Below are 52,436 nucleotides of genomic sequence, written 5' to 3'. Positions count from 1 at the left end.
GAGTATGTTCGTTAATCATAATGTGCCCTCAAACAAGATTTGAAGATCTGATCATGACATTGAGATTTAGTTCAAAAAAATCCCCGCTAATTTCTTAGCAGGGATTTGTGTATAAGAGACAGCTTTAAGAGCCATTTTTTATGTGCGTTTTTCATATCGTAAACAATAGCTTTTAAGTTGTGTGACTACATCGTTAAAGCACTCTTCCAGCTGCTGTATATAATCACCTTTAACTATTTCACTCTCTGCCTGTGTTTCTATCTGTTGGCATATATTTGCCAACTCAATAGCCCCCACAGACTTTGAAGACGACTTTAATGCATGCGCCTGAAAAGCTAAATCAACATAGTTTTTACTTTTAGCATACGCGTTAGCTAATTTAATTTGCTCCCCTGCTGTTTGTAAAAACGCATTAAATACCATGCAATGTACGCTAGGATCATCACCAAGCATTGCTTTTAGTAGCGTAATATCTAATTGATCAAAACTATCTGAAGCTATATTTTCACCATCTGATTTTTCTGAACGTGTATTGACCATAGTTTGAGAATGCTCCATCAATAACGACTTTAATTTAACAAGCTCAATAGGCTTTGTTAAAAAGCCATTCATTCCACAAGTATAACAATTATCTATGTTGTTTTTGGTAATGTTGGCCGTAATTGCAATTATAATCAGTTCATCAAAATGAGTGTTTTCGCGTATTTTTTTGGCTAACCCTAACCCATCGAGTAAGGGCATTTGAATGTCGGTTAGTAAAATATCAAAGCGTTTATTTTGTATGGCCTCCCAAGCTTGCTCACCGTTACTTACAAAAGTAGAGCACACTCCAAGCATGGTTAATTGCTGTTTTAACACTTGCTGATTTGTAACTTGATCTTCTGCCACTAAAACCTCAAGCGTAGGAAGCGTTACCGCATTTAAGCTTTGCTGTGTTATTTGAGGGGCTTGCACTTGTGCTGGCAAGTCAGTTTGATCAAAACTGTTAAAGTTTAGCGTAAAACAAGAACCTTTGTGCTGCTCGCTTTGTGCGCTCAAAGACCCTTGCATACGCTCTACCAGCTGCTTAGTTATCACTAAACCAATACCGGTTCCATTTACTTTACTGGTTTCAGCGCCTAAGCGGTCAAAAGGTTTAAATAGGCGAGAAATGTCATCTGGAGAAAATCCACATCCGGTATCTATTACATCTATTTCGCATTGTTTATTACTTAACACCCGACAATTAATATTAATACTGCCATTTAGTTTGTTGTATTTAATCGCATTTGAAAGCAAGTTAAGCATCACTTGTTTAAAGCGGCGCTGATCAATATAAATACTCAACCCTTCTAAGGACTCAAAACCGTGAGTTTGCAGTGTTATTGATTGCCCTTTAATAAGCTCAGTGACAAGCTCTACTGACTCTTCTAATATGCTTTTAATAGGCACATAAGAAAAACTAAACTGCATATTACCCGACTCAATAGCTGTTAAATCAAGCACATCGTCTATGAGTAATAGTAAATGTTCTCCAGCTTGATAAATGCTTTTCGCGTTTTCTTTTTGTACTTTATTTGCACTCTCATCATATCCATACAGCTGGGCTAAGCCTAAAATTGCATTTAATGGAGTTCTTAATTCGTGGCTCATACTGGCCATAAAATCTGACTTTGCTTTACTTGCAGACTCAGCTTGAATTCGTAATGCATTTAATTTTTGATGGTTATTCGCAACCTCATCAACCATATTATTAAATGCATTTATTACACTGCCCACTTCATTTTGTTGTTGTTTATCTATATGGCAATCAAAGTCGCCTTTGGCTAAACGTGAAAACCCAAGTTTTAGCGTCCTCAACGGCGATGTAACCCTGTAATCCACCAGCCAAGCCAAACCTATAAAAACGATAACTAAAATAATAAATTGTATATATATTAAGGTGTAATGAAGTTTTGAAGATTCGTTAATTTCATTAGTAAAATTAACAACCAAGCTAATATTAGCCAGCGGTTTGTCTAAAAATACCACCTGTTGAGATAACAGCATGTCGCCGTTTTCATTTGCTCCAACCCAATTCTCAAGCGGATACAATTGATTTTTTGAATCAACATCAACAATTTTAATACTTTTCCAATTAGGGCGAGTTTGAAGTTGACTGTCTATCTCTTCATATAGCTCTGCATACTGCCTAGTTAACAACGGAGTCGTTATAGAAGTCGATAACTGCGCTAAAGAACGCTGAGCAGCCTTTGAAAGCCCATCGTTTACCCAACGCGCTTGTTCAGGTAATGCGTAAAACATAAAAAGACATGCCATAAGCAAGCCACAAAGCAATACAACAATAAAGCTTTGCGCCCTTAAACTACGAAACCCTCTAATTTTCAACATAAAATGAGCGCAAGCCCCACTGAGTTAACTGCTGATACTCTGCTAAAATTGCAATACTAGGTTTAATAATTGGGATACCTGCAAGTAAATGTTTATGCTCTGCGCTTTGCCCTATATCTAAAATAGCTTGTTGCACTTTTAACTGTATTGCAGCATCAACCCTTGGGTGGACGACAATTGGGTGGCGACTAATTTCACGCGTTTTATAAAGAATTTTGAGTTTGTTTTGTAAGCTTTCTGGTTGCTGTTTAAATGTGCCCATTACACCACCGCCCGCCATTGTTGAGTGCAGTGCTACATTTAAATATACCGATGGATGAGTTTGGACATATACAGGCTTTATTGTTAGCCCGTATAACAATGCTAAATCAGCTCTCATTAATAATGACGCACCTAATGCGTTAGGTGCAGGGAATGCTATTTCAGCGCCCTCTAGTTGGCTTAAATTATCAATACCACTGTCTTTATTTACGAGCAAAATACCTTGCAGCTTTCGCCCTGCATCTTTTATTAGTGGTAAATACCCCTGTTTTTCGTATGCTACAACACTATGCCATGGGTTCATGTATGCAAAGTCGTACTCGCCATTAGCAAAGGCTTTTTCAAATACAGGAATAGACTCAACTGTAATTAGCTTTATTGTTACCCCTGTTTGCTTACTTACTTGTTTTAACAAAGGTTGCCAAATAGTATTTAGCTTTTGCGGCTCGTATTGCGGCACTACACCAAAGGTATATTCTTGAGCTAATAAGAATGAGCTGTGTATCAAACATAATATAGCCACTAAATACTTCATCAATTCTCCAAATAATAGCGTGTCATTATTGCTTAAGCGTAGTTAAAGACTACTCAACACACCATTAAATTATTATATATTCGATATTTAGCATTGACCTGCTTTGATTACAGGTAGTTTTGGAGTGTATTTTTTATCTGTGAGCATATGATGCAAGTTCATAAATGTGATGTAAGTACTTTTCAATCCGACCTTATTGCTTAGCCAGGTAGGTATTGCCCCATCAGGCAAAGCATATACTTGGTACTCAATATCAAGGCGGCCTTTGTCCTCACTCAGCAGCCAGCGTGCATTTAAAGTAGTAATTCTTATAACGCCATTGTTTTTGGGCTGCTTATTAGGGCGAGCCTTAATAAGCAATTGGCTTTTATTTGCAGTCAACTGTGAATAACAAGAATAAGTAATGCTATCTCTATCTCTAACAGGCCAAGGAGAATTAAAATAACTGTACACTAAATTTTCTGATGGGCTTATGTGCTTAATAACCTTTACCTGAGATATATTTTCGAGCCATTGGGGTGCGGCATCGGTATCACTAAGTAATTCTAAAAACTCATTGGTGGATACGCCTTTCACGCTCATCTGCGCTTTTACTTCAAAGGTATTATCACTGTGGCTTTGATAATACACACTTACGCCATTTTTGTTTTTATACAAATGCCATATGGGCTCAGCGTAAGTGTTAAAACTAACTAATAAAAAAATAACGAATAAACACTTTTGCAACTGAATTTTATTACAAAAGCGCATCATTTATTTTTGCCAGTAAGGTTCTATGTCAAGTGAAGCAAGGCGACTTTGCTCCATGGCACTGACCAAATATTCAGACTTTTGTTCAAGCCATGACTGGATTTTAGCAAGCTGTTCGTCCTCTTGCCCTGCACATAATTGCTTTAAATACTCAAGCGTACTTAATTCATAAATACCATGAGAAATATCAAGCCAAGGCAATCTAAACTCTAGGCGTTCTTCTTTATCAAATAACGATCCTAAACAGTTACCGCTCAGTAGGCTATTTTCAAGCTGAGTTCGCAGGTTTAAATACGAAGCGACATCGAGTGTTTGCTCCTTTGGAAGCAACTCGTGCAGGTTTTTCCAGTCTTTATTGAAAAGCCTATTGGCAATAGACGACACATTTTGCTCAGCCGCTTGAAGCTCTGCTTGCCCCCAGTCTTTACGCCATTGCTTATCGATTAACCAGGTAGTTAACGATAGTAATAAACGATTATAACGTGCGCTGTGAAACAGTGCATTTATATCGTCAATGCTTGGCTGTAACTCTTTTAAGTCTCCAATGACTTGAGCAAGTGCTGGCGCCGCATTAATTTTTTTATAAAAAGCATGGCGTTTAGACGTGTACGTTTTTAATTGGATCGCGTTTTCTACCCACGCTAATTCACTTAATAACCATTTAAGTTCGGTACGTAAGTGCTCTGTACTTTCTTTAGATACTATATCGTCGTATAGCCAAAAAGTATGGCGGATTAAACTGATGCCGTCAGTTACGCGTTTAAGTGTTTTTAAACTTGGCTTATCGAAATAGCATTGCTCGTGCTTTTGTACAAAGCGAATGCCAAAGTTCATGGCTTCAACTAAAGCACGCTCTTGAGTAGTCGACTTTGGTAATTGTACAAAACCAATAGATTTGCTTGGCATTAAAGGTTTTTCATCAGCAAGTCGATAACCACGCGCGGCCTTAGAATACAAACCTAAGCGTATGCAGTTTTGGCTAACTAGTATATCTGCAAATGCAAACAGCTCATTACGACTGCCCTCAACTAGCTCAATTTCTAGCTCGCTAATAATTTCAATTTTACCCGAAGCCGCAATTTCACCTTTATCGAGTACGACTTCAATTTTAGCGCCACTTTCGGTTTCAATTAACCAAGTACGACGAATGAAGTTAGTACTAAATATTGGATACAAGTTTTTTGAGATGGCGCTTATTTGCATGCCATGAGGCCAAATATCAGCATCAAACGCCATTAAATTAGGGCGGCTTGATTCAATTGGTAAATTGTACTCTGGACGTTGGTGTAAACCACCTACCACTTCACCTGCAAGCTTTATAGTTTGCTCGCATTCGCTGTCAGAACAACGCGTTCGAAAGCCTATATCAAGCGCTCTAAGCTCTCTGCTTGGCGTATCGTAGTATGCATTTTGTAAGCTGCGAGACGGTTTATTCTTCACCGTTTTTGCAAATTGAGTAATTAACGAGGGGATCAGTGGAATAACGGCATCTGATACCAAAAATTTCAGTTCTATCTCAGTATCCATTCGGTTTGCGGATTACCTTTAAAATAAATAAGTGCTCAAAATAAACAAAGCGCCTTAACAATGCAAATTTTTTAACCTTATTTTAGGGCTTGATGACCTTTGCGGATTAAAATTCGTTCTATCTAGGAGCAATTTAATCACAGCGTGAGGCTTGTAACCTAGTGGACTCGATAACTACTCCTGCGTTACCGTACTGGGTTACAATATCAGTCTTGCTATTGATCTATTTAATCCATACTATCTAACTACTTATGTGAAATAAAAATCACGTTCATAACGGACGCAGTTAGATCAACAAGGTAGATAAATGCTAAAACATTGTTTATTAGGGCTACTTTTAACAGCCACCACATTCATGAGTTATGCACAAGAAGCACAACCTGCAAATTCAACGAATGCAAACACCGCTTATATTATCGATAATCTATACACTTTTATGCGCTCTGGGGCGAGTAAAAATTATCGACTACTCGGCTCTGTAGATGCTGGAACAAAGTTAACCTTGTTATCAAATGAAGAAAACGGCTTTATAAAAATTAAAGATGATAAAGACCGCGAAGGCTGGATAGAAACTAAGTTTATTACTAAAACAGCGGGCTTACACCAACAGTACAAAACACTAAGTAGCGAAATGAGCACTATGCAAGAAAAGCTACGCCAAGCTCAAATAGAACTTCCACAGCTACAAGAACAAAACCAAACTTTAACAGATCAAAATCTGCAGTTATCTGCTCAAATTACTAAGCTTAAAACAACGCTAGAGCAAGAGCGCACTCAAAAAGAAGCTGCTAGCTCAAAAGAGAAACGCCAGCTACTTACTTACGGTGGTGCTATTGCGTTTTTAGGCCTGTTTTTAGGTATTATATTAACGATAGTGCTGTCACGTCGTAAGCGCTACGAAGGTTGGGCGTAAAGCTCCATCCAACTAAATACAAAAAAGCCGCTTTACAGCGGCTTTTTATTCTCTGTACTTTCATGCAGTTCGAGTTTTGGTGCACTCATACCTTTGAGCAACCGACCAAATATATCAGCGCCGGTAATAATGCGTTTCACATCGCTCCACACTAATACCACATCGTGATCAATGGCCCCATCAAACGATTTATCTAAAGAATGATTAGCCCGTATTTTTAAAATCACTTCACTCAAACGCATCGCTTCATCAGCAACAATTATAGGTCTGTGACAATAGTGATAAGGGTCAAACGTATCTGGCTCAAATAACGCTGATCTTAAAAAGCCGTCAGCATCTACAACTAATAAAGGCCAACCGTCTTCATTGGTAATGATCACCCAGTTATAACCTGACTTATGTAGTTTGCGTAAAAACTCATTATCAGTTGTTAATGTAAGGTCTGGGAAAATAGGCAAATCAAGCTTAGTAGGCAAAGCAATAATCGAGTCTGGATCAATTACCTCACCCTCTTTGGTTACGCTTATTTCATCTAAGCTAAAAAAGTTAAGCGCGCCTATTCCCTCAACGTGTTGAACATCAGCTTCTTCAGCCTCTATGTGTTTGCGAATAATACCCCTGAGCTCACTTTCAGCAAAGTACGTAATCCCCTCTTTACCTAACCATGCATCGAGAATTAAAGCAGTTGGCTTAGCAACTATATAAAACAGAAACTGATAAAACTTAATTAACGGCGAAAGTAGGCTCGCCATTTTTAACGCATTACGCGAAAAATAAGCCTGTGGTGTTATTTCACCAATAATAGTAATTGCGATAGTTGAGAATAAAAACGAACTTGCGCCCATTAATACCGAATCAGAAAGTAGTGTAAGTAGTACGTTAATACCTACGTTACCCCACAAAATAGTCGATAATAAAAAGTTAGAGTCGTTTCGAAGGGCCATGACTTTTATGGCCGCCTCGTTCCCTTTTGCACTTTCCATTTCAAGCTGAAGCCTACTTAGTGAAAAAAACGCTAAGTTTAAGCCCGAAAATATTGCCGATTGTGAAATACACAAAGCAATTGCACACCAAATCATGACTTCAAAGGTCATTGTATTTTCCTGTTAGTAATACCAATTCACTTAATTAAGCGAATTGGTATAAGGCTTATAAAAGCAATAAACTGCCTAAACCTAAAAAGGTAACAAACCCAACAATATCGGTAACGGTAGTTAAAATTACCGAACCAGATAACGCAGGATCAATTTTCATTTTGTCTAAAATAGACGGAATAACAACACCTGCTAGTGACGCGGCCACTAAATTCAATAATATGGCTACCGTAATCGTAATACTAAGCATTAAGTCGTTAAACCATAAAAAGGTAAGTAGGCCGATTACAAACGCCCATACCAAGCCATTTACAGCGCCAACACGCAGCTCTTTTTTAAGCAACGCATTACGGTTTGAATCTGTAACCTGTCCAAGCGCTAAACCTCGCACAATAACGGTTAATGTTTGACTACCTGCAATTCCCCCCATAGAAGCGACCACTGGCATTAATACCGCTAGTGCTACAACTTGTTCTATCGTTGCGCCAAATAAACCGATAAACCACGACGCTAAAAAGGCAGTAGCTAAATTAATACCTAACCATATGCCACGGTTTTTAGCACTTTTTCGCACACTTGCGAACAGGTCTTCGTCTTCACGTAAACCACCGGCTTTAGCGGCTGCTTCATCAGCAATTTCTTGTCGTAATTCATAAGCAGAGGCAATGGTTAATCGCCCAAGTAATTTGTTATCAACATTAACCACTGGCAGTGCCATTTTTTCACTGTGGATCACCACTTCTGCCGCTTCATATAAATCATCATCAGCATGGAGCGATGAAAAGTCATGATTTGCCAATGTCATTAAGTTATCGGTGTCGCTGGCTTTTATTAAATCATTTACCGCAACTTCACCTATTAAACTACCCTTGCGGCTTACTAAATAAATAACTTCACTGTATTGCGGTAAACCTTTGTGTAGCAATTTTTTAGCACCACCGGCTGTTAGCTTCTCCGATACTTTTAAAAAGTCAAAACCTAACCAGTGACCTAATTGCTCTGGCGGGTATTGCTGCGCTAAATCATATTGTTTGGTTTGCGCTTCATCGAGTTGCTTTTTTGCATACTCAACAAATCGCTCTGGTATAACTTCTTCAAGTTCCAGTAGCTCTTCTACATTAACTTCATCAAGAAGTTTAAAAGCCTCAGTGTCTTCTAGCGTTTGCAGCAACCACAAACAACTATCTTCACTTAAATTAACAAAAATTTCGTGTTGTGTGTCTTCATCAAGCAACTGCCAAATTTCAAGTCGTTGTTCTTTTGGTATCGCCTCAAAAAGTAATGACAGGTGCTCTGTTGAAAGCGTTAACTGCGCATCTGCTAATAATTTATTTTTGCGTTCTGTTGTATCGCATTGCAATAAATCATTTATGAGCTGTGGAAGTTGGTCTACCGGATACTCAATCATCTTAAAACCTTAAAATTTAAAAGCGCACATTATTTATAGTCTACTTGAACAATAAAAAATTGCAGAAAAAACGTGAACTTATTAAGCATGCGCAAGCTATTTTTGCGCATTGTATGGGCAAACTAAATGCAGTACTAATATTTATTTTAAAAAATTAAAAAAACAGTAAAAGGAATTATTTTTGAGGGATTAAACAACAAGTAAGCAAACTAAAGGGATTACTTATAATAAAAAAAATCCCATATTAGCTAGGCTAATATGGGCAAAATCACACAATGAATTAGGTGTTTTTAAATTACGGTTTATGCTTTAAATTAAAGTCTATCAGTAATATTTCGTACTAAGTCAGAATCTACAAATTGAGTAATAAGTGCAGCGCCCCACGCATAGCCACGCTGTATTGGGTAACCTTTAAAAATCCAGCGTTTACGCACGTGATTAAAGCGCTCTAAATAGTCTTGCTTTTTTTGTGGCAGAGGCTGCTCACCCAATTTATTCCATGCTTTATATACGCCTGACATGTCAGATCCTCGCATAAAGCGTTGCAACCAACGTGGAAAACGAGAAAAGCTAATAGTGGACTGAAAATCAATAAAGTAAGGTTTACCGTCTGCGCCGCATAAAATATTACCCATATTACGCAAGTCTAAATGCACGATGCCTTTGCGATGCATTTTTGCTACTTGACGCTCAAGCTCACTAAAAAAGTTAACAGGTAGTGTTTTGTCTTCATGAATTAAAGCGCGCAGTGGCGTGCCTTCAATATAGTTATAAGCAACCGCTATCGGCGACAATCTACAAAAGCGGTTAGCAACTGCGTTAAGCTCTGCTAAACGGCTCAACCCCTTGTACTCTTGATTTACCGACATTCGTGCAAATGTTTTGCGGATAAACCACGGGCTTTGGCTAAAATCTTTAACAATTAAATCAAATTCATTATCTTTATATCGATACACAATCGCGTTAGCAAAACGTCCCTTATGGACAACACTTAAGTGATGTTGCATAAAAGTATGTTCTGGATATTGCTGCTGTAATTGTACTAACAAATTATTTTCAATCATAACAAACCTAACAAGATGATAACTTTAATTGCCTAGGCAACTATATTATCAAAGTTAGATTCTGCGCACAATCAGATCAACTAATTAGCACGCTAACTTTCTATTGAAACAGTATCGCTATTTTATTGATAATCTACTTTTGGGGGGAGTTTGGCAGTGAATCAAGATTATTTATAGCTTTGAATAGTAAGTCGATTATTTGGTTTTTTTCTGGCTCTGAAAAACCACTTAATGCTTGCGCATAGACTTCGTTCACTACAGGCATAATTTCAGGACAAAGAGCTTTACCTTTTTCACTTAAACACAAAATAGTTGAGCGCTTATCAAGCTCACATTGCGTTTTAATAATGAGTCCTTTTTCTTCAAGTCGGTTTAGTAAACGGCTCATAGCGCCACGATCATAAACCATATATTCGCAAAGTCCTGCAAGCGTATTAACCGACTCTCTCGCAAGTAGTACAACCACAATATATTGCGCAGAAGTTAAGTCCATAGGAAGTAACTTGGCATCAACATGAATGGCTAATCTCGAACGTAAAAAAGAGACTAAACGCCCCAAATCTTGCTCTGCCGCTAACTCTTCTCGAGTACAACGTTTAATTGATGGCATGTTTTGCATGGTTATTTCACTGTATAGGTATATTTGCATGCTGATAGACCTTAACGCATGCAAAAAATTCAATAATTTTTATAAAAAATCGCCCACAAAAATAAAGCCGCTATTAGCTGCTTTTAGTGTAGGGCTTTGAGCTTTGTTAAATCTTAAACTGGCCAACTAAGTGTCCTAAGCTTTCACCACGCCCAGCTAAATGCTGACCTACCGAAGAGGTAGTTTTACTTGAAATAGTTAGCTCATTAACTATTTCTTGAATAGCAAATACATTACGGTTTATTTCTTCTGTAACGCTACTTTGCTCCAGCGCCGCTGTCGCAATTTGCGTACTCATGTCATTAATTGATCTAACTGAGCTTGTTACCGCGCCTAAACTTTCTGAAATAGCACGAGAGGATTCAACAGAGCGATTACAACTACTTTGGCTTGCTTGCATTGCTGCAACTGCATCTGATACTAAGTTATGTAGCTCACTCAACATTTCACTAATCTCTAATGTGCTAACTTGAGTACGACTTGCTAGGCTTCTTACTTCATCGGCTACAACTGCAAACCCTCTGCCTTGCTCACCTGCTCGCGCAGCTTCTATTGCAGCATTAAGTGCAAGTAAGTTTGTTTGCTCAGCAATTCCACCTATTACACTTAGTACGCTATTAATCTTTTTAGATTGATCACTGAGTGAATCAACCTGTTCAGCAGCTTGGTTAATTTCGCCCATTAAGTTTGAAACCTCACTGAGTGAAATATCAACACACTCTTGAGCTTTAGCAACTTCTTGCGTTGCCGCTTGAGTTGACTCTGCCACTTGGTTTGTATTTTGAGCCACCTCATGAGAAGTAGCCGACATTTCGGTAATAGCCGTCGCAACAAGATCTGTTTCATGATTGTGATTAAGTAACTTATCTTCAATTAATCGTGTTTGTGTATTTATGTCACCAGAAGCTGTTTTTACATCGTGTGTTACATCAACGACATTAGCAATAATGCCATGTAGCTTACTTACAAACATATTAAATGCTTCGCCAAGTTGACCTATTTCATCGTTAGTATCAATGTCTAGACGCTTAGTTAAATCGCCCTCACCTTTTGCAATATCGTCAAGGCTTTGCGCCATGCGTTGTATTGGTTTTACCATTGTGTTTGCGGCAACTAACGCACATATAATTGTTAAAACAACCCAAAACAAAGCAATTAATAATAAGGTCATTACCTTATCATTCATATGCTCTTGCATTGTTGTTTGGTATTTAAGTAGCTCTGCGTCTATATCATCCATATATGCGCCAGTACCAATCATCCAGTTTGTGCCTGGTATCATTGCTGCATAGCCCATCTTTTCAACTAAGCCTGTGGTATTTGGTTTTTGAAAATGATAGTTAAAAGCGCCGCCGCCTTTTCTAGCTTGATCTAATAAGCCCACTATTATTTTTTTACCGTTAGGGTCAGTCATCCCTATTTTGTTTTGCCCTTCAATAGCATCACCTAGTAATGCATGAAAAACACTAATGCCATTGGTGTCGTATATAAAAAAGTAACCACCTTGGCCAAATGTTAAGTCTCTTAAAGCGTTTTTAGCATCTTGCTCAGAGCCATTTGCTAATTGATAGCGAACAATTTTGCTAGCAATTTCAATTTCGGTACTTAGTAACGTTTGCTTGTCACTTATTAACTTAGTTTGAAATGCTTCAAAATTTTGTTGCTGATTTTTATTCTCTAAATAATAAGAACTCAGCATTAAGCTGATCAAAAGTAGCATTAGCGGTAAAATAGCTAGTAACAGCAATTTGTTTTTCAAGCTTAAATTACTCATTTTTTCTCCGGGGTGTATAAATGCATATATAACGACAATTGCCAAAGTTAAATTACGACTGTTTACTATGTTTTATTGGGTTTAAAACATAGTAAATAAAAAATTTGGTGGGAGTATACTCATACCATGCTCTGCGTGCTGATATTATAGTCACAAGGGAGGTATTTGAACACTAAAAACACTGCGACCTTTGTATTAATCAATATATTATTTACCACCCTTTTTGTTATATTCAAAATTCTAACGACTGTATTGATCTAAAATTAATTTGATAGCGTATTGAGCCGCTCGATTGCTTCGTATGTAATAAGTTAACTCATTAGTCATGTTAGTATTGGTTTTAGGTTCATATAAATAATGAATATATGGATATTAAACTTCCATTAACATATAATAGTCCTATATTCCTAATACCAAACAACTAGAACAAAATTGGAACACATCACTTTGAGCCACAGTTATAATCTAATAAAAATGAATTATTAATGAAGTATATTTTATACCTTGCACTTTTAGTGTCGACTCACGCATTCGCAACGCCTGTAAATAATAGTATCGCTTTTTACTACTCAGCGCCGATGCCATTAGCCGAAATGACCTTTTATTCTCGCGTTGTAGTTCAGCCTGACCTTGTGACTGAGCACGAACTCAATTGGTTTAAACAGCGTGACATAGCTGTTTATGCTTATTTAAGTGTTGGTGAGTCGTTTATTGAAAGTGAGTCTTCACTCGCAGTAAACCCTAACTGGAATAGTCACATTGCCGATTTAACATCTACGCATTGGCAACAACATGTGCAAAATAACGCAGCTACTTTAAAAGCTCGAGGCTTCAGTGGCTTGTTTTTAGATACCCTAGACAGCTATCAGCTTTTAGATGGCAAGCACAGTAAATCAGACCAACAAAATGGCTTAGTCGCAATTATAAAAAGTCTGTCTGGCACGTTTAATAAACACCTTATCCTCAACCGAGGCTTTGAGTTACTACCTAGACTTACCGGTTTAGCCAGTGATTTAGTGGCTGAAGGTTTATATAGCCATTACAACCCAATCAATAATAGCTACAAATTAACCACCGAGAACGATCAAGCTTGGCTAAGTACACAATTAAAAACGGCACAAAAGCTTGGTTTTAAAGTACAAGTTATTGATTATGCACAGCCTGACAACCGTCTTGCTATGGCGCAAAAAATAAAACAGGCAGGTTTTATTCCCTGGGTAACTGATGGGCACTTACAAACATGGGGTACATCAACTATATCACCAGTACCAAGACGCATCCTCATTCCGTACAACAGTAACGTACAGCCACTCATTTACACTACCGTACATTTAAAGCTTGCGACCCTGATTGAGTATTTGGGGTATATACCTGATTACATAGATATGGCAAAACGCGACTTACCTTTGGTTGACCCTAGCTTACATGCCGGTATTATTTCGTGGACCTCAAGCGATGCATTTTACACCCCAACACTTACCAATTGGCTTGAAGCTAATTTAGGTGTTGTGCCAGAACTTATTTTAGGCGAGTTACCACAGTCAACTAAATTACTATTTAACATGGGTATTGAGTCGTTAAACACACTACCTGAAGGTCCATATAAACAAGATAGCTTTGCACCTTGGCTCAAAGGAGAATCCACAACACCTCCCCCTATCGTTAAACCATATTTACTAAAATTAGCAACTAATGCGACTCCTTTAATTACAATAAAATCAGCTGATAACACAATAATTGTACAAGCGGCTAAAACTAAATATGGTGCAGTCGTGGTTGCTCCTTGGCTAATTGATACATTTCCGATGGAAGGCAGCAAATGGGTTATTGATCCGCGTACATTGCTTACTCAAGCAATGGGGTTACCACCTATATTAGTGCCAGATACAACCACCGAAAGCGGCAGGCGAATGCTTACTTTGCATATCGATGGAGATGGATTTACAAGTATTGCCCACTACGCAGGTAAGCCTTATTCAGCAGAAGTAATTCGAGATGAAATAATTAAACACTACAAACTACCGTTAACGTCATCAGTGATCCAAGCTGATATTGAAGAAGGCGGTATTCATTCTAAACAAAGTGCCAAACTCGAAGGCATTGCGCGTAGTATTTTTAACCTGCCTTACGTAGAAGTTGCTTCACACACTTATAGTCATCCCTATTTTTGGACAGCACTATCTGGGCGAAAAAAAATAGATGAAGACGACACAGATTACGGTTTTCATCTAGACGTGCCTGGCTACAACACAATTAGCCTTAAAAAAGAAATTACCGACTCGATAAAGTACATTAATGACAAGCTCGCACCTAAAAATAAAAAAACAGTAATGATGCTATGGTCAGGCGATGCAACTCCTGGTCCTAAAGCGCTTGAACTGGCTCGTGATGCTGGCGTGTTAAATGTCAATGGCGGTAATACTGATGTAAATGCTGATAACCCAAGCCTTTCTCACATCTCCCCTATCGGTCGCCCTGAAAGAGATTTGCTGTATCAAATTTACGCCCCCATATTAAATGAAAATGTTTACACAAACTTATGGCATGGCCCTTATTACGGCTTTAGACGCTTAACCGAAACATTCGAAATAACAGAAAAGCCATATAGGTTAAAACCTTACACTATTTATTATCACTTTTATTCAGGTGAAGTTCTTGCGGGACTAGACGCTCTTAAACACAACATAGATTATGTTTTAGCAAGGCCAAATACACCGGTGCATTTAAGCCACTATGCAAAAGTAGCAAAAGATTTTTACTTTTCTGCACTTGCAAAAAACAGTAATAATGAATGGTTATTTAGCTCAAAGTACATTCGCACTCTGCGCATACCTACCGATTTTGATGTGCCAAACATAGCTCAAAGTGAAGGTGTATCTGGTGTAACTGAAAAAGGTGACTACATACATATTATAAATAACATAGCTCGCCTTAGCTTTGATCATAGCCAAAATAGTAAAAAACCTTATTTAGCATCTGCAAATGTTGTTATTAATAACTGGCAAGTTAACGGACCGGTTAGTTTTAAAGCATGGGTGCCCGCTTCACTTGATTTAATTAATGCACGTTCTTGCGAATTTGTATCTAATTTGGGTGAGCGCTTCAAAGGTATTAATCGGGGTAAATTAACACATTTCAAAATACCTACAGGTGACTTTTATGGTTACCTTAACTGCAACGGATCTGCTCTATAATGAATACTAAAAAGCGCCCTCAGTTAATTTCTATAAAAACAATATTAGCGATACTAGCTGTAAGTTGTTTTGCACTTTATGCGTTATTTCCCCATACCTTATTTTTTGAAGATGATGCACTTTCACAAGATTATACCTTTGAGAAATCTTACCTTAATGCAGCGCTCAATACAGAGCCCGACAACGAAAAGCTTCGCGCTAAATTGGTTGAGCTACATATAGGGCTTAGTGAGTATTCACAAGCCACTAACGAGCTTGAAAAGCTACCTAGAGGTGAGCGCAAAGCAACACTTGAAATAAAGCTGCTCTACTCATTATGGCTAGCAAGTGGTGCTAAAATTGACGACCGCTTTGAAGAGCTATCTTTAAAAATAGGAGCTCATAAAAATTGGAACGAACAAATACTGACAATTGCAAAAGCCGTTGGGTTAAACGCAAAAGTTGCTCAGTATTATCAAAAAAATAAACAGCCACTCCTTGCAGCCGATTACTGGTTAAGCGCAGGGGAACCTGACAAAGCATTCGCTATTTATAAAACAAATATAAATGCTGACATTGCAGCTAAAGCGATTGAAACTGCGCTTGGCGCAAATAATCCGATTCAAGCTTATGCATGGTGGAGCATCTACGGTGACAAAGCCGATGTTAAACGCACCCTTTATTTAGCAAACTTGGCTGGCAACACAGAAGATGCAGCTCAAGCTATTGAAAGCTTATTAAAGACCGATCCAAATAACAGCGAGTACTTAACACAAGCAATGCACCTGCGTTTAGCAAATGGAAATGCAAAAGGGGCTGAGCAATTACTTGCAAAGCTATTACTACAAAGCTCAGATGACAAAGAGCTACATTTATTAAATTGGAAGATAAAGCGCTGGCAAAACAAGCCTAAAGAAGCACTTCGAGAGTTTAAATGGCTAATGTCTAACAAAGCCGTAACCCCTGCGATGCTTACCGATAGTATTAACGATGCCACCACTCTATATTTATACCAAGATGCTAATGATATATACGAATATAAAGCCCAAAATAGAAATCTAAAAGGAAATGGCTTTGCTAATTGGATGCAAGCTAACGAATTTATTGGTAACACAAAGCAAGAGTTAAATAATATTGAACGCTTTGAGCAAATAAATGGTAAAAGTGCATTATCACAATATTGGAAAGCAAAAGTACTTCACGATACTGGTAATTTAAAAGCATTAAGAGCTTTGTGGCCTACATATAAAGGGCCTAAAAATGAAGAAGATTTACTTTGGATTGCCCGCGCATTTTGGCTAGAAGATGACTTTTCTACAGCTCTGCAAGTACTAAAAAACAAACATGAAAGTTCTGACGATGAGTTTTGGAGTGCCAATGTAGACATGGCAATGCGAGTCCAAGACAAAGCTCATGAGCTATATGCATTAGAGCAGTTACAACAAATAAGCCCTTTAAGCGTAGGCGACATGCTGCACTACCAACAATTGCGCTTTGAAGGTAGGCCTCAGGAGCTTCTTGATTATTTATGGAAAAGTGAGTCGCAAACTGACCGTCAATTGATTCAAATTGCATTATTAAGCACACAAGTAAATGATGCTAAATCAGTTGCACGTATTCATGCTGAACTTGATAAACAACGATATAATAAAGCTCTCTATCCTGCTTGGTTAATTCTTTCTAATTGGTATCAAAACCAAAGTGATTTAAATTCAGCTTATACAACTTTAAACCGCGCTGCTAAATTAAGCGAATATGACTCTGATGTTGTGCTTGCACAAGGTTGGTTAGCGCTGCAAATGCATGACACTGTAATGATTGGCCGCATTTTAACGCGCTATTCTCAAAGCGACACTTCCTATGCGTGGACGCAGCTCTTAGCAAGCTTATCTATTCACGAAAAGTCATATAACAGTGCTTACTTTTATTTGCGTAAATTAGCCATTGCAGATCCAAGCGATTTAACAACACTGGTTAACTTAGCCGATGTAATGAAGCAACTTGGTTATTATGCAAATGCTGCTGAACTTAATCACTATTTACTGCAACACTTACCTAAAGATAAATATGCATACAGAGGCTTAATGTTCCGCTGGGCGGGCGCGATGGCTGTTCCTCATTTAATGCAATTAAACACAATGGAAGAACTTGCCCCCGACACTATTGGTGAGCCCCAAACAAACTGGTGGTTAGCGCGCAGAGCTGCACAAAAATTAGAGCCATGGCAAAAACTACAACTTTATATGACCAACGGCGAATTTAATAAAGCGAAACAACTATTAGCAGAAGGCTCACTAAGCAAATTAGATGAACTAAACGCCCTACTCTATCTAAAGCAGCCATACGCAACAATGCAGCGTTGGTATGAAGAACTGACTGGTGAGCTTGACGAATCACAATTGAGCTTACTTAGAAATGCACGTGCATCCTACTTTAGGGCGCTTGAAATTAACCTATCGCCAGAGGCTGGTTTAAACAGTAGCCAGTACGATGTAAACGTTTATTTTCCATATGCTAATGGGCAATGGAAATTAAGTTTAAGTAATCAGCAAAATCTTGATAACAACGGATTACTGTTTGCGATAGAAGATAAAATGACATTTGGTCGTTGGTATTTTGATGCAAAAATAGATTCTCACCAAGGCAGCTTAGTTAGCCGCCAAGGTCTTAGCTTAGACTCTCGTTATCAATGGGATTCGCGTACACAGATAGGTTTAAAGCTTGAATATAATGTTGAAAACCGCCAATCAGAAGCGCTACTTAGTTATGCTCAACTAGATAAAGCCACGGCCTATGTTAACTACAACATTGATGGTAGACAAAACGTACAACTATCAGCAGCAGCGATGTCTTTTTCTCGAAGAGACGATGGCAGCTCACTCATTAATGGCCAAGAATATAATGCACGTTACCAGTACAGCATTTTAAAAGATCGCCCAATTTGGAACGCTTATTTTAGTGCACAATGGCAAGACTTTGAACGTGTTAATGCATTAATAAATACAGATGCAAGCAGAAGACCGCTAAGAGTTGACCTTCAACCATTTAGACGTTTTGCACTAGGGACTTCATTTGCTTCAACTGGCTCATTAGAACCTCCTTATTTAGGCGCAAGCCCTTCGTGGTTATTTGATATAAGTACTGGCTATCAGACACTTAACGATACAGTAGATGTATCAGTTTCAAGTGGCGCAGGTTGGTCTGTACTGGGCGATGATTTATTTAAATTACAGCTGGGTTACCAAAGTAGTAATAAAGTGGGTAACTCAGATACACAATTACAATTAGGTTATTACGTACATTTTTAATGTTAGGAGAGAGTATGTTTCGTTTAATTATACCGTGTTTGGTATTACTATTATCAGCATGTACCACCAGCAGAGTTGCTGATGATATAGAGCTTAGCCCTTCAAAAACAGTGGCACTAATGCCGCTTGTTAATCATGCTCAAACACCGCTTGCCGGTGAGCGTGCTGAAGATATTTTAGCCAGTATTTGGCAACAAAATAAATTACCAACTCTTATACGTGCACCTCGCGTAAACACCAAAGAGCTTCCACCGCTGGATGATCAATACCGTTTAGACAATGCTATGCAATGGTTAAGCACTCAACAAGCTGACTATGTACTAACAGGCAGCATTGAAGAGTGGCGCTACAAAGCAGGGCTTGATGGCGAACCTGTTGTTGCACTTACATTATCACTCACCGTAAATGGACAAACCACACCAGTTTGGACGGGTACTATTGCTAAAAGTGGCTGGGGCCGCGATAGCATTGCAGCAACAGCACAAGATGTGATTGCCGATTTAATTTCTTATATAGAGGTTAGTGAGTGAAAACACATTTCCTTAGACCAAGAGACGTTCCTGAGCTACAAATATGGGCTGAGGTATTTATATTTACCGCGCTTGCTTTAGGGCTGCCTGTATTATTTAACGCACAGGACCCATTTTGGACTGAGGGAGGGTTTTCGTGGCCTGTACTTGGCCCACTTTTAGTTTCTTTACGCTATGGCTTTTCAAAAGGCTTTATTAGTATTTTATGTTTGCTTGTTGGCCAACTTTTTTTACTTCAAGCAAATATTTTATCACCGCAAAGCGACTTCAATATTAACGCTATGATTGGCTACATTATTGTAATTATGATCACAGGCGAATTTAGGGATGTGTGGGAGCGTACTAATCAACAGCAAAGTATTCAGCTTGAGTACGTAACAGATCGTCTTGAAACATTTACTCGTCAGTATCATTTAATTAATTCATCTCACGATAGAATTGAGCAAATGCTAGCTGGCCATACGTTAAGTTTACGTGAATCGCTACAAGCAGTAAGAACCTCTATCGGACTATTAAAAGAAAGAAGACTTGATAGCGCAGCGCAAAAAATAATCGACTTGTTTGTTGAGTACGGTTCGCTAGAAAGAGCGGGGTTATATAAAGTTGAAAACGACAGTGTTTTAGAGCCACCACTTGCCTCTATAGGTAAAATGAGTCAAATAGCTAAAAACGATCCTCTTATATTAGCGATGATCGAAGAAAAAGAATTAGTATCGGTAAAAGACGAAAAAGCATCATCGGGTATAAGTAAATACCATATAGCAATCCCACTTATCGATGTAAACAATACTATTTACGGCGCTATTTTGGTTGAAAGAATACAATTTTTTGCACTTAAAAATACCACTCTTACACTACTTGCAGTTATGGCTGGGCATATTGGCGATCTACTGCGCCATGAAATAACAAACCCAGTAATGACTTATGAAGAGTATCCATACTTTATTCGCCAAGTTAAACGTGCGAATAAAGAAGCAAAACGATACAACATTCCATCGCAGCTACTAAAAATAAAAGCTAATAATATTACTGATAAATCCACTCAACTTATGAGTTATTTAAGTGAAGCACGCCGTGGTTTAGACATTTATTTGTACGATAATCAAAATCAGGTATTACTGCTATTAATGCCATTAGCTGATGAGCTTGAAAAAGCAGGGTTTATCGCCCGAATGAACACTTGGTGTAAAGAGCGCACTGGTAGCACTTTAGCTGAGCTTGATATTGTTATTGAGCAGCAACTTGCACTACCTATAAGCTCAGATGACATAAAGAGATTGGTTTCACTTTCATGATTATAATTATTGTAGCGGCTATATTAGGGTGTATTTGTCAGTACTTTGCACTAATAGAAGTACTGGAAACACCTGATTGGTTTTTAGCTATATTATTGCATGCTATCGCTAGCATCTTTTTTGCTATTGTTAGTTATGTTTTTATACCTAAAAAATACAAAACGACTCCTTATAGCTCTTTGCTACTCATGTTTTTATTATTGCTTACATTACCAGTACTTGGAATTATAGGTGTTGTAGTAGCACTTACATTTGCTCTTTGTAAACCTCTCAAGAATGACGAGATAGAAATAGAGGAGCATAAAATACCTGAGCTTCCTTTTGAAGCCAGAGCAATATCAGCAAATCCAACCTATTCAATTGGCGGACTTAAAGCAATTTTGAAGCACGCTAATGAGCCAAACAAGCGTTTAAGTGCTGTAATGGCGGCTCGTCACATGAGTGACTCACAAGCTATTCCTATTTTAAAGCTAGCACTTAAAGATTTAGAAGATGATATTCGACTACTCGCCTACTCAACCCTTGATGGTAAAGAAACCAAACTTAACGAAAAAATCAGTTTGTATCAGCAAGAAATAGCAGTTACAACTAAGCAGCCAAAATTGAGTCATTTACAAAAACAGCTAGCCGAACTTTATTGGGAACTGAGCTATTTAGGCTTAGCCCAAGGCGCACTGCGTAAATACGTTTTAGAAAAAGCAGAAGCACTTGCATTGCAAAGTATTGAGCACGTAAAAACACCCGCAACTTTTATATTTTTAGGGCGTATATCTTTAGCCTTAGACAAATACGAAATAGCCCATGAGTATCTACTTAAAGCAACTGAGTTTGGTATGGCAAGGCGCCATGTATTGCCTTATAAAGCCGAAGTTGCCTTTTGTATGAACAAGTTTGACGACTGTAAACGCTACTTAAAAGAACTCCCAGAACAACCTAAGGGCAGTGAATTACGTCATTTGCAGGAGTATTGGCATGAGTAATAAAAATGCAGACATTTTACTGCTTTTAGAAGGCACTTACCCTTATGTACGTGGTGGCGTATCTAGCTGGGTTCATCAAATAATTGAAGGGTTACCTCATTATAACTTTGAGCTTGTTTTTATAGGTGGAGCACCAGAGCATTATGGCGAGATTCAATATACTTTGCCTGAAAACGTTACCAAGCTGCATGTTCATTATTTAGTGGAAAATGACACATCTGAAATAAAAGCTAAGCATGGCGTTAAATATAAAAAAGAGCTCTTTGATTTTTGGCAACAACTACAAAATTATTTTAGGGATTGTGATGAGCCCATCCCAACTGAGTTATTAAAGTTTGCATTTGAGACTTTGGCTAAAAAAGACGGTATTAACGAAGCCGACTTTTTATATAGTGAATCATCGTGGCAAGTACTCACCAATTACTATTCAACTTTTTGTGATGAATCCTCTTTTATTGACTTTTTTTGGTCATACCGCAATTTATATAAACCGCTATTTAAAATAGCCGAAATTGCACGCGGACTTCCTAAAGTTAAACTTATTCACTCAATATCTACCGGGTATGCTGGTATTTTAGGATCTGGTGCCAGTGTAATAAGCGATACTCCCTTTTTGTTGACCGAGCATGGTATTTACACCAAAGAGAGAAAAATAGATCTTATTCAAGCCAGTTGGATCAAAGAGTCTGAGCAAAGCCTAGGTAAAAACTTAAATACCGAAATGGGCTTTATTCGCCGTATGTGGATCAGCTTTTTTGAGCAAATCGGCCGAACAACATACCAAGAAGCAGATAAGGTCATTTCGCTATACGGCGGTAACAGGCAGCGCCAAATAAAGGATGGTGCAGCGCCTGAAAAAGCATTTGTTGTGCCTAATGGCATTAAAACAGTGCGCTTTATTGAAGCGCTTGATCAGCGTCCAAAACAGATACCACCGGTTGTTGGGTTAATTGGACGTGTAGTGCCTATAAAAGATATTAAAACCTTTATACGTGCGATTAAAGAAGCGCAATCGATATTACCAGAGGTCGAAGGCTGGATCATCGGCCCTTTCGAAGAAGACCCACAATACTACAAAGAGTGTGAGCTACTGGTAGGCAGCCTTGATTTACAAAGCAGTGTTAAGTTTTTAGGTATGCAAGATATTACTAAAATTTTGCCTCAGCTCGGAATTGTAGCTTTAACCTCGATTTCCGAAGCGCAGCCTTTAGTACTTTTAGAAGCAATGGCGGCCGGTGTGCCTGTACTTGCTAGTGATGTTGGCTCGTGCCGCGAAATAATCGAAGGCGGAACTGATGAAGATAAAGCATTAGGTAAAGCCGGTGAAGTTGTCTCAATTGCTTCACCTAGCGAAACAGCACAACAAATATCAAACATGCTAACAAATGAGCAAGTTTGGCTTGAGTATCAAAAAAGTGGTTTAGACCGCGTACAAAAATTTTATGACGAGAGCCACATGTTTGCCCGTTACGATAAACTTTATAAGGATACAATGGCATGGCCGGAATAGGTTTTGAGATACGAAAAATTCTCAAAAAAAATACCCTGCTCTCAGTTTTTGAAGCATACGGCTACGCGGGCTTAATAGGCTCAGGCCCTTGGCTGCTCTCTATTGTAGCGTTAATGCTAATTGGTATTTTAAGTTTAGGCGTTGTATTACCCAAAGTACTTATTATTCAGTTTTTAACGCTTGTTACCTACATGATGGCAGCTTCACTTATTTTAACGGGTGGCTTGCAGTTATTATTAACTCGATTTATTGCAGATTTGTTTTTTCAAAAAGAAGAGGCAAAAGTACTGCCTAATTTACTTGGTGCGCAACTTATAACAACAATAGCCGCATTATTGGTGGGCTTGGCTGTATGGCCTATGCTCCCTATACCCGTTGTTACTAAGATTATAATTTTAGGTGCCTTTGTAAGCTTATGTAATCAGTGGCTTGGCGCTATTTTTCTATCGGGTATGAAAGAATACCGGTTGATTTTGATTACCATGCTAAGTGGTTATGCCTTTATGGTACTGCTTGCATATTTATTAAGAGACTGGCAGTTAGACGGCTTGTTTTTTGCGTTTTTTGCAGGCGAAGCTCTACTCTTTTTTAGCTTTTTGTTTATGATTATTCGCCGCTACCCAGGTGAAAAACTTATAAGCTTTGACTTTTTAAGCAATAAAAAAGTGTATTACAGCCTATTCTTTTGTGGTCTGTTTTATAACATTGGTGTGTGGGCTGATAAGATCATCTTTTGGTATTCACCAAGCACATCAATACAAATTATTGGCACGTTAAGAGCCAGCCCAATTTACGACTTACCTATATTTTTAGCCTATTTGTCTATTATTCCCGGTATGGCAGTATTTTTAGTAAAAATGGAAACCGACTTTGTAGAAGAATACGACCGTTTTTACACAGCTATTCGAGAGGGTTCATCGTTAGAAGAGATTTACTATTTAAAAGATAATATGATCCAAACTGCACGTGCCGGTTTATACGATATATTTAAAATTCAAGGTATTACCGTTGCCTGCTTATTATTATGGGGCGAGCAAATACTTACCTTTATTGGTATTGATCCAAACTATAAAACGCTTTTATTTATTGATGTAGTTGGTGTGGGTGTACAAGTTATATTTTTGTCTATTTTAAATATTTTGTTTTATTTAGATAAACGCTCAACCGTCCTATTTTTAGCGGGGCTATTTTTGGTAATAAACGTTGTTTTAACTTTGCTATCAATCGCTTTTGGGCCGCAATTTTATGGTTACGGCTTTGCTCTCTCAACTATTGTTACCTCTGTTGTTGGGTTATTTTGGCTTTCTAAACAATTTGAAGATTTAGAATACGAAACGTTTATGCTGCAATAGCATAATATAAAGGCTGCTTATGCAGCCTTTATATTTAAAGCTTTTCGTACAAAATTAAAATAATTAATTATTGGGAAGCGGCTGATACACACCATGTTTATAGCTCATATAAGCGCCTTAGTTTAAAGTAAAAAAGAATAGCTCAGTAAATGGATAAAATACTTATAAAACAAGGGCTTATAAAAACCAAGCTCCCCTACCTTGGCTTAGCTAATCTCTTGTACAATTAGACTTAACTAGTTTAGCTTTATGCTAAATGAGGTAGCCGTTGCCATTACTTACTCACCCATCGCGCTTTAAAGCCACGCGTATCAACATGTATAAATGCGCCTCTGTGCGACTTAGGCCCATAAATACCTAAACCACCTAGTAAACCTTTAAATGATTCACGTCTAGCTAACGACTCCACTATATCGGCCATCGCTTTAGCATCACCAATTGAATGCTTACCATCATTATTTATATCATCCATACGGTAGTTGCCATCGTTATCTATAAAAATATCGGCAGCATCACCAAATACATGTCGGCTAAGTTTTACATTGCCAATTGATTTGTTGTAGTACGGAGTTCTATAACCGCTCATAACCACCATATTACTAACCGGTATACCTTCTAAAATCAGTTCTTTGCGTATTTTTTCTAGTTTAAGTAGTAATTTATTTTGTAAAAATAAATACTTTGGGTACTTACTTCGCTGCTTACTAACAAATTCTTTTAGTGAAAAGTGAGGTGATATTTTTACGTTTTCATTTTCAGGCGTTACCTTAACAAAGCCATCGGGCACTATGTAGTGTGAAGCGTCTTTAATCTGTGAAGGTTTAGGATAGTGCCCAATGTGGTAATACTTGAGCTTTCCTCCTTCAACATTGTCTGCCGGTACTTTTACAAATACGTTGATTTTCATACGCTGTTTTTTATCGGGCGACTCAATAATTACCGTTGTTAAACCAGGCTCTTTGGGTGCTTGCCATTGCCAGCGGTTGGTGTCTGTAAGCTTAGATTTCCCTTGAGTGTTAATTAGCGTGTAAGCATTTTTTGATTGCGCAAAAAGCACTTCAAACTCAACTTGTTCTTTGGGCATTACAAATACTGAAAACACCGAATATGGCATAACTATGTCGTTAATTTTTAGGCTAAATTCTGCATCTTCAAAGTTGGCTTTGTTTTTTATATCAACCACCTGATGCACAGGCTTTGTAGGCGCGGCAGCAAATACACTATTGCTAAATATAATTGTAAATATGGCGATAGAAATATAATGAATAAATTGCATAAACCCTCTCATTATTTATTTTTTAACAAAGCGGCAATCACCGACTGTTCATCATTTTTTAATAGTGCTTTTTTATCGCGTTGATATATGTCATCTCTAAAGTTAACCAGCTTATTTTCGTCAACCCATGCAGTCCAATAAACTAAATGAATAGGAAGAGGCTCATCTAAATAAAACGTCTTAGTACTGTTTTGAGCAAGTGCGCTGTCCATATTATTGAGTGTTTGCGCTTCTCCTTCGTACTTAATAATTTCACGCGCTAACGAAAAAGGCTTTTCTATTCTTATACAGCCATGCGATAAGGCTCGGTTTGCTTGGCTAAAACGGTGCTTTGCAGGTGTATCGTGAACATAAATTGCTTCGGGATTCGGGAATAAATACTTAACTTCCCCTAGGGGGTTTTCTTCACCAGCACGTTTTACTAAAAAGTGATCAAATTGGTACGGCTTAATAGAATCCCAATCAATATTGCTTGGATTAACAGTTTGTGAGTCTAGGTAGCTGTTTTTTCTAATTTCAATATTATTTTTTACAAGATAGTCAGGATCCTCGGCTACCTTTGGAGCAATTTCTTTGGTGGCAATTGAGGTGGGTATACGCCATTCAGGATTAACTACAAACTTTTCTATTTCGTCGCTAAATGCAGGTGTTTCCCAACTTGGTTTACCTACAATTACGTTATTTTTTAATTTTACATCGCCAGCTTTTACAAATCGTAAGCTGTATTCAGGAATATTTACATACACATATTGCTCATCACTTGCGCCTGCAAAGTTAGTTATTCTATAAAAGTTAAGTTTTAATTTATCGAGTTTTTGCTGTGCGGGCACATTAAGCGATGCAAAAGTACGCTTACCCACTCGGCCATCAACTTTTAAACCATGGCGGCTTTGAAATTGCTTAACAGCTTGCTCTATATCTTTATCAAACGTGCATATAGCTTCGTCGCACACGTTAATTTTTAAGTCACGCTCTTGATATAAACGCTGTGCAAGTAAGCTCACCTGTTTATTATTACTGCCTAGTTCAAGCAATTCATCGTTATATAAGTGTGTAAAACCACCTTTGTTAACTATTTCTTGATACCAATTAATGGCTTTTTCTGTACGTTCAATTAACTGCGCTGAATATTGGTCAAAGTAGTAGTTGTCATCAGCTTGCATGTACTTTTGTGAGTTATAAGTAGTTAGTGAAGAGTTAGCGAGTACCACACTTTCAAGCTCATTGGCAGCGAGAGTTGGTGCTGAGCATAAACCGCTCATGCCAATAAACAATGCAGTTATTAAAGTAAAACCCTTTGCTTTAGTATGCGCTTGATTTGAAAATGACCCCTTCACTGTGTACCTCCTCGCTAAATATCGTTGATAAATGCTTTTGTACTTTCCACTAAGTAGTACTCTGGAGGTGCAACGGTAATGCCAAATTAAAGTTTTAAAATAAACAATTGAAATTTAATGACTTTTTAAAAAAAACCTTATTCTAAACGTTAATAAATTAAACTAGAGAATATGTAATTAATATGCTCAAGTGTGTAAAGTTGCTATGGCAATTAATCTTTTAAAAAAGCTAAAAAACCACGTTCATAACGACTCAAGTACTTTGTTTTTCGTGGTGATGAAAGGGACTCTCTCCACGCAGTTTGAGTATCTTCATCTTCTTTACACAGCGTAATTAAATCGGGATGCACATAAGATTTGCGTGCTATAGCGGGAGTATTACCAAGTTGCTCAGATACGCTATCAAGCATGCTTTTTAAACTAAGCGCCCCTTTAGCTTTAGCTAATTGTTTGAATGCAATAACGCTTGCTCGCCAAGTTCTAAAGTGTTTTGCACTAAACTCCTCGCCCATTATTTGCTGAATGTATTGATTTATTTCACTTGATGTTACATTTGTGCGCTCACCTTCATTTATATACTGAAATAAATGCTGCCCGGGTAAATCTTGTAAGTCTTTTATAACATGGCTAAGCACCCTGTCGGTTATATTTACTTCACGTTCTTTACCTGATTTGGCACGATATTTTAGCTGAATATTTTTGCCCGTGAGTTTTGCATGGCGTGTTCGTAATGTTGTCGCACCAAAACTTTTATTTTGCTTTACGTTACGCTCGTTACCTACCCTCAACGCACCTAAATCCATAAGTCTTACAACTGCAGCTAAAGTGCGTTCAATATTAAGCTCATCGCCTTGTAAGTCTGTTTCTAAACGCGCTCTTAACAAAGGGAGTTTATTACCAAATACTCCACATGCTTGGTATTTTTTTGCTTCTTGTTGCGCCCTAAATTCGGGATGGTAGCGGTACTGCTTTCGCCCCTTACTATCAAATCCTGTCGCTAAAATATGCCCGTTTTCTTCTGGGCAAAACCAGGCGTTTTTATAGGCAGGCGGAAATGCCAATCCATTCAAACGATCAATCACATTTTGCTCTTTTATTTGCTTACCGATTGGATCAAAGTAAAGCCAACTTTTATGTTTAAGTTTACGAGTGATCCCTGGTAAATTATCGTCTACATAAATTAGCTTCATTAACCCTCCAGTTATATTTAAACATGCGTCGGAATATAAATGTATCACTTTAAAATAACCTTAAACTGAACAAAATTATTGATATATAATAAAAAACCAACAACAATTATAAATACTTAATATATATTAATAATTCTATTTAGGTTTTCGTAAAAGTAGGTCGAACTTACGCGCCAGCAACAAGTCTATTACGATTAAACTCAATGCACTTAGCGCTAAAAAAAAGCTACTTAAGATAGATTTATTATCCTAAGTTCAGATTAATTACACTTTGTCCCCCGCAGTTGGGGTGCTGTTTAAATGGAGAATTCAATGGCTTTTGATTATGGATCGATTGATCTTGGACTAAAAAACCCCTTCAAACTGGAAGGTAAAGTAACAGCATTAAGAGGACTCATTGAGTCTATAGCAGGTATTAGTTTACTTGTTATTGCTGCGGGCTCTGTGAAAGAAGATACAACCGCGGGTTGGATTTTAATGGTGTTTGGCATGCTTATTTTAGCATTCGGCATTCGCTCACTATCGGCAGGTATTTACGCAACACTTAAATACTTTGTAGGTAGAAACCACCCAACTTCACTTGCTTATAACTACAGTAAATCGCAAGCATCAACCGCTCAAGAAGAACAAAAAGAAGTAGCCTACACAGCGCAATCACTTGAAGAAATGCTGGTTGGTCGTAAAAACAGTACATTTAAAGAGCCTAATGGTTTTTTATCACGCTTACTTCACAGCTTAATCCCTAAGTTATTGTTTCTACCATATCCTATTCGAAATGTTGCCCAGCGATTATTTGGCTCATGGGTAAGCACCTTTGTCGCCCTTATTGCTTATGGCCTTGTTGCATTTGTATCTTTGTCGGGCTTTACCGGTGAAGCTGGGGAATTAGCATTTCCGGTTTATAGTGCAATATTAATATTTTACGTGCTTTTTTCTTGGCGCTCTACAGGTAAACCTATCTCTCGAAATGCAGAAAAGAATATTGAAGCACTTGGTACTGGTGCGCTTGCTAAAATTATTTCTTTATCTTTTATTTTACCCATCGCTATTGGTCTTTCTATGTCATGGTTGATGAAAGAGCAGCACATTAGTAAACAAGAAATAGATAGCTGGCTTGAGCAACTGCCTAGTCTTCATGCTGGAATATACTTAATTGCAATTATTATATTAGCAACTCTAAGCTGTGCGCTTGCTTTTATCATGATTAAAGCGCGTTTAAATTCAGTTACCCCTTCAGCTGAAGTATCTGAACTACGTGAAAACTGGCAAGAGTCTGTTCATCCAGACGAGATTTTCATAAACCTCGATAACCTAGTAATGGCTAATCGCCGTTATAAAGAAGTACCTAACAGAGTTTACAGAGAATTAGACCCTAAGCTTCAAGAACAAATAGAAGGTAAAGGCGGTTTTAAAGGTGAAATGATCCAAGAGATTCAGCCTAAACTGCACTCAATGGACTTAGGTAAAAACTTTACACTCGCGAGATTACTTGCTTTGGTGAGCGGTAACTTACTTTATATTGTAGCGTTAGCATTTACTGTACTTTTAGCGTATTCGTTTATTAATATTTACCATTACATTGATGCGGCAAATATTAATAGTTTTAAACAGGCATTTAATAACCAACATGTCATTCAATTTAGTGAGCTATTAATGACAAGCTTTCACTTATTGCTAATAGGCGTACTTATTAAAGCATTTGCGCAGTTACTTGCAAACACAGCGCATCTATTTTTTGCAGAAATGCAATTTGAGTCACTGCTTGTGTACTTTAAATGTGAAGGCACTTTTACTGAGTCTAAAATATCAACAGGTACTGGTATTCACGATAGCACCCGCTCAGAAAATACTTTAGTACGCAGTAGCATAACGCCTTGGATTATTGTTTCTCGTGTTATCTCTACTACGTTTGCTGCAACAGGTATGAAAAACCTTGAACATCCTCGCCACATTATGGAAATGCATAAAGACGAAGGACAATTACAAGCAATCAAAAAAGACGTTATTTCATTCTTAAAAGACCGCGAATCTATCGCCTCAATCACCAGTGAGCGTGATTTAGGTAATGCGTCACAAATACATCAACTAAACCAACAAACGCGCGCTATACCTACTCAGCAAGCGATAGCGAAAGATGATGAAGAAGCTGCCGGGTATTTAAGACAAGAAGAAAACTTATCTCCCGAGCCCAAGGGTTAATTAACCTCAAACCTAGATAATTTTTATTAATGCCACCTTGTTAACTTAGGTGGCATTTTTTTTAACCTCTATTCAATACTTTTTAACTTTATTACCTCTTTTGCACTCAACAACATGATTAATATTGGATTAGTTCACAAAGCCCTTGCTTTATGTGCCAAAACACAAATAATGAAAGGATTAATTACAGGGTAAGAATGAGGACAATGAGCTATATACTAACCACCCAATGTGCTGATGATGTAGGCTTAATAGCTAAAATTACAGGGCTTTGCCATAAAAATAATTTAAACATTACGCGTAACAACGAATTTGTAGATAAAGACGCGCAGCGGTTTTTTATGCGTACAGAGCTTACAGGCGAGCCACAAAGCGACTTTTTAGATCAACTACGCGCATTGTTGCCACAAGGCGCTAAACTTGCGCTACATTGCGGCGCAAAAACTAAAGTAGTTTTATTGGCAACTAAAGAAGCTCATTGTTTAGGTGGTATGCTGTTAAAGCAATTTGAACAAACTCTTAATATTGAAGTACTCGCTGTAATTGCTAACTATGCTGATTTAGAGCCGCTAGCTAAAGGGTTTGGGGTGCCATTTCATGTTGTATCGCACGAAGGGTTAACCCGTAGCGAGCATGATAAAAAGGTAGGCGATTTAATTGCCAGCTACAACCCTGACATTATTGGCCTTGCTAAATACATGCGTATTTTAAGTCCTGAATTTGTGGGTCGATTTGAAGGTAAAATAATTAATATTCATCACTCATTTTTGCCTGCATTTATAGGTGCTAAACCTTATCATCAAGCATTTGAGCGCGGCGTAAAAATTATTGGTGCTACCGCTCACTTTGTTAATAATGAGCTTGATGAAGGTCCTATTATTTTGCAAGATGTAACCAGCGTTACACATGCTAATACCGCCGAAATGATGGCTAAAATGGGCAAAGATGTTGAAAAAACAGTGTTTTGTAAAGCACTTCAACTTGCCTCAGAGCATAAGCTATTTATTAATGGTAATAAAACCGTGGTGTTTTCTTAGCATTAATCCAACTGCTTAATTATTCTACATATAAAAAATGCCAGCATTGTTGCTGGCATTTTTTTGCTCATAAATAAGCTAAAAACTTTTTAAATGTAAATTATGCCTGCTCTATTGGTTCGAGCTTTAATTTAGCGGCAATTAAAACGGCTTGGGTACGATTGTACACACCGAGTTTTCTAAATATGGCTGTAATGTGTGCTTTTACTGTCGCTTCTGATATGTGTAGTTCATAAGCAATTTGCTTATTAAGTAAACCTTCGTGCAGATATTGCAGCACTCGGTATTGTTGAGGCGTTAATGAGGCAACTTGCGCTGCTATTTCTCTATCTTCACCTTCAATTTCAGCTACTTTGTTTTTTAGCTCTTTTGGTAGCCATGTATCGCCTTCAAGTATTTGGTTAATTGCACTGGCAATATCATCAGACGATGATGATTTAGGAATAAAACCCATAGCGCCGTAACCCATTACTTTAGAAACGATATTCACGTCTTCACTACCCGAAACAACGGCAATAGGTAAGCTTGGGTATTCTTCTCTAATACGAATAAGACCATATAAATCACCATTACCTGGCATGTGAAGGTCTAGCAGTAATATATCAAGATCCTCTTGCTCGCTTAACACTTGCAGTGTGCTGTCAAAATCGGATGATTCAAAAACCTCTAAACCCTCAAATTTTGCGCTCAGTGCGCCCTTTAGTGCTTCACGAAATAACGGATGATCGTCCGCTATTAAAAACTGACTCATGGTTCACTCCTAATAAATTCGGCTGCCAGTTAGGTTTAAAACCTTTACTGGCAGCCGATATACTACGTTTAGAATCAACTTGTAATCAAGTTTTTAACGCACATTTAACGATTTAATCTGTTCTCGATTAGTTCATCGACAACTGAAGGATCGGCAAGCGTTGACGTATCACCGAGTTGTTGGTGCTCATTTGCAGCGATTTTACGTAAAATACGACGCATAATCTTGCCTGAACGTGTTTTTGGCAAACCCGGTGACCATTGAATCATATCTGGAGATGCAATTGGGCTGAGCTCTTTACGAACCCAATTACGTACCTCTTTAGTTAATTCATCGCTTACAGTTACACCTTCGTTAGGCGTAATGTAAACATAAATACCTTGGCCTTTAATATCATGCGGGTAACCTACAACAGCAGCTTCTGCTACCGCTTCATGCGCAACTAACGCACTTTCAATTTCGGCAGTACCAAGGCGGTGCCCAGACACATTAAGTACATCGTCCACACGGCCTGTGATCCAGTAATAACCATCTTCATCACGACGACAACCATCGCCTGTAAAGTAAACTCCTGGGTAGGCGCTAAAATAAGTTTGTTCAAAACGTTCATGGTCGCCATAAACAGTTCGAGCTTGCGATGGCCAACTATCTAAAATAACTAAATTACCATCTACGGCACCTTCGAGTGTATTACCTTCAGCATCAAATAATGCAGGCGCAATACCAAAAAATGGATGTGTTGCAGAACCTGGTTTTGTATCAGTAGCGCCCGGAAGTGGTGTGATCATAATGCCACCGGTTTCTGTTTGCCACCATGTATCAACAATCGGGCAATTAGATTTACCAATACTCTCGTAATACCATGTCCACGCTTCTGGATTTATTGGCTCACCTACTGAACCTAAAATACGTAAACTATCGCGATGTGACGAAGCTGTAGGCTCATCACCTTTAGCCATTAGTGCTCTAATTGCTGTAGGGGCGGTATATAAAATAGTAACGCCGTGTTTATCAACTACTTCGCCCATACGCCCTGCAGTTGGATAAGTGGGTACACCTTCAAATAAAACCTGAGTACAACCGTTTACTAATGGCCCGTACGCAATGTAACTGTGGCCTGTGATCCAACCTACATCGGCACTACACCAATACACATCATCTTCTTTTAAATCAAATACGTATTCATGTGTCATTGATGAGTAAACTAAGTAGCCACCTGTAGTATGTACAACACCTTTAGGCTGACCAGTAGAACCTGATGTATACAATATAAACAAAGGATCTTCAGCATTCATTGGCTCTGGCTCACACTGTGCTGGTAAGTCAGCAACTAGCTCGTGCCACCATATATCGTGCTCATTCCAATCAACTTCACCGCCTGTTAATTGATGCACAATAACGTGTTCAATTGTGGTTACAGTTTCTTGCGCTACCGCTTCATCTACATTTGCTTTTAATGGAACACAATTTCCTGCTCTGCGTCCCTCATCAGAAGTAATAACAACCTTAGCACCAGAATCTCTAATACGATCAGCAATAGCCGATGGTGAAAAACCACCAAATACAACAGAATGAATAGCACCAATACGTGCACAAGCTTGCATTGCATACACCGCTTGTGGGGTCATTGGCATATAAATAGCTACGCGGTCACCTTTTTGTACACCCAGTTTTTTTAAACCATTGGCAAATTTAGCCACTTCGTCATGAAGTTTTTGATAAGTAATGTTCTCACTTTGAGAAGGATCATCACCTTCCCAAATAAGCGCAATTTTGTCTGCTTTCGTTTTTAAGTGGCGGTCAATACAGTTGTAAGACGCATTTAAATAGCCATCTTCATACCATTTAATACTGATGTGGCCTTTATCAAAAGAGGTGTTTTTAACTTTAGTGTAAGGAGTAGACCAATCGAGGCGTTTGCCATGCTCACGCCAAAAACTTTCTGGGTCATCAATAGATTGCTTATAAAGCGTATTATATTTATTTTTATCAATGAGAGTCGCATCTTTAATATGCGCAGGAACTGGATAGATACTTTGTGACATCTTCGTCTCCATTTAAATTACTTGCCTTAAGCTTTTATCAAGGATTACTCAGCAGTACTTTATTAAGTATTAGACCTTAGTTGTACTCTACTCCAATTTACACATTTGTAGTTTATAATCCACCTGCTTTCAATTTTTTACATAAATAATACAACGCGTTAAATGTAAGTAAATGCAAACTAATCAACTCTAAAACCTTAGTCTTATAGACCAATAGGTAATTGAGTAAATATTGCACATATTCAAAAGTGTTTGTGTACTTTAATAAAGATATTTGCGGTATTACTTGCCAAAGCTTTATTTAACGAATGAAAACAATATGTGTATTGAAAAGCCAAATTAACACCCTTTTTTATTCGTAAGTAATACTAGTAGCAAGTAATACAACCTTACATGAAAAAAAAAGCAACAAACAACAAGTAGCCTATAAAGGACACCACAATGAAATTTACCCCATTAAAAACATTAGCAGCAAGCGCTGTATTATGTGCACTATCAAGCACTGCTTATGCAGCGACTGCCGCAAAAATTGGTGATACGGAATTTACTTACGGTGGATACATTAAACTCGACTCTATGTGGAGTGATTATTCAGCGGGTGCGCCTGCAGGCTCAAACGTAGGTCGTGACTTTTACGTACCAAGTACGTTAACAGTTGGCGATGATAACAGCTCAGATGCTGTATTTGATATGCATGCTCGTGAGTCACGTTTTAACTTTGGCACAGCCACTGTTATGGATAACGGTAAAACCGTTAATACTAAAATTGAAATTGATTTTTTGGCCTCGGCTGCTGGCGGTAATGAGCGAGTTTCAAATTCTTACGCCCCGCGTATTCGCCATGCGTTTGTGACTTACGATGGTTGGTTATTTGGTCAAACATGGTCTAACTTCCAAAACGTGGGGGCGCTTGCTGAAACGCTTGATTTTGTAGGCCCTGCTGAGGGCACTGTGTTTGTGCGTCAATCGCAAATTAAATACACCACTGGCGCATGGTCGTTTTCATTAGAAAACCCAGAAAGTACAATTTCTACTACTAGCGGTATGGTAGTAACTGATGATGCATCATTGCCTGACTTTACAGCTCGTTACACACACAAAGCCGATTGGGGTAACATTGTGGTTGCAGCGCTTGCTCGCCAACTTACTTATAAAGTAGGCAGTGTTGATGCAGATGAAACTTCTTTTGGTATTAGTGCATCAGGTAAAATAAACCTTGGTGAAGACAACCTTAAATTTATGCTTACTCAAGGTAAAGGCTTAGGCCGTTACGTAGGCTTAAACGTTGCTCACGGTGCAGTACTTAATGGCGATGAACTAGATGCAATTGATTCGACTTCTGGTTTTGTTGCTTACCAGCACAAGTGGACAAGCCAATGGCGTTCAACGTTCTTATATTCATTCTTCAGTGCTGATAACAACACTGATTTATTAGCTATTTCTGGTGATCCGACTGAATCAAGCCAAAGCTATAGCGCTAACATTCTATACTCACCGGTTAAACGTCTAACTTTTGGTGCTGAGCTAAAGCATGCTGAGCGTGAAACTGAAAGCGGCGTTGATGGCGATTTAGACCGCTTACAGTTTTCTGTTAAATACTCTTTTTAATAACTAGAAAGCTAACTACTTTAAAAAGCGGCCTAGGCCGCTTTTTTTATAAGCGAGATTGAGTTCTATATAATTCATCAATTCGTACCTAAAATCTTTATATGTGGCGCTAAAATACAAAAAAATAGAATTATTATTGATAAAAACACTAAACACAATTGCAAATCGATATCATTTAGATTAAGTTACGCACTTCTTTTGAACTAACTGGAAAAACTTATGTCGTCCCCTCAAGTTTTGCGTCTATCTAAACTAAGCTTTGCTACTTCTTTAATTTTATCTGGTTATGCACTTGCTGATGAGGCAAATGTAAAATCTGAACCTCTCGAAAAAATTGCGGTATATGGTCAGCATCATAAAAACTACATTACTGAAGAAGCGCAATCGGCTACCAAACTAGGTTTAACAATTAAAGAAACACCACAATCAATCTCGGTAGTTTCACGCGCACTAATGGACGACTTTTCACTAGACGACATAAACTCAGTACTTGAAAGCACGCCAGGCGTAACAGTAGAGCAAATAGAAACAGATCGTACTTACTTTAAGGCCCGTGGTTTTGAAATTACGAACTTTCAAGTTGATGGCTTAGGGATCCCACAAAGCTCAGGCTCTATTCAAGGCAGTCTTGATACATCAATTTATGACCGTGTAGAGATAGTTCGCGGTGCTAATGGTTTAATGACTGGCGCTGGTAATCCTTCTGCAACTGTAAACATGGTTTTAAAAAAGCCAACTTATACAACACAGGCAAATGCATCAGCATCTTATGGCTCATGGAATAAAAAACGTTTAGATTTAGATGTATCTACGCCAATAAATGAAGACCACGCTGTACGCGCTGTATTTACAAAGCAAAAAGCTGACTCATATTTAGATCGCTACGAAACAGATAAAACCATTGTTTACTTAGCCTACGAAGGCAAATTAACAGACAACACATTATTAAGCGTTAACTATGTTAACCAACAAAAAGACGCAGATAGCCCGCTGTGGGGTGCACTACCTCTTTATTATACAGACGGAACAGCAACCGATTACGACGAATCAACCAGCACTGCTGCTGACTGGTCTTACTGGGATAACAGTGCTGAGCAAGTATATGTAACACTTGAACAAAACTTATCGGCAACATGGGTAGCTAGAGCACGTTATGCTCACATCGAAAACGAACAAGACTCAGAGTTGTTCTACGTATACGGCACCCCTGATAAAGATACTGAACTTGGTTTAACAGGTTATGCTAGCCGTTATGATTACGAAGATAAGCATGACTTATTTGATTTATATGCCAGTGGTAAGTTTGATTTATTTGGCCAAGAGCACGACCTATCATTTGGTGTTAGCCATGCTAAAATGGATTACAACGAGCAGTCTCTTTACGATTACACTACAGGCAATGGTTTTCCAGCTATGCCATCACTTAAAACGTGGGATGGTGTAGTACCAGAGGCAACACTTGCTGATGGCTTAGATGGTAGTGATATTACTAACGAGCAAAAATCAGCTTACATATCTACTCGCATTAAATTAAGTGAGCCTTTAAGTGTGCTCGCTGGTGTGCGTTATACCGATTGGAAAACAAAAGGGAACGCTTACGGTGTTGAACAAACAAGAAGCGACTCTGAAGTTATTCCTTATATTGGCACGGTGTACGACTTTAACGAGTCTCTATCAGCTTATGCAAGCTACACAGAAACATTTGTACCGCAAAAAGAGCTTGATATTAATGCCAACCAATTAGCTCCCGTAATAGGTAAAAGTAGTGAAGTTGGTATAAAAGCACAGTTACTTGATGACCAAATTTTCGTAACTTTTGCTTACTTCGATGCAAAGCAGGAAGGGCTTGCCATAGCTTTACCCGACTCACTACCTAGTGATACTCGTTATTATGCAGCAGATGGTATTAACAGCAACGGCTTTGAAGTTGAACTAAGTGGTCGAATAACTGATGATTTAAGCGCAAGTGTAAGTTTTAGTAACCTAAATATTGATGGTGATGATTTAGTTAAAGATTACACACCTGAAAACCAACTTAAAGTGGCCGCAACCTACCAAGTACCTTTAGTTGATGGTTTATCATTTGGTGCAAACTATCGCTGGCAGGATTCAACTAGCCGAGTTCAAGTCGAAGATGCAAATGGTATTGCAAGCGTCACTACTCACCAAGATGCATACGGATTACTTGATTTAATGGCCACTTACGAAATTACAGATAACGTAGGAGTCACTTTCAATGTAAATAACACCACCGGTGAAAAATATTTGCACAGCCTGTACTGGGCACAAGGTTACTACGGTGCACCTCGTAACTACGCCCTATCTGTAAACTGGCAATTATAAATATATTTGATTAATTAATGACTCTAGATTTTTTTAATTCAATAGAAAAAAACGACACATTTTTAATGTGTCGTTTTTATTTTATCTAACCTGATGTAAGTTTTTAATAACAAAAAAGCGCTAATCATTACTGATTAGCGCTTTTCAAAGCTCGGGTCAAATCAAGCTTAAAAACTCATTTGGGTGCAGTTTAAAGGTCTGGATCGTCGCCTAACTTATCTTCACCGTCTTCAGGTTCAATAGTTGCTTTTAGTAAAAGCATTTCGCGTAACTTACCTTCGATCTCATCTGCAATTTCTGGGTTTTCTTTCAAAAACTTAATTGAGTTAGATTTACCTTGGCCAACCTTGTTGCCACTGTAACTGTACCAAGCACCTGCTTTTTCAACAATTTTATGCTTAACACCTAAATCAATTAACTCGCCTTGCTTAGAAATACCTTCGCCATACATGATGATAAATTCAGCTTGTTTAAATGGCGGCGCTACTTTGTTTTTAACAATTTTAACGCGGGTTTCGTTACCAACAACTTCATCACCTTCTTTCACCGAACCAATACGACGAATATCAATACGTACCGATGCGTAAAACTTAAGTGCATTACCACCCGTTGTTGTTTCTGGGTTACCAAACATAACACCAATTTTCATACGGATTTGGTTAATGAAAATACATAACGTGTTAGAGCGTTTAATATTACCAGTAAGCTTACGTAATGCCTGTGACATTAAACGTGCTTGCAAGCCCATGTGCGAGTCGCCCATGTCGCCTTCAATCTCAGCTTTTGGTGTAAGTGCAGCAACCGAGTCAATAATAACAACGTCTACTGCGCTTGAACGTACTAACATGTCACAAATTTCTAGTGCTTGCTCACCTGTATCAGGTTGAGATACAAAAAGATCATCAATATTTACACCTAGTTTTTGTGCGTATACAGGATCAAGAGCATGCTCAGCATCAATAAAGGCACATGTTTTACCTTCTTTTTGAGCTTCTGCGATAACTTGTAAAGTAAGCGTTGTTTTACCAGATGACTCAGGACCATACACTTCAACAATACGTCCCATAGGTAAGCCACCTATGCCTAAGGCAATATCAATACCTAGTGAACCTGTAGATACAGATTCAATGTTTAACGCTTTGTTGTCACCCAATTTCATAATTGAGCCTTTACCAAATTGACGTTCAATTTGTGATAGTGCTGCGTCTAACGCTTTTTGTTTGTTATCGTTCATTTTGTTCTCCAATCCAGCTAATGCGAACAAGTATACTGTATGAAATCACAGTATCAAGCTAATTTTTTCATTTTATCTCATCTATTACACTTTTTAATGCAAATACAATAGCTTGCAGTCTTACTTGAGCCCTATCACCAGTAAATATTTGTTTAAAGGTCAGTACTTTGTCATCAATTTGTATGCCAAACCATACAAGTCCAACAGGTTTACCTTCTGTCGCCCCGCCAGGCCCTGCAATGCCCGATACAGCTATAGATATATTAGCGTTTGTTGCTTTAATAGCACCTACTGCCATTTCATGGACTGTTTGCTCGCTCACAGCACCGTATTGATTTAATGTACTAGCACTAACATTGAGCAAATCTTGCTTTGCTTGGTTACTATAAGTGACAAATGCACGGTCGATATAAGCTGAACTTCCAGGTGTATCGGTAAGCGCATAACTCACTCCGCCACCAGTACATGACTCAGCAGTAGTGATCCATAAGCATTTATCCGTTAAAATAGCGCCTAATTGCGCAGCAAGTGTTTTAATCTCTTGATGTAATTCCATATTCAGCCTTTGGGTAAATACATGTCGTTTGATCTTTATGCACCACACACTATAAAACAACAAACCCCTATGATGCAGCAGTATCTAAAAATAAAATCAGAGCATCGCGATATTTTATTGTTTTATCGTATGGGCGATTTTTACGAACTTTTTTTTGATGACGCTAAACGCGCCGCTCAATTACTCGATATTTCGCAAACTCATCGTGGTAAAGCTGGCGGCGATCCCATTCCTATGGCGGGCGTACCCTACCATGCGGTAGAAAACTACTTAGCACGTCTAGTCCAAATGGGTGAGTCAGTCGCTATCTGCGAACAAGTGGGAGACCCTGCAACCAGTAAAGGCCCTGTTGATCGTAAAGTAGTGCGTATAGTTACACCCGGTACAATTTCTGATGAAGCGCTTTTACAAGAACGACAAGACAATCTCCTTACCAGCGTTTGGCAAAGTAAAAAAGGCCTATACGGGATTGCTTATTTAGACATTAACTCTGGTCGTTTTAATATTGTCGAAGTAAATACCGACGAAGCCTTTAGCTCAACTATTCAGCGCCTATCACCAGCCGAGCTTCTGTATAGCGAAAGCTTTGAAAACGTTCATTTAATTGAACATATAAAAGGCGCTCGCCGTCGCCCAGAGTGGGAATTCGACTTAGATACGGCTCAGCATTTATTATGCGATCAGTTTGGTACTAAAGATTTAGTTGGCTTTGGTGTTGATAAAGCCCATAGCGCGCTTGTTGCTGCAGGTTGCCTAATGCAATACGTAAAAGATACACAACGTATTGCACTGCCGCATATTCGTGCAATTACGCTTGAGCACAACGAACACGCTGTTATTTTAGATGCCGCTACCCGTAAAAATTTAGAATTAACTGTTAATTTATCGGGCGGGTTTGAAAATACACTTGCTCAAGTACTTGATAAAACAGCAACGCCAATGGGTTCTCGCTTACTTAAGCGCCGTATTCATACACCAATTCGTAATAAAGACGAGCTAAATTCACGTTTAAATGCAATTAGCGCTATTTTAGATGCGCAGCTTTGCGGTGAATTACACGAATCATTAAAAGAGATTGGTGATGTAGAGCGTGTTATTGCACGCCTAGCTTTATGTACTGCACGCCCGCGTGATTTAACTCGCCTGCGCAGTGCGCTACAAGCACTTGCACCACTGCATACTTTGTTAGCTGACGCTAACGATCCTCGTATAGCAGGTATCATCAAGCACTCGCCTGAACTCCCTGATTTACAAGCGTTATTAGAACGAGCTGTGATAGAAAACCCACCGGTACTTATTCGTGACGGTGGTGTTATTGCTCCAGGTTACAATAGTGAACTTGATGAGTGGCGTAACTTAAGCAAAGGTGCAACCGACGTACTTGAGCAATTAGAACTGCGAGAGCGCGAACGTACGGGCATTAGTACGCTTAAAATTGGTTATAACCGCGTACATGGCTTTTTTATTGAAGTAAGTAGAGCTAATGCGCACTTAGTGCCAGCCGACTACATTCGTCGCCAAACGCTTAAAAATAACGAACGCTACATTATTCCAGAGCTTAAAGAGCACGAGGATAAAGTACTCGGTAGCCAATCAAAAGCTCTCGCGCTTGAAAAACAACTATACGAGGAGCTGTTTAGATTTATTGCTCCACATATTGAGCAGTTGCAAATGATGGCAGCAGCATTGGCTGATTTAGACGTTTTAAACAATTTAGCTGAGCGTGCATTCGCACTCAATTATGCAAAACCAGAATTGTGCGATAACGACAATATAAGCATTAAGCAAGGTCGTCACCCTGTTGTTGAACAAGTAATGAAAGAACCGTTTATTGCTAACCCTGTTGAATTAAACAGCCAACGTAAAATGCTAATTATTACCGGTCCAAACATGGGCGGTAAATCAACCTATATGCGCCAGACGGCACTAATTGTTCTAATGGCTCACATTGGCAGTTATGTACCCGCTGACAGCGCTAAAATTGGTAATATCGACCGCATATTTACACGTATTGGTGCAAGCGATGATTTAGCATCAGGGCGTTCAACCTTCATGGTAGAAATGACCGAAACAGCAACGATTTTAAATAATGCAACTGCGCAGTCTTTAGTATTAATGGATGAGATTGGTCGCGGTACAAGTACTTACGATGGACTCTCTCTTGCGTATGCAACAGCCGATCATTTAGCATCAAAAATATCTGCTAAAACATTGTTTGCTACGCACTACTTTGAATTAACAGAACTTGCTGAGCAAACTACGGGCCTTGTAAACGTACACCTTGATGCAATAGAGCATAACGACACTATTGCGTTTATGCATACAGTTCTCGACGGTGCAGCAAGTAAAAGCTTTGGTTTACAAGTAGCCGCTCTTGCTGGAGTGCCAAAAGCTGTGATTGCACAAGCAAAGCAAAAACTTAAGTTGCTTGAAAATCATCAAAGCGTTACTGCACCAAATACAGAACAACAAGCCTTTACTTTTAATAACGAAATTGCACAAAGTACACCTTCAGAAGTTGAAGAGCAGTTAAGCGCAATCGACCCTAATAATTTATCGCCACGCCAAGCGCACGATTTGTTATATAAACTAAAAGCATTGCTGTAATTTATATCACCTAATTTACAAGCATAAAAAAAGCCGAAGAATAAATTCTTCGGCTTTTTAACACACATAGTCTCTTAAACTATTTAACTAGTTACGAAAACTGATTAAACAAGCTATCTGTACTTAAACCTTCTTGTTGCAAAATGTCTTTTAGACGACGTAATGCCTCTACCTGAATTTGTCTTACTCGCTCACGTGTTAAGCCTATTTCACGACCTACATCTTCAAGTGTAGATGGCTCATAGCCAAGCAATCCAAATCGACGTGCTAACACTTCACGTTGTTTAGGGTTTAATTCACCTAACCAATCAACAATATGTTTATTAATATCATTATTTTGTACTTCGCCTTCAGGACCAGCACTTTTTTCATCAGGGATGATATCAAGTAGTACACTGTCGTTTTCGCCACCAATAGGCATGTCTACTGATGCAATTCTTTCGTTTAAACGTAGCATTTTAGTAACGTCTTCAACGGGTCTATCTAGGCAAGCTGCAATTTCGTCAGCTGTTGGCTCATGGTCAAGCTTTTGAGTTAACTCACGCGCTGTACGTAAATAAACATTAAGCTCTTTAACTACATGAATAGGTAAGCGAATGGTACGCGTTTGGTTCATAATGGCACGTTCAATTGTTTGACGTATCCACCATGTAGCGTAAGTAGAGAATCTAAATCCACGCTCAGGGTCAAATTTTTCAACTGCGCGAATTAAGCCTAAGTTACCCTCTTCAATTAAATCAAGCAGAGCAAGGCCGCGATTATTATAACGGCGTGCAATTTTAACAACCAAACGTAAGTTACTTTCAATCATACGTTTACGTGAGGCTTCACACCCTCGAAGTGATTTGCGAGAAAAAAACACTTCTTCTTCAGCACTAAGCAAAGGAGAAAAACCAATTTCGCCTAAATAAAGTTGAGTTGCGTCAAGATTTTTAGTTACTTCTTCTTTAGCAAAGATTTCATCGTCGTCTACTTTATCTAGTAGAGCTGTACTTTCATCAACATCGATGTCATCGAACTTTTCGTCAGTCGTAGTATGTTTGTCAAGTTTTGCTGCGCTAGCCATAAGCCTTCTCCCGAGCAATTATCAATACCTAAAAATTAGGGTAGGTATTTAGCAGGATTGACAGCTTGCCCTCGGTAGCGAATTTCAAAGCGAAGCGCGGTGACCGGAGATTCTGAATTACCAATTTCTGCTATTTTTTGTCCTGCCTTAACTTTCTGCTTTTCTTTAACAAGTAATTTCGAGTTATGTGCATAAGCACTTAGGTAATCATCATTATGTTTCAATATGATTAAACTACCATAACCTCGAAGGGCGTTACCCGCGTATACCACTGTTCCTTGTGCCGCAGCTAAGACTGAAGCCCCTTTGCGATTAGTAATCTGTAAACCTTTATAACCGTTTTCCTTATTAGAAAAGCGTTTGGTAATTTTGCCCTTTGCAGGCCAAGACCATTGCAATTTTCTGCTTGATAAAGGTTTTTTATTACTAACTTTGTTACTGGCTTGTTTCTGAACATACTCTCGTTGTTTTGGGGGATCAAGCTCTTTCTTTAATATTATGTTATTTTTTTGTGTGTTTTTTATAGACTTTTTACTCGAATTCGTATATTTTTCATCCCTTTTTATTTTTTTAGGCTTAGGGATTAAGGAAATATTTTGTCCAGGAAAAATAGTGTAAGGTGATGGAATTGAATTGTTTTTTGCAAGTAATCTAACATCTTGACCGGCACTAAAGGCTATAGAATAAAGCGTATCTCCTCTTTGTACTTTATAGTTGCTCCCATTAATGTTAATAGTACGGCCTAAATCATTAACATTATTATTTAGACTGCTAACAGGCGCAGGAACATGGCGAGAAGAGCAACCAAAGAGAAAAATACTAATAAATATAGTCATATACAGTAAAAACTGTTTATTCATTGTATTTTCCTCCCAAATTAGACAATTGATATTTTTAACGCTTAACGCAATAAAAAGTACGCTAGCGCAATTAATACCACTAATCCCCAACCAAGTATTTCAATATATTGACGTAATTTTGCTTCCATTTTAGCCCCGCCCCACTTCATTAAGGCTGAAACTAAAAAGAATCGCGCACCACGTCCAATAGCCGATGCGAGTAAAAATGGCAAAAATGCCATTTGTAAAACACCTGCGCCAATGGTAAATACTTTATATGGTATAGGCGAAAAACCAGCTAAAAACACAACCCAAACACCGTAATCCTTAAACCAGTTTAGTGCTATATCAAACTTTTCTTGCCAGTGCATTTGTGCAATCAATGGCTCTACAACGGGTTCAAATAGCCAAAAACCAAGTAAGTAACCAACCACTCCACCAATAACCGATGCTATTGTGGCAAAGCTTGCAAATCGCCATGCTTTGTTTGGTTGCGCAAGCGACATAGGTGCAAGCATTACATCGGGTGGTATCGGGAAAAAAACTGATTCTGCAAAGCTCATAGCAGCTAAGTAACGTTCCGCATGACGGTGTTTTGCCCACACTAGGGCCATATCGTATAACTTGGTAAACAACTTCAAAATGAATTCCTATTCAATATCGCCAGGTACTAACGGCACAAATCTAACGGGAGCAATAACATGCTCTTTATAATTATCGCCTTTGCGGATAACCATTACTAATTTTTGATCGCTCTCACCAATTGGGGCTAATAACACGCCACCATCGGCCAACTGAGCAAGTAAGTCTTGCGGAACTTTAGAGGCCGCAGCAGTCACTATAATACCATCAAACGGCGCTTGTGATTGCCAGCCTTGCCAACCATCGCCATGCTTCATGGTTACATTATATAAATCGAGTTGCTGCAAACGTCTTTTTGCCTGCCACTGAAGTGTTTTAATACGCTCTACCGAGTAAACCTTTGTAAACGTTTTGGCCAATATTGCAGTTTGATACCCAGATCCTGTACCTATTTCTAGCACTTTATTGCGCACACCAGCTAAACGAAGTAGCTCTGTCATGCGCGCTACTATGTAAGGCTGAGAAATTGTTTGCCCTTGCCCAATAGGGAGCGCTGTATTTTCATAGGCTTTGTGTTTTAGCACATCATCTATAAAAATATGGCGCGGAATATCAGCTATAGCACTAAGTACTTGCGTATCTTCAACACCTTCACGCTTTAGTAAGTCAGAAAGCGCTTTAGCACTGCGGGTATAATTAGCGAGCACGATTAATCTCCAAATCGGCTAACCATTCTCCTACTGCCTTTAAGCTATCTTTAGCTGTCATATCAACACTCAGTGGCGTAACTGAGGCATAGCCATTATTGATTGCGTAAAAGTCGGTGCCTTCACCAGCATCGCTTTCGGTGCCAAGCGATCCGTACCAATAAATATCACGCCCCCAAGGATCGGTTTGTTTCGTCATCGTTTCAGCTTTATGACGAGCACCTAAACGTGTTACTTGCACCCCTTTTAATTCACTTAATGGAATATCTGGCACATTAATATTTATTATTTGATCTTTTGGAAGCGGATGCGAAGCCAAGCCTTTAATAATATTTACGGTAACAGCAGCGGCTGTTTCAAAATGATCGCCATTATGTGAGCAAAGCGATACCGCAATTGCAGGCAGACCTAAATGGCGACCTTCAGTTGCAGCGGCAACAGTACCGGAATAAAGCGTGTCATCACCCAAATTGGCACCATGGTTAATACCTGCAACAACAAGGTCGGGCTTTTCATCAGCTAGCTGATTTACACCTAAATGTACACAATCAGTGGGTGTGCCATTAACTGACATAAAACCATTTTCGAGTGTAGTCGCTCGTAGCGGGTTCATAAGTGTTAAAGAATTACTTGCGCCACTACAGTTGCGATCAGGTGCAACAAGGGTTACATCTGCAATTTGTATAAGCGCCTGATATAAAACCGCAATGCCTTTGGCATTTACGCCATCATCGTTACTTAACAGTATCTTCATTTATGCCATTATCCTTTTCTTTGCGCTCTCGAGGGCTAGCATCAGTGTAATCCACCAGCTCACGTAATAATGCGGTTGCAAAACACCCTTTTGGCAAACCAAAGCTTAGTTTTAGTGTGGTTTCATCAAGTGTTTCAACAGTTAAGTTTTGTGGAATTAAGCGCAGCATTCGGCGCTCATTTTTAAGGCCTAACTCACCTAAACCATCACACCATGTTTGGAAAGGTGCAAGCCATATTTTTTCTTGTTCGGTTAAGCCTTTTTCGCTTTTTCCCACCATAGGTGCCGACATCATAATATCGCCGGTAGCTAATCGCTCTATGTTTTCGTCATTAATTGCATCTTCAAAAAATGCATTGCTGCCGCTAAGCATAAATACTTCACGGTGCATTGTTTTAGCTAAACCATGCTCTTTTACACGTAAGCTCACTAACTGATTAAATACATGCGATCGTGCTGCTGAAATAATAATACCGCGCAACTTTTTATCGCGAATACGCTCACCGGCAAACATTTTTTCAGCCATAACTAAATTATGACCGCCATGCCCAAAGCGCTGTTCGCCAAAGTAATTAGGCACACCTGCGCGTACTGCGTTAATACGACATAAAATATCAAGAGGGTTGGTTACGTTACGAAGCGTAATAGTAAATTTATTACCTTTGTGGCAGCCCGTACGTAACTTACGGTCGTGGCGCTGTTGCGACACAATAAAAATACTCTCACTATTTAAATCACTAAAATCGATAGGCTTTTTAATTGGTACTTTTACACTAAACCACTGTGAGCACACGCCGTGGCGATCTTTCATGCCTGCATAGCTTACGTCTCGCGGTGAAACACCCGCACGCTGTGCAATTAGCTTTGCAACGTATTGCGTGTTTTCGCCTTTTTTAACCACCTGCAAACACACGTGTTCGCCACTGCCGGTAAATTCTATACCTAAGTCTTCATCAACCATAAAGTCTTCAGCTGTGGTTTTAAAATCAGCTTTAGAAAGTGGTGCACCGTATAAATAATTTAAATCGCTCATGCGTTTTTTGTACTCGCAAGCTCTTTACTCATAATAACCACCGCATGGCTCGAAATACCTTCTTTGCGCCCTTCAAAGCCTAGCTTTTCGGTAGTAGTGGCTTTAACGTTAATTTGGCTAAGGTCGCAATTTAAATCGCTGGCTAAATTAGCGCGCATAGCTTGAATATGTGGCAACATTTTTGGTGCCTGAGCAACAATAGTCACATCGCCATTACCAAGTACATAACCTTGTTCTTTAGCTAAGCCCACCACATGGCGAAGTAAAATACGGCTATCGATATTTTCATACTCGCTTGCCGTATCGGGAAAGTGCTTACCAATATCACCCATTGCAAGTGAGCCTAAAATAGCATCGCATAATGCATGAATAGCAACATCACCATCTGAGTGCGCTAAAAAGCCCTGTGGGTAATCAATTTTTTCACCACAAATAGTTAACGGGCCTTCGCCGCCAAATTTATGTACGTCAAAACCATGGCCAATTCGTATCATAATCCACTCTCGTTTTGTTGTTTATGTAATAAAAACCCAGCCAGGTCTAAATCCTCTGGCGTGGTTATTTTAATATTATCGCTACGACCTGCTACAAGCTTAACCGGTTTACCCGCCCACTCAATTGCACTGGCTTCATCGGTAATAGTAGCCCCACTTGCTAATGCGTTTTGCAGTGCATTTTTAAGCTCGTCATATTTAAAAAACTGCGGGGTAAGTGCTTGCCATAAATCGTCTCGTGGCACAGTTTGTAGGGCATGAGTGTGGCCGCGTTTTATAGTGTCTTTTACTTTGCTAGCTAAAATACCGCCTTCATCAGCGTTAATGCATTCATCAATTAAACGTTCTATATCACTGATATTAACTAATGGACGAGCAGCATCATGCACCAATACCCATGTTGGTGGGTTAGGCGCTAAAAAAAGCAAGCTATTGAGCACCGAGTCGGCTCGCTCTTTTCCGCCACTGGCTCGCACAATGCGATTATCAAGCAGTGGGAGTTCGTCAAAATAAGGGTCGCTGTCGCTAAGGGCAACAACAATAGTGCGTAATTGAGGTAATTGAGAAAGTTTAGCTAAGGTGTGTTCTAAAATGGTTTTACCGGCTAATTGTATATATTGCTTAGGCGCATTGTGCTGCATTCTACTGCCAACACCCGCAGCAGGTACAATTGCTGCAATAGTCTGTTTATTTGTCATATTGTTTGCCCGGTAAAACACGAATAAATGTTTCGTCCGGTTTAATCATTCCCAATTCGTTGCGTGCACGCTCTTCAATGCCTTCTTGGCCAAGCTTTAAGTCTTCAATATCTGCTTTAAGTACTTTATTACGTTTAATGAGTTTTTCGTTGGTTTGATGATGCGACGTTACTGCACCTTTTAGTCGTGTGTAGTCTTGTAAGCCATTATGACCAAACCATAACCTGTATTGTACAAACAGTGCTAAGCACAGTAAGCCAACTTGAAAAATACGCATTTAACACTCCTTATTTTAAATTCCAAATACCTTAACTTTAATACGCTAAGGGGCGCTTTAAATTGCGCCAATTAATACTACCCGCTAAAAGCATTTCGCGTAGTGATAAAACCCGTGGCATGCAACGCTTCGAAAATTGCCACTGATGCCCGCAACATGCAGCGGTTAAACTCACTTTACTTGGCTTTATTAGCTGAGCATTTTGCTGCTCTAGCCCATTTCCTAAAAAATCAAACCAACCAAGCTCGTTACAATGCAGCTTATTCTCGCCTAACTGATCGATACTGTCTATTCTAAGACGCACCTGATCGTAGCCATGCAATATAACGGGCACAATAAGCCCCACTTTGGCATACGTTTGATAAAAAAGTTCATTAGCTTGAACATTCACATCGGGTGGGGTCGGTTTTTGCTTTTCAAGCCACGTACCATTTTGTGCATCAAGCGTAAAAGGCGTGTCACCATTGGCAACTAACGTTGCCGCTCGCTCAATATAATAAGGTAGGCTTTTTAATTGGCGGCGCAGTTTATCGGCATTAGGCTCTGCAACTAATCGCTGAACCTCACGCTGATAAAACGCATTGCACAATTGTGCATACAACACTTTTTGTGCATCAGTTTGCCAAATTTCAACTTGCTGTTGAGCACCAAGTGACTGATTTTTAGCGACCAAAAGCTGTACTCAAAAATATTCAGGTAAATGTTTTATAACACAGTATTGAATGTTTTTTAAGCGCAGCGCACTATTTTAAGCGCTTGGCTTTTCACCTAATTTTGCTTTACCTGATTCTAAAAATTGCACAACCGTATTACGCTTTTTACCAATCAATAAACTGCCATCAGCTAAAAACATAAAGTTTTGCCAATTGCGTTTAAATACATCAAACGTCGTTTCGATAATATTATCGCGTGCCATACAAAAATAAACCGTGGTGTTAGCTTCCCAATCTAAAAACGTTAAGATTGCTTCTGGTGGTAACGCATCGCCATTTTCCCACGCATCTTGCCAATCTACTTCTTGGCTAAAGCTTTTTTCTTGACCACACCAATCGGTGTCTTCAAAAAAATCAGGGTGATCAAACTCACGGCTCACCATGGTTGTCCAAAGTACTGCTGCGCGCTCGTCGCTCATAGGCTTTATTTTTGCTGCGTCTTCATCAGATACAGGTAAATCTTTGTGGCGAAAAACCCACGCCTTTTTGTAATCATCTAAAGAAATATAGTTCATAGTATTGGCAAATTAGTTAACATTAAAAGTGCAAAGCCAAATTATACAAGAGATCAAAACATGACTACAGCAATAAAACCACTTTCCCTAAAACCAGGCATATACCAACACTACAAAGGCCCGCAATATAAAGTTATTCATGTTGCCACCCATAGCGAAACCGAGGAACAGCTTGTGATTTACCAAGCACTTTATGGTGAATTTGGTATATGGGCGCGCCCATTAAGCATGTTTAACGAAACAATAGAAAAAGACGGTATAACTATAGCGCGTTTTGCTTATATTGGACCTGCTGCTTAACTATGGCATTATAACAAAATAACTTACTGCTCAGACCAGACAAGGGTACACCGTGCAATTTAATTCAACTGACAATTACATAGCGAGTAGCGCACTTAAACAAGCTGTAAATGCTGCCATTATGCTCGAAAAACCACTTTTAATTAAAGGCGAACCTGGCACAGGTAAAACCATGCTGGCTGAGGAGTTGGCTAAAAGCTTAGATACCACGCTTATTCAGTGGCATATAAAATCGACTACTAAAGCGCAGCAAGGTTTATACGAGTACGACGCGGTTTCGCGCCTGCGCGACAGCCAACTAGGTGACGAGCGTGTACACAATATTGGCAACTACATCGTTAAAGGTAAGCTTTGGCAGGCATTTACGTATGCAGAACTCAACGGTAAACGCCCAGTGCTTTTAATTGATGAAATAGACAAAGCCGACATAGAGTTCCCAAACGACTTACTACTTGAGCTTGATAAAATGGAGTTTCATGTTTATGAGACTAACGAGCGCATTGTCGCAAAAGAGCGCCCAATTGTGATCATCACTTCCAATAATGAAAAGGAATTACCGGACGCATTTTTACGCCGCTGCTTTTTTCATTACATTGATTTTCCTAGCAGCGATGAAATGCAGCAAATTATTGACGTGCACTACCCTAACGTTAAACAGGATTTAGTACGCCAAGCACTTGAAGTGTTTTTTAACCTGCGCGAAACAAACGGCCTTAAAAAGAAACCTTCCACCAGCGAATTACTCGATTGGTTAAAGCTTTTAATGGCTGAAGACATAGACGCTAAAACACTGCACGACAAAGCGCAAAAAGGCGGATTAATGCCAATGTTTGGCGCCTTACTTAAAAACGAGCAAGATATAAGCCTAATCGAAAAACTCGCCTTTATGAGCCGCCGTTAAGATGTTGATTGCGTTTTTCTTCAAACTGCGTGAATACCGCCTACCTGTAAGCCTGCGCGAATTACTCGATTTAATTAACGCCTTAAAAAAAGGCGTTATATTTGCCGACGTAGACGCCTTTTACCATTTAGCACGCACCATAATGGTAAAAGACGAAACGCACTTTGATCGATTCGACAAAGCCTTTAGCGACTACTTTAGCGGTATTGCCGACCTTGATTTGCTCGAGAGCTTAAAGCAACAGCACAACCTACCTGAAGATTGGCTACGTAAAGAGTTTGAAAAACACCTAAGCGATGAAGAAAAAGCCCAACTAAAAGCCATGGGCGGGCTCGACGAGCTTATGAAAACCCTAAAAGAGCGTTTAGAAGAGCAACAAAAACGCCACGCTGGCGGCAATAAATGGGTGGGCACTGGCGGCACATCACCTTTTGGTGCATACGGCTATAACCCAGAAGGTGTGCGTATAGGGCAAGACGGCAACCGTAACCGCCAAGCAGTAAAAGTGTGGGATAAACGAGAATACAAAAACCTCGACACCGACAGAGAAATTAGTTCGCGCACAGTTAAACTCGCCCTTAAAAAGTTACGAAAGTTCGCCCGCACAGGCGCAAGCGACACGCTAGATTTAAACGAGACTATTCGCGCTACTGCAAAACAAGGCGGCATGCTTGATGTAAAAATGGCGCCCGAGCGCCACAATGCAGTAAAAGTATTGATGCTATTTGATATTGGCGGCTCAATGGATGACTACATTCATACCTGCGAAGAGCTATTTAGCGCCGCCCACAGCGAATTTAAACACCTAGAGTTTTACTACTTTCATAACTGTTTATACGAGCACGTCTGGCAAGACAACGCGCGCCGCCATTCAAACGTGA

43 protein-coding genes (1 of these 43 only partly in view) are annotated in these 52,436 nt (G+C 39.0%); 16 read left to right on the top strand and 27 right to left on the bottom strand.

Going from position 1 to position 52,436, the window contains the following annotated elements:
- Positions 1–138: 138 nt before the first annotated feature.
- From H5088_RS14075 to H5088_RS14060, 4 genes are all read right to left on the bottom strand, one after another.
- Complete coding sequence (locus H5088_RS14075) at positions 139–2,370, bottom strand: ATP-binding protein (RefSeq protein ID WP_182753363.1); 2,232 nt, start codon at positions 2,368–2,370, stop codon at positions 139–141.
- Positions 2,357–3,166 carry a phosphate/phosphite/phosphonate ABC transporter substrate-binding protein gene (locus H5088_RS14070; RefSeq protein ID WP_182753361.1) on the bottom strand — a complete coding sequence of 270 codons (810 nt, stop codon included), beginning with the start codon at positions 3,164–3,166 and terminating at the stop codon, positions 2,357–2,359. The genes H5088_RS14075 and H5088_RS14070 overlap by 14 nt, the downstream gene beginning before the upstream one ends.
- Before the next feature lie 87 nt (positions 3,167–3,253).
- Entirely contained in the window at positions 3,254–3,919 is a 666-nt protein-coding gene (locus H5088_RS14065) for an START domain-containing protein (RefSeq protein ID WP_154903669.1), read from the bottom strand.
- Positions 3,920–5,443, bottom strand: coding sequence for a CYTH and CHAD domain-containing protein (locus H5088_RS14060; protein ID WP_024596277.1), 1,524 nt, complete (start codon positions 5,441–5,443; stop codon positions 3,920–3,922).
- Positions 5,444–5,750: 307 nt separating this feature from the next.
- Between H5088_RS14060 and H5088_RS14055 the strand changes: the two genes are divergently transcribed.
- Positions 5,751–6,356 (top strand): TIGR04211 family SH3 domain-containing protein, encoded by a 606-nt coding sequence (locus tag H5088_RS14055; protein ID WP_002958928.1) that lies wholly within the window; start codon positions 5,751–5,753, stop codon positions 6,354–6,356.
- A 32-nt stretch (positions 6,357–6,388) separates the two neighbouring features.
- Here H5088_RS14055 and H5088_RS14050 read toward each other — a convergent pair whose 3' ends face one another.
- The 5 genes from H5088_RS14050 to H5088_RS14030 form a co-directional block, all read right to left on the bottom strand.
- Positions 6,389–7,450, bottom strand: a complete 1,062-nt coding sequence (locus H5088_RS14050) for a DUF21 domain-containing protein (protein WP_182753359.1) — start codon at positions 7,448–7,450, stop codon at positions 6,389–6,391.
- 55 nt (positions 7,451–7,505) lie between these two features.
- Complete coding sequence (locus H5088_RS14045) at positions 7,506–8,858, bottom strand: magnesium transporter (RefSeq protein WP_165724231.1); 1,353 nt, start codon at positions 8,856–8,858, stop codon at positions 7,506–7,508.
- Positions 8,859–9,172: 314 nt separating this feature from the next.
- Positions 9,173–9,922 carry a serine/threonine protein kinase gene (locus tag H5088_RS14040; protein WP_182695064.1) on the bottom strand — a complete coding sequence of 250 codons (750 nt, stop codon included), beginning with the start codon at positions 9,920–9,922 and terminating at the stop codon, positions 9,173–9,175.
- Between the two features lie 133 nt (positions 9,923–10,055).
- Positions 10,056–10,571 (bottom strand): MarR family winged helix-turn-helix transcriptional regulator, encoded by a 516-nt coding sequence (locus tag H5088_RS14035; RefSeq protein ID WP_259398116.1) that lies wholly within the window; start codon positions 10,569–10,571, stop codon positions 10,056–10,058.
- A gap of 106 nt (positions 10,572–10,677) precedes the next feature.
- Entirely contained in the window at positions 10,678–12,345 is a 1,668-nt protein-coding gene (locus H5088_RS14030; RefSeq protein ID WP_182753351.1) for a methyl-accepting chemotaxis protein, read from the bottom strand.
- Between the two features lie 485 nt (positions 12,346–12,830).
- On the opposite strand from H5088_RS14030, the gene H5088_RS14025 reads away from it, so the two are divergent.
- From H5088_RS14025 to pelG, 7 genes are read left to right on the top strand one after another with little or no spacing between them, the layout of a single operon-like run.
- On the top strand, positions 12,831–15,539 hold the full coding sequence (locus H5088_RS14025; protein ID WP_182753348.1) for an endo alpha-1,4 polygalactosaminidase: 2,709 nt from the start codon (positions 12,831–12,833) through the stop codon (positions 15,537–15,539).
- Positions 15,539–18,826, top strand: a complete 3,288-nt coding sequence (locus H5088_RS14020) for a tetratricopeptide repeat protein (RefSeq protein ID WP_182753346.1) — start codon at positions 15,539–15,541, stop codon at positions 18,824–18,826. Before H5088_RS14025 ends, H5088_RS14020 begins: the two co-directional genes overlap by 1 nt.
- Positions 18,827–18,840: 14 nt before the next feature.
- A complete protein-coding gene (locus H5088_RS14015) occupies positions 18,841–19,356 on the top strand; it encodes a hypothetical protein (protein WP_024597301.1) in 516 nt (171 codons plus the stop codon).
- Positions 19,353–20,651, top strand: coding sequence for a PelD GGDEF domain-containing protein (locus H5088_RS14010; RefSeq protein ID WP_182695069.1), 1,299 nt, complete (start codon positions 19,353–19,355; stop codon positions 20,649–20,651). The genes H5088_RS14015 and H5088_RS14010 overlap by 4 nt, the downstream gene beginning before the upstream one ends.
- Positions 20,648–21,631 (top strand): protein PelE, encoded by a 984-nt coding sequence (locus tag H5088_RS14005; protein WP_182753344.1) that lies wholly within the window; start codon positions 20,648–20,650, stop codon positions 21,629–21,631. The genes H5088_RS14010 and H5088_RS14005 overlap by 4 nt, the downstream gene beginning before the upstream one ends.
- Positions 21,624–23,141, top strand: a complete 1,518-nt coding sequence (gene pelF / locus H5088_RS14000) for a GT4 family glycosyltransferase PelF (RefSeq protein WP_182753342.1) — start codon at positions 21,624–21,626, stop codon at positions 23,139–23,141. The genes H5088_RS14005 and pelF overlap by 8 nt, the downstream gene beginning before the upstream one ends.
- Positions 23,129–24,493: an exopolysaccharide Pel transporter PelG gene (pelG, locus tag H5088_RS13995; RefSeq protein WP_024597305.1), complete on the top strand. Its 1,365-nt coding sequence runs from the start codon at positions 23,129–23,131 to the stop codon at positions 24,491–24,493. The genes pelF and pelG overlap by 13 nt, the downstream gene beginning before the upstream one ends.
- A 274-nt stretch (positions 24,494–24,767) precedes the next feature.
- Here pelG and H5088_RS13990 read toward each other — a convergent pair whose 3' ends face one another.
- The 3 genes from H5088_RS13990 to H5088_RS13980 form a co-directional block, all read right to left on the bottom strand.
- The gene (locus tag H5088_RS13990; protein WP_182753340.1) at positions 24,768–25,769 is read right to left on the bottom strand and encodes a D-Ala-D-Ala carboxypeptidase family metallohydrolase; all 1,002 of its coding nucleotides are present in this window, start codon (positions 25,767–25,769) and stop codon (positions 24,768–24,770) included.
- Positions 25,770–25,780: 11 nt separating this feature from the next.
- The gene (locus H5088_RS13985) at positions 25,781–27,106 is read right to left on the bottom strand and encodes a murein L,D-transpeptidase (protein WP_182753338.1); all 1,326 of its coding nucleotides are present in this window, start codon (positions 27,104–27,106) and stop codon (positions 25,781–25,783) included.
- A gap of 212 nt (positions 27,107–27,318) precedes the next feature.
- Entirely contained in the window at positions 27,319–28,296 is a 978-nt protein-coding gene (locus H5088_RS13980; protein WP_182753336.1) for a DNA topoisomerase IB, read from the bottom strand.
- A 312-nt stretch (positions 28,297–28,608) separates the two neighbouring features.
- Here H5088_RS13980 and H5088_RS13975 point away from each other — a divergent pair, with 312 nt between their 5' ends.
- Positions 28,609–30,495: a hypothetical protein gene (locus H5088_RS13975; protein ID WP_182753334.1), complete on the top strand. Its 1,887-nt coding sequence runs from the start codon at positions 28,609–28,611 to the stop codon at positions 30,493–30,495.
- A gap of 206 nt (positions 30,496–30,701) precedes the next feature.
- Complete coding sequence (gene purU / locus H5088_RS13970; RefSeq protein ID WP_024597310.1) at positions 30,702–31,532, top strand: formyltetrahydrofolate deformylase; 831 nt, start codon at positions 30,702–30,704, stop codon at positions 31,530–31,532.
- A gap of 100 nt (positions 31,533–31,632) precedes the next feature.
- Here purU and H5088_RS13965 read toward each other — a convergent pair whose 3' ends face one another.
- Both H5088_RS13965 and acs read right to left on the bottom strand, forming a co-directional pair.
- Complete coding sequence (locus H5088_RS13965; RefSeq protein WP_002958948.1) at positions 31,633–32,283, bottom strand: response regulator transcription factor; 651 nt, start codon at positions 32,281–32,283, stop codon at positions 31,633–31,635.
- A 104-nt stretch (positions 32,284–32,387) separates the two neighbouring features.
- Positions 32,388–34,328: an acetate--CoA ligase gene (gene acs, locus H5088_RS13960; protein WP_024597311.1), complete on the bottom strand. Its 1,941-nt coding sequence runs from the start codon at positions 34,326–34,328 to the stop codon at positions 32,388–32,390.
- Positions 34,329–34,769: 441 nt separating this feature from the next.
- Between acs and H5088_RS13955 the strand changes: the two genes are divergently transcribed.
- Entirely contained in the window at positions 34,770–35,936 is a 1,167-nt protein-coding gene (locus H5088_RS13955) for a DcaP family trimeric outer membrane transporter (protein WP_024600614.1), read from the top strand.
- A gap of 219 nt (positions 35,937–36,155) precedes the next feature.
- The gene (locus H5088_RS13950) at positions 36,156–38,279 is read left to right on the top strand and encodes a TonB-dependent siderophore receptor (protein ID WP_182753332.1); all 2,124 of its coding nucleotides are present in this window, start codon (positions 36,156–36,158) and stop codon (positions 38,277–38,279) included.
- 190 nt (positions 38,280–38,469) lie between these two features.
- On the opposite strand, the gene recA is transcribed toward H5088_RS13950, so the two are convergent.
- On the bottom strand, positions 38,470–39,513 hold the full coding sequence (gene recA / locus H5088_RS13945) for a recombinase RecA (protein ID WP_002958952.1): 1,044 nt from the start codon (positions 39,511–39,513) through the stop codon (positions 38,470–38,472).
- A 67-nt stretch (positions 39,514–39,580) separates the two neighbouring features.
- Positions 39,581–40,069: a CinA family protein gene (locus H5088_RS13940; protein ID WP_024597314.1), complete on the bottom strand. Its 489-nt coding sequence runs from the start codon at positions 40,067–40,069 to the stop codon at positions 39,581–39,583.
- A 21-nt stretch (positions 40,070–40,090) separates the two neighbouring features.
- Here H5088_RS13940 and mutS point away from each other — a divergent pair, with 21 nt between their 5' ends.
- The gene (gene mutS / locus H5088_RS13935; RefSeq protein ID WP_182753330.1) at positions 40,091–42,676 is read left to right on the top strand and encodes a DNA mismatch repair protein MutS; all 2,586 of its coding nucleotides are present in this window, start codon (positions 40,091–40,093) and stop codon (positions 42,674–42,676) included.
- A gap of 91 nt (positions 42,677–42,767) precedes the next feature.
- Here the strand turns inward: mutS and rpoS are convergent, their stop codons facing one another.
- From rpoS to H5088_RS13880, 11 genes are all read right to left on the bottom strand, one after another.
- Positions 42,768–43,742 carry an RNA polymerase sigma factor RpoS gene (gene rpoS / locus H5088_RS13930; protein WP_002958955.1) on the bottom strand — a complete coding sequence of 325 codons (975 nt, stop codon included), beginning with the start codon at positions 43,740–43,742 and terminating at the stop codon, positions 42,768–42,770.
- 35 nt (positions 43,743–43,777) lie between these two features.
- A complete protein-coding gene (locus H5088_RS13925) occupies positions 43,778–44,602 on the bottom strand; it encodes a peptidoglycan DD-metalloendopeptidase family protein (protein WP_182753328.1) in 825 nt (274 codons plus the stop codon).
- Positions 44,603–44,643: 41 nt separating this feature from the next.
- Positions 44,644–45,222 carry a YqaA family protein gene (locus H5088_RS13920; RefSeq protein WP_182753326.1) on the bottom strand — a complete coding sequence of 193 codons (579 nt, stop codon included), beginning with the start codon at positions 45,220–45,222 and terminating at the stop codon, positions 44,644–44,646.
- 9 nt (positions 45,223–45,231) lie between these two features.
- Positions 45,232–45,870 (bottom strand): protein-L-isoaspartate(D-aspartate) O-methyltransferase, encoded by a 639-nt coding sequence (locus H5088_RS13915; protein ID WP_002958958.1) that lies wholly within the window; start codon positions 45,868–45,870, stop codon positions 45,232–45,234.
- Complete coding sequence (gene surE / locus H5088_RS13910) at positions 45,860–46,624, bottom strand: 5'/3'-nucleotidase SurE (protein ID WP_024600608.1); 765 nt, start codon at positions 46,622–46,624, stop codon at positions 45,860–45,862. Before surE ends, H5088_RS13915 begins: the two co-directional genes overlap by 11 nt.
- Entirely contained in the window at positions 46,605–47,657 is a 1,053-nt protein-coding gene (gene truD / locus H5088_RS13905; RefSeq protein ID WP_182692910.1) for a tRNA pseudouridine(13) synthase TruD, read from the bottom strand. The genes surE and truD overlap by 20 nt, the downstream gene beginning before the upstream one ends.
- Complete coding sequence (gene ispF / locus H5088_RS13900) at positions 47,654–48,151, bottom strand: 2-C-methyl-D-erythritol 2,4-cyclodiphosphate synthase (RefSeq protein WP_024604077.1); 498 nt, start codon at positions 48,149–48,151, stop codon at positions 47,654–47,656. The genes truD and ispF overlap by 4 nt, the downstream gene beginning before the upstream one ends.
- Complete coding sequence (gene ispD / locus H5088_RS13895) at positions 48,148–48,849, bottom strand: 2-C-methyl-D-erythritol 4-phosphate cytidylyltransferase (protein ID WP_182673805.1); 702 nt, start codon at positions 48,847–48,849, stop codon at positions 48,148–48,150. Before ispD ends, ispF begins: the two co-directional genes overlap by 4 nt.
- Complete coding sequence (gene ftsB, locus H5088_RS13890) at positions 48,839–49,126, bottom strand: cell division protein FtsB (RefSeq protein ID WP_002958963.1); 288 nt, start codon at positions 49,124–49,126, stop codon at positions 48,839–48,841. The genes ispD and ftsB overlap by 11 nt, the downstream gene beginning before the upstream one ends.
- Positions 49,127–49,163: 37 nt before the next feature.
- On the bottom strand, positions 49,164–49,799 hold the full coding sequence (locus tag H5088_RS13885) for a hypothetical protein (RefSeq protein WP_002958964.1): 636 nt from the start codon (positions 49,797–49,799) through the stop codon (positions 49,164–49,166).
- 75 nt (positions 49,800–49,874) lie between these two features.
- Positions 49,875–50,354: a DUF2947 domain-containing protein gene (locus H5088_RS13880; RefSeq protein ID WP_002958965.1), complete on the bottom strand. Its 480-nt coding sequence runs from the start codon at positions 50,352–50,354 to the stop codon at positions 49,875–49,877.
- 60 nt (positions 50,355–50,414) lie between these two features.
- Here H5088_RS13880 and H5088_RS13875 point away from each other — a divergent pair, with 60 nt between their 5' ends.
- The 3 genes in view from H5088_RS13875 to H5088_RS13865 are tightly spaced (at most 52 nt apart) and all read left to right on the top strand, a layout consistent with a single transcriptional unit that may run on beyond the window.
- Complete coding sequence (locus tag H5088_RS13875) at positions 50,415–50,654, top strand: DUF1653 domain-containing protein (RefSeq protein ID WP_149603096.1); 240 nt, start codon at positions 50,415–50,417, stop codon at positions 50,652–50,654.
- Positions 50,655–50,706: 52 nt separating this feature from the next.
- Positions 50,707–51,555, top strand: coding sequence for a MoxR family ATPase (locus tag H5088_RS13870; protein ID WP_182753324.1), 849 nt, complete (start codon positions 50,707–50,709; stop codon positions 51,553–51,555).
- A gap of 1 nt (position 51,556) precedes the next feature.
- Positions 51,557–52,436 carry the 5' portion of a VWA domain-containing protein gene (locus H5088_RS13865; protein ID WP_182720480.1) on the top strand. It continues 308 nt past the right edge of the window, so 880 of the gene's 1,188 nt are visible here — the first part of the coding sequence; the start codon lies at positions 51,557–51,559; the stop codon falls past the right edge of the window.

Origin of the sequence: Pseudoalteromonas sp. SR43-3 (assembly GCF_014163875.1) — a bacterium.
Taxonomy (GTDB): domain Bacteria; phylum Pseudomonadota; class Gammaproteobacteria; order Enterobacterales; family Alteromonadaceae; genus Pseudoalteromonas; species Pseudoalteromonas distincta.
This window is presented reverse-complemented; position numbering and strand designations above follow the sequence as displayed.

Excerpts from the sequence above, each read along its gene's own strand:
- H5088_RS13940 (WP_024597314.1), bottom strand. The coding sequence starts at position 40,069 with ATGGAATTACATCAAGAGATTAAAACACTTGCTGCGCAATTAGGCGCT.
- H5088_RS14025 (WP_182753348.1), top strand. The coding sequence starts at position 12,831 with ATGAAGTATATTTTATACCTTGCACTTTTAGTGTCGACTCACGCATTC.
- pelG (WP_024597305.1), top strand. The coding sequence starts at position 23,129 with ATGGCCGGAATAGGTTTTGAGATACGAAAAATTCTCAAAAAAAATACC.
- surE (WP_024600608.1), bottom strand. The coding sequence starts at position 46,624 with ATGAAGATACTGTTAAGTAACGATGATGGCGTAAATGCCAAAGGCATT.
- mutS (WP_182753330.1), top strand. The coding sequence starts at position 40,091 with ATGTCGTTTGATCTTTATGCACCACACACTATAAAACAACAAACCCCT.
- H5088_RS13975 (WP_182753334.1), top strand. The coding sequence starts at position 28,609 with ATGGCTTTTGATTATGGATCGATTGATCTTGGACTAAAAAACCCCTTC.
- truD (WP_182692910.1), bottom strand. The coding sequence starts at position 47,657 with ATGAGCGATTTAAATTATTTATACGGTGCACCACTTTCTAAAGCTGAT.
- acs (WP_024597311.1), bottom strand. The coding sequence starts at position 34,328 with ATGTCACAAAGTATCTATCCAGTTCCTGCGCATATTAAAGATGCGACT.
- H5088_RS13925 (WP_182753328.1), bottom strand. The coding sequence starts at position 44,602 with ATGAATAAACAGTTTTTACTGTATATGACTATATTTATTAGTATTTTT.
- H5088_RS14050 (WP_182753359.1), bottom strand. The coding sequence starts at position 7,450 with ATGACCTTTGAAGTCATGATTTGGTGTGCAATTGCTTTGTGTATTTCA.
- rpoS (WP_002958955.1), bottom strand. The coding sequence starts at position 43,742 with ATGGCTAGCGCAGCAAAACTTGACAAACATACTACGACTGACGAAAAG.
- H5088_RS14030 (WP_182753351.1), bottom strand. The coding sequence starts at position 12,345 with ATGAGTAATTTAAGCTTGAAAAACAAATTGCTGTTACTAGCTATTTTA.
- H5088_RS14035 (WP_259398116.1), bottom strand. The coding sequence starts at position 10,571 with ATGCAAATATACCTATACAGTGAAATAACCATGCAAAACATGCCATCA.
- H5088_RS13875 (WP_149603096.1), top strand. The coding sequence starts at position 50,415 with ATGACTACAGCAATAAAACCACTTTCCCTAAAACCAGGCATATACCAA.
- H5088_RS14075 (WP_182753363.1), bottom strand. The coding sequence starts at position 2,370 with ATGTTGAAAATTAGAGGGTTTCGTAGTTTAAGGGCGCAAAGCTTTATT.
- H5088_RS14015 (WP_024597301.1), top strand. The coding sequence starts at position 18,841 with ATGTTTCGTTTAATTATACCGTGTTTGGTATTACTATTATCAGCATGT.
- H5088_RS14020 (WP_182753346.1), top strand. The coding sequence starts at position 15,539 with ATGAATACTAAAAAGCGCCCTCAGTTAATTTCTATAAAAACAATATTA.
- ispF (WP_024604077.1), bottom strand. The coding sequence starts at position 48,151 with ATGATACGAATTGGCCATGGTTTTGACGTACATAAATTTGGCGGCGAA.
- ftsB (WP_002958963.1), bottom strand. The coding sequence starts at position 49,126 with ATGCGTATTTTTCAAGTTGGCTTACTGTGCTTAGCACTGTTTGTACAA.
- H5088_RS14055 (WP_002958928.1), top strand. The coding sequence starts at position 5,751 with ATGCTAAAACATTGTTTATTAGGGCTACTTTTAACAGCCACCACATTC.
- H5088_RS13955 (WP_024600614.1), top strand. The coding sequence starts at position 34,770 with ATGAAATTTACCCCATTAAAAACATTAGCAGCAAGCGCTGTATTATGT.
- H5088_RS13990 (WP_182753340.1), bottom strand. The coding sequence starts at position 25,769 with ATGCAATTTATTCATTATATTTCTATCGCCATATTTACAATTATATTT.
- H5088_RS14005 (WP_182753344.1), top strand. The coding sequence starts at position 20,648 with ATGATTATAATTATTGTAGCGGCTATATTAGGGTGTATTTGTCAGTAC.
- H5088_RS13980 (WP_182753336.1), bottom strand. The coding sequence starts at position 28,296 with ATGAAGCTAATTTATGTAGACGATAATTTACCAGGGATCACTCGTAAA.
- H5088_RS14065 (WP_154903669.1), bottom strand. The coding sequence starts at position 3,919 with ATGATGCGCTTTTGTAATAAAATTCAGTTGCAAAAGTGTTTATTCGTT.
- H5088_RS14070 (WP_182753361.1), bottom strand. The coding sequence starts at position 3,166 with ATGAAGTATTTAGTGGCTATATTATGTTTGATACACAGCTCATTCTTA.
- H5088_RS14045 (WP_165724231.1), bottom strand. The coding sequence starts at position 8,858 with ATGATTGAGTATCCGGTAGACCAACTTCCACAGCTCATAAATGATTTA.
- purU (WP_024597310.1), top strand. The coding sequence starts at position 30,702 with ATGAGCTATATACTAACCACCCAATGTGCTGATGATGTAGGCTTAATA.
- recA (WP_002958952.1), bottom strand. The coding sequence starts at position 39,513 with ATGAACGATAACAAACAAAAAGCGTTAGACGCAGCACTATCACAAATT.
- H5088_RS13880 (WP_002958965.1), bottom strand. The coding sequence starts at position 50,354 with ATGAACTATATTTCTTTAGATGATTACAAAAAGGCGTGGGTTTTTCGC.
- pelF (WP_182753342.1), top strand. The coding sequence starts at position 21,624 with ATGAGTAATAAAAATGCAGACATTTTACTGCTTTTAGAAGGCACTTAC.
- H5088_RS14040 (WP_182695064.1), bottom strand. The coding sequence starts at position 9,922 with ATGATTGAAAATAATTTGTTAGTACAATTACAGCAGCAATATCCAGAA.
- ispD (WP_182673805.1), bottom strand. The coding sequence starts at position 48,849 with ATGACAAATAAACAGACTATTGCAGCAATTGTACCTGCTGCGGGTGTT.
- H5088_RS14060 (WP_024596277.1), bottom strand. The coding sequence starts at position 5,443 with ATGGATACTGAGATAGAACTGAAATTTTTGGTATCAGATGCCGTTATT.
- H5088_RS13965 (WP_002958948.1), bottom strand. The coding sequence starts at position 32,283 with ATGAGTCAGTTTTTAATAGCGGACGATCATCCGTTATTTCGTGAAGCA.
- H5088_RS13950 (WP_182753332.1), top strand. The coding sequence starts at position 36,156 with ATGTCGTCCCCTCAAGTTTTGCGTCTATCTAAACTAAGCTTTGCTACT.